At 70.8% G+C, this 57,671-nt stretch carries 45 protein-coding genes and 2 pseudogenes (2 of these 47 running past the window's edge); 23 read left to right on the plus strand and 24 right to left on the minus strand.

Features of this window, described 5'->3' with window-relative positions; all coding sequences use genetic code 11:
• Positions 1 to 397, minus strand: the 5' end (the start) of a protein-coding gene (locus CW359_RS21420) for a hypothetical protein (RefSeq protein ID WP_105971683.1). It extends 890 nt beyond the left edge of the window; 397 of the gene's 1,287 nt are visible here — the first part of the coding sequence; the start codon lies at positions 395 to 397; the stop codon falls past the left edge of the window.
• Positions 397 to 1,782 carry a hypothetical protein gene (locus CW359_RS21425; protein ID WP_105971684.1) on the minus strand — a complete coding sequence of 462 codons (1,386 nt, stop codon included), beginning with the start codon at positions 1,780 to 1,782 and terminating at the stop codon, positions 397 to 399. The genes CW359_RS21420 and CW359_RS21425 overlap by 1 nt, the downstream gene beginning before the upstream one ends.
• A 139-nt stretch (positions 1,783 to 1,921) precedes the next feature.
• Between CW359_RS21425 and CW359_RS21430 the strand changes: the two genes are divergently transcribed.
• From CW359_RS21430 to CW359_RS21440, 3 genes are read left to right on the plus strand one after another with little or no spacing between them, the layout of a single operon-like run.
• Positions 1,922 to 2,359: a hypothetical protein gene (locus CW359_RS21430; protein WP_105971685.1), complete on the plus strand. Its 438-nt coding sequence runs from the start codon at positions 1,922 to 1,924 to the stop codon at positions 2,357 to 2,359.
• 1 nt (position 2,360) lies between these two features.
• Positions 2,361 to 2,834: a hypothetical protein gene (locus tag CW359_RS21435; protein WP_105971686.1), complete on the plus strand. Its 474-nt coding sequence runs from the start codon at positions 2,361 to 2,363 to the stop codon at positions 2,832 to 2,834.
• Entirely contained in the window at positions 2,831 to 3,718 is an 888-nt protein-coding gene (locus CW359_RS21440; RefSeq protein WP_232838506.1) for a DUF3592 domain-containing protein, read from the plus strand. The genes CW359_RS21435 and CW359_RS21440 overlap by 4 nt, the downstream gene beginning before the upstream one ends.
• Positions 3,719 to 3,756: 38 nt before the next feature.
• Here CW359_RS21440 and CW359_RS21445 read toward each other — a convergent pair whose 3' ends face one another.
• The 4 genes from CW359_RS21445 to CW359_RS21460 all read right to left on the minus strand — a co-directional run bounded on the left by CW359_RS21445 (position 3,757) and on the right by CW359_RS21460 (position 9,672).
• Positions 3,757 to 7,104, minus strand: a complete 3,348-nt coding sequence (locus tag CW359_RS21445; protein ID WP_105971687.1) for a S8 family peptidase — start codon at positions 7,102 to 7,104, stop codon at positions 3,757 to 3,759.
• 99 nt (positions 7,105 to 7,203) lie between these two features.
• Complete coding sequence (locus tag CW359_RS21450) at positions 7,204 to 8,241, minus strand: ABC transporter permease subunit (RefSeq protein ID WP_105971688.1); 1,038 nt, start codon at positions 8,239 to 8,241, stop codon at positions 7,204 to 7,206.
• A complete protein-coding gene (locus CW359_RS21455; protein ID WP_105971689.1) occupies positions 8,238 to 9,176 on the minus strand; it encodes an ABC transporter ATP-binding protein in 939 nt (312 codons plus the stop codon). The genes CW359_RS21450 and CW359_RS21455 overlap by 4 nt, the downstream gene beginning before the upstream one ends.
• A 4-nt stretch (positions 9,177 to 9,180) precedes the next feature.
• A complete protein-coding gene (locus tag CW359_RS21460) occupies positions 9,181 to 9,672 on the minus strand; it encodes a GntR family transcriptional regulator (RefSeq protein ID WP_105971690.1) in 492 nt (163 codons plus the stop codon).
• 208 nt (positions 9,673 to 9,880) lie between these two features.
• Here CW359_RS21460 and CW359_RS21465 point away from each other — a divergent pair, with 208 nt between their 5' ends.
• Entirely contained in the window at positions 9,881 to 10,576 is a 696-nt protein-coding gene (locus tag CW359_RS21465; protein WP_198655322.1) for a response regulator transcription factor, read from the plus strand.
• Between the two features lie 104 nt (positions 10,577 to 10,680).
• Here the strand turns inward: CW359_RS21465 and CW359_RS21470 are convergent, their stop codons facing one another.
• Together CW359_RS21470 and CW359_RS21475 are read right to left on the minus strand one after the other, a co-directional pair.
• Complete coding sequence (locus tag CW359_RS21470; protein ID WP_105971691.1) at positions 10,681 to 11,055, minus strand: hypothetical protein; 375 nt, start codon at positions 11,053 to 11,055, stop codon at positions 10,681 to 10,683.
• Positions 11,056 to 11,117: 62 nt separating this feature from the next.
• Positions 11,118 to 11,759, minus strand: coding sequence for a hypothetical protein (locus tag CW359_RS21475; RefSeq protein ID WP_105971692.1), 642 nt, complete (start codon positions 11,757 to 11,759; stop codon positions 11,118 to 11,120).
• Positions 11,760 to 12,244: 485 nt separating this feature from the next.
• Between CW359_RS21475 and CW359_RS21480 the strand changes: the two genes are divergently transcribed.
• The 11 genes from CW359_RS21480 (at position 12,245) to CW359_RS21540 (ending at position 33,283) form a co-directional block, all read left to right on the plus strand.
• Entirely contained in the window at positions 12,245 to 12,970 is a 726-nt protein-coding gene (locus tag CW359_RS21480; RefSeq protein WP_105971693.1) for a Crp/Fnr family transcriptional regulator, read from the plus strand.
• 185 nt (positions 12,971 to 13,155) lie between these two features.
• Positions 13,156 to 13,935 carry a hypothetical protein gene (locus tag CW359_RS21485; RefSeq protein WP_232838507.1) on the plus strand — a complete coding sequence of 260 codons (780 nt, stop codon included), beginning with the start codon at positions 13,156 to 13,158 and terminating at the stop codon, positions 13,933 to 13,935.
• On the plus strand, positions 13,932 to 16,865 hold the full coding sequence (locus CW359_RS46600) for a hypothetical protein (protein ID WP_232838508.1): 2,934 nt from the start codon (positions 13,932 to 13,934) through the stop codon (positions 16,863 to 16,865). The genes CW359_RS21485 and CW359_RS46600 overlap by 4 nt, the downstream gene beginning before the upstream one ends.
• Positions 16,858 to 17,943 (plus strand): hypothetical protein, encoded by a 1,086-nt coding sequence (locus CW359_RS46605; RefSeq protein ID WP_105971694.1) that lies wholly within the window; start codon positions 16,858 to 16,860, stop codon positions 17,941 to 17,943. Before CW359_RS46600 ends, CW359_RS46605 begins: the two co-directional genes overlap by 8 nt.
• A 401-nt stretch (positions 17,944 to 18,344) precedes the next feature.
• Complete coding sequence (locus CW359_RS46610) at positions 18,345 to 18,821, plus strand: Pycsar system effector family protein (RefSeq protein WP_105971695.1); 477 nt, start codon at positions 18,345 to 18,347, stop codon at positions 18,819 to 18,821.
• A gap of 127 nt (positions 18,822 to 18,948) precedes the next feature.
• Positions 18,949 to 21,276, plus strand: coding sequence for a VWA domain-containing protein (locus CW359_RS21515; RefSeq protein WP_107503115.1), 2,328 nt, complete (start codon positions 18,949 to 18,951; stop codon positions 21,274 to 21,276).
• A 106-nt stretch (positions 21,277 to 21,382) separates the two neighbouring features.
• Positions 21,383 to 25,030 (plus strand): tubulin-like doman-containing protein, encoded by a 3,648-nt coding sequence (locus CW359_RS21520; protein WP_105971696.1) that lies wholly within the window; start codon positions 21,383 to 21,385, stop codon positions 25,028 to 25,030.
• The gene (locus CW359_RS21525; protein ID WP_198655323.1) at positions 25,027 to 27,705 is read left to right on the plus strand and encodes a hypothetical protein; all 2,679 of its coding nucleotides are present in this window, start codon (positions 25,027 to 25,029) and stop codon (positions 27,703 to 27,705) included. Before CW359_RS21520 ends, CW359_RS21525 begins: the two co-directional genes overlap by 4 nt.
• Positions 27,702 to 29,999, plus strand: coding sequence for a serine/threonine-protein kinase (locus CW359_RS21530; RefSeq protein WP_232838509.1), 2,298 nt, complete (start codon positions 27,702 to 27,704; stop codon positions 29,997 to 29,999). The genes CW359_RS21525 and CW359_RS21530 overlap by 4 nt, the downstream gene beginning before the upstream one ends.
• Complete coding sequence (locus tag CW359_RS21535; RefSeq protein WP_105971697.1) at positions 29,996 to 31,729, plus strand: hypothetical protein; 1,734 nt, start codon at positions 29,996 to 29,998, stop codon at positions 31,727 to 31,729. Before CW359_RS21530 ends, CW359_RS21535 begins: the two co-directional genes overlap by 4 nt.
• Before the next feature lie 210 nt (positions 31,730 to 31,939).
• Entirely contained in the window at positions 31,940 to 33,283 is a 1,344-nt protein-coding gene (locus CW359_RS21540) for a lipase family protein (RefSeq protein ID WP_105971698.1), read from the plus strand.
• A 43-nt stretch (positions 33,284 to 33,326) separates the two neighbouring features.
• On the opposite strand, the gene CW359_RS21545 is transcribed toward CW359_RS21540, so the two are convergent.
• The 6 genes and pseudogenes from CW359_RS21545 to CW359_RS46615 form a co-directional block, all read right to left on the minus strand.
• Positions 33,327 to 38,108, minus strand: coding sequence for a caspase, EACC1-associated type (locus CW359_RS21545; protein WP_105971699.1), 4,782 nt, complete (start codon positions 38,106 to 38,108; stop codon positions 33,327 to 33,329).
• Between the two features lie 3 nt (positions 38,109 to 38,111).
• On the minus strand, positions 38,112 to 38,483 hold the full coding sequence (locus CW359_RS21550) for an effector-associated constant component EACC1 (RefSeq protein ID WP_105971700.1): 372 nt from the start codon (positions 38,481 to 38,483) through the stop codon (positions 38,112 to 38,114).
• 189 nt (positions 38,484 to 38,672) lie between these two features.
• Positions 38,673 to 39,806 (minus strand): ATP-grasp peptide maturase system methyltransferase, encoded by a 1,134-nt coding sequence (tgmC, locus tag CW359_RS21555; protein ID WP_105971701.1) that lies wholly within the window; start codon positions 39,804 to 39,806, stop codon positions 38,673 to 38,675.
• Entirely contained in the window at positions 39,799 to 40,743 is a 945-nt protein-coding gene (tgmB, locus tag CW359_RS21560) for an ATP-grasp ribosomal peptide maturase (RefSeq protein WP_232838510.1), read from the minus strand. The genes tgmC and tgmB overlap by 8 nt, the downstream gene beginning before the upstream one ends.
• Before the next feature lie 40 nt (positions 40,744 to 40,783).
• A complete protein-coding gene (gene tgmA, locus CW359_RS21565) occupies positions 40,784 to 41,050 on the minus strand; it encodes a putative ATP-grasp-modified RiPP (protein ID WP_232838511.1) in 267 nt (88 codons plus the stop codon).
• Positions 41,051 to 41,135: 85 nt separating this feature from the next.
• Positions 41,136 to 41,378: pseudogene (locus tag CW359_RS46615) on the minus strand (DUF7848 domain-containing protein); the annotation flags it as partial.
• A gap of 321 nt (positions 41,379 to 41,699) precedes the next feature.
• Here CW359_RS46615 and CW359_RS21575 point away from each other — a divergent pair.
• Positions 41,700 to 42,449, plus strand: coding sequence for a helix-turn-helix domain-containing protein (locus CW359_RS21575; RefSeq protein ID WP_105971704.1), 750 nt, complete (start codon positions 41,700 to 41,702; stop codon positions 42,447 to 42,449).
• Between the two features lie 2 nt (positions 42,450 to 42,451).
• Positions 42,452 to 42,922, plus strand: coding sequence for an NUDIX hydrolase (locus CW359_RS21580; RefSeq protein ID WP_105971705.1), 471 nt, complete (start codon positions 42,452 to 42,454; stop codon positions 42,920 to 42,922).
• Between the two features lie 76 nt (positions 42,923 to 42,998).
• Here CW359_RS21580 and CW359_RS21585 read toward each other — a convergent pair whose 3' ends face one another.
• Together CW359_RS21585 and CW359_RS21590 are read right to left on the minus strand one after the other, a co-directional pair.
• Complete coding sequence (locus CW359_RS21585; RefSeq protein WP_105971706.1) at positions 42,999 to 43,625, minus strand: DUF6000 family protein; 627 nt, start codon at positions 43,623 to 43,625, stop codon at positions 42,999 to 43,001.
• Positions 43,626 to 43,715: 90 nt separating this feature from the next.
• A pseudogene (locus CW359_RS21590) lies at positions 43,716 to 43,961 on the minus strand (UTRA domain-containing protein); the annotation flags it as partial.
• Positions 43,962 to 44,038: 77 nt separating this feature from the next.
• Here CW359_RS21590 and CW359_RS21595 point away from each other — a divergent pair.
• Entirely contained in the window at positions 44,039 to 44,461 is a 423-nt protein-coding gene (locus CW359_RS21595) for a DUF6578 domain-containing protein (RefSeq protein ID WP_105971707.1), read from the plus strand.
• A 157-nt stretch (positions 44,462 to 44,618) separates the two neighbouring features.
• The gene (locus CW359_RS45915) at positions 44,619 to 44,978 is read left to right on the plus strand and encodes a hypothetical protein (protein WP_198655324.1); all 360 of its coding nucleotides are present in this window, start codon (positions 44,619 to 44,621) and stop codon (positions 44,976 to 44,978) included.
• Between the two features lie 233 nt (positions 44,979 to 45,211).
• On the opposite strand, the gene CW359_RS21605 is transcribed toward CW359_RS45915, so the two are convergent.
• On the minus strand, positions 45,212 to 45,451 hold the full coding sequence (locus tag CW359_RS21605; RefSeq protein WP_105971708.1) for a hypothetical protein: 240 nt from the start codon (positions 45,449 to 45,451) through the stop codon (positions 45,212 to 45,214).
• A gap of 207 nt (positions 45,452 to 45,658) precedes the next feature.
• Positions 45,659 to 46,306 (minus strand): hypothetical protein, encoded by a 648-nt coding sequence (locus tag CW359_RS21610; RefSeq protein WP_157968608.1) that lies wholly within the window; start codon positions 46,304 to 46,306, stop codon positions 45,659 to 45,661.
• A 248-nt stretch (positions 46,307 to 46,554) separates the two neighbouring features.
• On the opposite strand from CW359_RS21610, the gene CW359_RS21615 reads away from it, so the two are divergent.
• Positions 46,555 to 46,761 (plus strand): dehydrogenase, encoded by a 207-nt coding sequence (locus CW359_RS21615; protein WP_105971710.1) that lies wholly within the window; start codon positions 46,555 to 46,557, stop codon positions 46,759 to 46,761.
• Positions 46,762 to 46,933: 172 nt separating this feature from the next.
• Here the strand turns inward: CW359_RS21615 and CW359_RS21620 are convergent, their stop codons facing one another.
• A complete protein-coding gene (locus CW359_RS21620; protein WP_105971711.1) occupies positions 46,934 to 48,370 on the minus strand; it encodes a TerD family protein in 1,437 nt (478 codons plus the stop codon).
• Positions 48,371 to 48,556: 186 nt separating this feature from the next.
• On the opposite strand from CW359_RS21620, the gene CW359_RS21625 reads away from it, so the two are divergent.
• A complete protein-coding gene (locus tag CW359_RS21625; RefSeq protein ID WP_105971712.1) occupies positions 48,557 to 48,922 on the plus strand; it encodes a hypothetical protein in 366 nt (121 codons plus the stop codon).
• A 138-nt stretch (positions 48,923 to 49,060) separates the two neighbouring features.
• Entirely contained in the window at positions 49,061 to 49,504 is a 444-nt protein-coding gene (locus CW359_RS21630; protein ID WP_105971713.1) for a hypothetical protein, read from the plus strand.
• 65 nt (positions 49,505 to 49,569) lie between these two features.
• Here the strand turns inward: CW359_RS21630 and CW359_RS21635 are convergent, their stop codons facing one another.
• On the minus strand, positions 49,570 to 50,988 hold the full coding sequence (locus CW359_RS21635; protein ID WP_105971714.1) for an ATP-binding protein: 1,419 nt from the start codon (positions 50,986 to 50,988) through the stop codon (positions 49,570 to 49,572).
• A gap of 184 nt (positions 50,989 to 51,172) precedes the next feature.
• Positions 51,173 to 52,741 (minus strand): carbohydrate-binding protein, encoded by a 1,569-nt coding sequence (locus CW359_RS21640; protein ID WP_105971715.1) that lies wholly within the window; start codon positions 52,739 to 52,741, stop codon positions 51,173 to 51,175.
• Between the two features lie 256 nt (positions 52,742 to 52,997).
• Here CW359_RS21640 and CW359_RS21645 point away from each other — a divergent pair, with 256 nt between their 5' ends.
• Positions 52,998 to 53,885, plus strand: coding sequence for a calcium-binding protein (locus CW359_RS21645; protein WP_105971716.1), 888 nt, complete (start codon positions 52,998 to 53,000; stop codon positions 53,883 to 53,885).
• Between the two features lie 96 nt (positions 53,886 to 53,981).
• Here CW359_RS21645 and CW359_RS21650 read toward each other — a convergent pair whose 3' ends face one another.
• The 3 genes from CW359_RS21650 to CW359_RS21660 form a co-directional block, all read right to left on the minus strand.
• The gene (locus tag CW359_RS21650; RefSeq protein WP_105971717.1) at positions 53,982 to 54,188 is read right to left on the minus strand and encodes a hypothetical protein; all 207 of its coding nucleotides are present in this window, start codon (positions 54,186 to 54,188) and stop codon (positions 53,982 to 53,984) included.
• A gap of 158 nt (positions 54,189 to 54,346) precedes the next feature.
• Positions 54,347 to 56,068: a lysyl oxidase family protein gene (locus tag CW359_RS21655; RefSeq protein WP_105971718.1), complete on the minus strand. Its 1,722-nt coding sequence runs from the start codon at positions 56,066 to 56,068 to the stop codon at positions 54,347 to 54,349.
• 195 nt (positions 56,069 to 56,263) lie between these two features.
• Positions 56,264 to 57,671, minus strand: partial view of a sigma-70 family RNA polymerase sigma factor gene (locus CW359_RS21660; protein WP_105971719.1) — the 3' portion only. 194 nt of this gene lie beyond the right edge of the window; the window shows 1,408 of its 1,602 coding nt (coding positions 195-1,602); the start codon falls outside the window, past its right edge; the stop codon is at positions 56,264 to 56,266.

The raw sequence follows: 57,671 nt of genomic DNA on the forward strand, positions 1-57,671 counted from the left end.
GGGTCGGTATCCCGTCCGGGTACGAGGCCGGCCACCAGCGGGCCGCCCAGTGGCCGAGGGCGAGGCGGGCCGAGCCGCCGGTGAGGGCGGTCGGGTGCGCTGTCACCCGTACGCCGGTCGGACCCGTATCCGTGTCCGCGCAGTCGTGGACGGCCGCGGCGACGCCCTCCCCGTACACCACCCACAGCCACTGCTGGGCCCGCCCCGGATCGTCGATCTCCGCCGAGGGCAGGCCGACGGAGTCATCCGGAACCGGCCAGGTCAGTACCGCACCCGCCACCTCAAGGACCGCCCGAGTGAAGTCCCGTTCCACCGGGGCCGGTTCACCGACCGGCACGACCCGGACCGTACCGTCCCCGCCCCGCGCGACCCGCACTTCCACGCCCGCCCCCGCCATCACGCGCTCCTCGTCCCGGCCGCCCCGACCGCAGGCGCGGTGCCCGTCGACAGGGTGCGCAGGGCCGAGCGGACCCGGGCGCGGTGGTCCATCATCACCGAGCGGGCGACCCCGTCGAGCACCGTCCAGGCCGACGCGAGGTCGGGCAGGGGTGCGTCGCGGACGTCGCGGCCGTGCAGGCGTACCCACAGGCGCCGCATGTAGGCGGCCCACGGCGTACGGAGGTCCTGGGCGAGGGCGTCCAGGACGCCGCCGCCGTCCGGATCCGGGTGCGGGGAGACCGTCATCCGGCGGGCGCGCAGCACCGAAGCCTCGCGCTGCCAGCGGCTGTTGACGACGCGATGGGCTGCCGTGCGGCCCGTCGTACCCCCGGTGCCCAGCGGGTCGAGGCCCGCCGCGAGCCGGCCGCCGAGGACGACGGCGACGCGCAGGCTCTCGTCGTACAGGCCGAGCGGGGCGCAGCTGCGGCCGGTCTCGCGGGCGACGAGTTCCGGCACCGTCGGGAGTTCGTCCCGGTGGGCCGAGGACTGGAGGACGACGAAGAGCCGCTCGAAGAGGGTGCGGTCGAGCGGCGCGGGCAGGGTGGCCGTCGATGCGCCCCGGCCGACCTCCGGACGCGGCGGTGTCCGCCGGCCGGTCAGGCCCAGGTGGGTCGGCAGGTCGTCGCGGCCCCAGACGCCGGGCGTGTCCGCCCACAGGGCCCGGCCGAACAGGGCGCCGTGGCCCGCCTCGACCATGGCGGTGTACGAGGGTGCGCCGTCGGCCGGGCCCGGTGCGCCGCAGGCGTCCAGGGCCTCGGCGGCGTGTGCGGCGAGCGTCGCCGTCGAGGCCGCGTCGGAGGTCGCCGGGGGGCGGTGCGCCCAGCCGGTGGCCAGGTCCCCGTCGAGCCGGAGGCGTCGCGCGGCGTCGGCCAGGTGGTTCTTGAGGGCGTCCACCGTGCGTCCGCCGGGGGTGTCCGCCACCTCCTCGACCACGTCCCTGGCCGTCACGTCGGCGTCGGCCGCGGGCGCCCCGTGTTCGGTGGCCAGCTCGAAGCAGCGCTGGAAGTACAGGTCCTGGGGGTTGCCCGCGACGATGCCCAGCGCCCGGCGGGCCTTCTTGAGCAACGTGAACCACTGTGCCGTCGCCGTGAGACGCGCGCCCGAGTCCCGGACCAGCCCGTCGAGACGCGCGGCCTGCGCCGGTTCGAGGAAGTCCGCCGCGAGTTCGGGACGCAGCGCCGGGCGGACGATCAGCGGCAGCACGATCAGCTTGACCGTCCGGGTCAGCGGCGCCCCGCCGGGACCGCTGAGCGGCTCAAGGCCGGGTCCGAGGCCGCGCCAGGCACGGTCGATGACCAGGGCGCGCGGTCGGCGCTCACCGGTCGGCTGGCTGATGGACGGCATGCCAGGAGCGTACGCCGCGCGTATTTCGGACCGGACCGGCGGCCGGACCTGCGGCCGAACCTGGGATCGGTAGGCGTCACCGGCCACCTACCGTCCAGATCGTCATCGTCGGATGAGGGAATCGAAAGGGGAACCAGTCATGGGACTCTTCGGGCGGCGCAAGAGCCGTGAGGAGAAGGCGGCCGAGATCGCGGGCAAGGTGGCGAGCGGCAAGGGCTTCTACGGCCGGACCACGCGCGCGTTCCTCGGCCAGGAGGACTTCGCCAAGGTGCAGCAGTCGATCGGCGCCTACAACTCCGGCCTGGATGTTCAGCAGTTGCTGGCCGCCGGGGTGCCGACCGTACCGGCCGTCGTCGTGTCGATCGGCGACACCGGCAAGCTGATCAACTACGACCCGGTGGTCGACCTGGACCTCCAGCTCACCGGCACCGCCGAGCGGATCGCGCTCCAGACCATCGTCTCGAAGCTTCGGATTCCGCGTACGGGCGACCAGGTGCTGCTGATCGCCGACCCCGCCCGCCCCGGTGCCTACCTCTACGCCGGTGACGGTGTGGCGACGGACCGGCCGGACGCCTGAGATGACGGACGGGCCGGGCAGCTCGGAGGGCGCGGAGCCGACTCGGGTGGACCGGGTCGGTGCGGCGGGCGCCGTGCTCCTCTACACCAGCGCCGCGGGGATGTGCGTATGGGGACCGGTGTTGCTGGGGTTCACCGTCTTCACCGACGCCTCGATGCTGGTCCCAGGCATCCTGGTCACCGTGCTCTGCCTGCCCCTCGGCATCGCCCTCTGGTGCTTCGCCAGTGTGGAGCGGGAGCACAACCGGCTGCTGGACACGGTCGGGGTGCCGGCTGCGGGCGAGATCACCGACCTGAGCACCTGGTCGGACGGGGATGACTCCGGGATCGCGGTCGCCCTGCGGATCAGCGGACCGGGATTCACCGCGTTCGACGCGACCTGGAAGCGCTCGCCGGACGCCGGCCTGCGGGTGGGCCTGCGCATCGCGGTCGTCGTCGACCCGACCCGGCGCCTGTACCGCATCGAGACCCGGTGAACACACACCACATGTACGACGCGCACGACCTGCTGCAGCTGTGGTGGACGGTCCCCGCAGGACTGGCGCTTCTCGGCTACGCCCTCTCCCTCGCCGGACTGACCCCGGCCCGGCGGGCCGTCTGGACCACGGCCCGGATCGTCTCGGTGGAGCAGCCCGCGCACGGCGCCTCCAAGTACCCCGGCATACCGGTCACGGTCGCCTTCCCGCACCCGGCCGGCGGGCCGGACGTCGTCCTCCCGAACACCGGCAAGCACGGTCATACGTTCACGGAGGCGTGGGTGGGCCGCGAGGTGGCGGTACGTCATCCGCGCGGGCGCCCCGACCGGTTCCGTGTCGTGCTCGACACCGTCCCCGACCGGAGCGGCCGGGGTACTCCCAACTGCGCGGTCGCCCTGCTCCTCGTCGGGCTGGTCGTCCACGCGACCGTCCTGTGGGGATACCCGTGGGCGCTGCTCGGGTTCGGGGCGCTGCTCACCGTGTTCACCGCGACGGGCGCCGACCTGCGCAACGTACGTCTCCGTGCCGCCCTGCTGGCCGACGGCGTCGCCGTGGCCGTACCGGCGCGGGTCGTGGCCGTCACCAGGGACGTCCACACCGACGGCGAGGGCGAGGAGATCGTCAACCACGCCCCCGTCATCGTCTTCACCACCGCCGAGGGCATCCGGATGACCGTGCTGTGCCGCGAGGGCGTCCCCAAGCCCCGCAGCTCACTGGGCCGCGACCTGACCATCCACTACGCGCCCGCCGCCCCAAGGGTCTACACCCCGGACCTGGCGGCCGAGCACCGCGACAACGAGGGGACACTCGGCGTCGTCGTCCTCGTGCTGATCGCCGGGGTGGCGGCGACGGTCACCGGCGCGACCCTGCTCTGGCGGCAGTGACCAGTGACCGTCGACGGAGGCTTTCCGCTCCCGAGCCCCTACTTGACGATCCGATAGGCCCGCTGGATCGTCTGCTTCAGCGTGTTCCCGTCCTTGTCCGTGAGCGTCACCCGCAGCGACACCGTGCCCGCCTTCGCCGGGTGGCGCAGGTCGAGGTGCTTGCCTGCGACCGCCTTCGCCGGCTGCCAGGTGCGGCCGTCGTCGTAGGAGACGGAGAAGGCCAGCTTGCGGGCGGTGCTCGCGGTGGCCGCGCCCTCGACCGTGAAGGGCACCGAGAACCTCGTACCCGCCTTGGCCGTGCTCGCCGCGCTCAGCTTGGGCGAGAAGCGGACCACCGACAGCGGCAGCCGCTGCCCGACCCCCGTGACGTGCGCGGAGGTGAAGGTCCACTCGGCGGCGACCCGGGTGGAGACCGACGAGAGGGAGGTGGGGCGGGAGACGTCCGTGGTCAGGCGGTAGGCGCGCTTGGCGGCGGGGAGGTCGTACGAGACGCCGGACAGGTCCGTGTCCGTGGCGAAGATCTTCGTGCCGCCCGCGTACAGGGTGCTCCTGGCCCTGCTGTGGCTGGAGTCGCCGACATGCCCGGCGCCGTCCGAGAAGAGCGGAAGGTACGCCATGAAGGTGTCACCGACCCGGACCGCACCCGGCCGGTCCTCGTTGCCGGTCAGCGGGCCCGTGAGGTGCGGGCCGAAGACGCCGGTGTTGAAGCGCTCGGTGTACTGCCTGCCCGCGCTGTACGTACGGGGGTTCGCGGTCCACTGACCGGCGTCGTACACGGTCTCGCCGTCCGCGTCCGTGCCGCTCGTCTGCCAGAGGGAGTACCGCCACTGCACGCCCGGCAGGACGTACTCGGTGAGGTTGGCGGGCAGGGCGAACTCGGTCGGGTGGAAGTCGAGCCAGAAGCCGCCCCCGGGTACGAGGGGCGCGGCGACGAGCGACCCCTTCTTGCCCTTGACGGACGCACCGGCGGGGATGCCGATCTTGGCGAACTGCGAGCGCTTCAGGTTCATGGTGAAGCCGGACAGGTCGCCGGTACGGTTCATCGCCGGCCGGTAGTTCGTACTGCCGTGCGTCCAGGTGCCGTTGTACTGCGCGAACGCCTCGTTCCCGGGCAGCCGGGCGCCGAACTGCCCGACCCGCAGCTTGGCGAAGCTGCCCAGGTCGTACGTGCTGACGCTCCGCTGCCGGTCGATGGCGAAGCCGTAGTTGAGGGTGGCGTCGGTCTGCCTGGCCTTGGCGTCCGGCACGGTGATCCGGACCGGCTTGGCCTTGCGGGCGTCCATGACGAGGGTGGTGTCACGGGTGAGCGAGAACTTCGGGTTGAGGAGGAGGGCCAGCTCACCGGCGTCGGGGTTCGCGCCCGTGTCGATCCGGCCTTCGAGGCTGTACCGGCCCCTGGGCAGCCGCACGGTGAACTCGCCGTCCGTGTCGTCCGCGTAGTCGTTCCAGATCTCGTTGTCGAGCCCCTGCACCCCGGTCTCCGACCGCCCGGTGGGCTTCCCGTCGAGGCCGAGGTGCTTGACCGTCAGGTCGTACGACTCGACCTCGCGCTGCAGGCCCACACCGGTCCGTACGGTCGTGCCGGCGCCGTCCGTCGCGACGACCGAGCCGCCGAAGCCGCCGTCGGCCGTGCCCGCGCTGCTGTCGGCGGTGACCTGCGCGGTCGCCGTACCGCCCGCCGGGACGGTGAGCCGCTTCGGCGAGACCTCGAACATGCCCTCGGCGGCGGGCTTCCCGTCCTCGCCGTACGCCTCGGTGGTGAGGTCGAGGGTGAGGGGGCTGTCTCCGTCGTTGCGGTAGGTGACGTCCTTGGTGACGGGCTTGTCGTCGGTGTGCGGCCACTGCTGGGCCGGGAAGCCGACGGTCGCGGGCGTCGTGCTGAGCCGCTGGTCGAGCGCGCGGACGATGTCCGTACGTCCCGTGCCCTGCGCGAACGCCGAGACGCCGACCGTCGGCTTGGCGGACCCGGTGAGGGCGGCCTTGAGGCGCTCGCCGGTCCAGTCGGGGTGGCGCTGGGCGAGGATCGCGGCGGCGCCCGCGACATGCGGGGTCGCCATCGACGTACCGCTCATCGAGACGTAGCCGTCGGCGGCCGGGTCGCCCTCGGTGCCCTCGGCTGCCTTCGCGGCGACGATGTCGACGCCGGGGGCGGTGATGTCCGGCTTCAGCGAACCGTCCGCCGTCGGGCCCCGGCTGGAGAAGTCGGCCATCGTGTCGTCGCGGTCCACCGCGCCCACGGTGAGCGCGGCGGCGGCGCTGCCCGGCGAACCGACGGTGCCGGCGGCCGGGCCGTCGTTCCCGGCGGCGATCACGAAGAGGGCGCCGGAGGAGGCGGACAGCTCGTTCACCGCCTGTTCGAGGGGGTCGTCACCGGGGCCGTCGGGGCCGCCGAGGCTGAGGTTGATCACCTTGGCGCCCTGGGCGACGGCCCACTGGGCACCGGCGATGATCCCGGACTCCTCGCCGTAGCCGCTGTCGTCGAGCACCTTGCCGCTGATCAGCCGGGCGCCCGGGGCGACCCCCTTGTACTTGCCCCCGGACTTCGCACCGGACCCGGCGACGGTGGAGGCGACATGCGTGCCGTGCCCGACGCGGTCGACGGTGTCGGCCGACTCGGAGAAGTTCCTGGCCGCGTCGATCCGGCCCCGCAGATCCGGGTGCGTGCCGTCGACCCCGGTGTCCAGGACGGCGACCTTGACGCCCTTGCCGTCGTACCCGGCGGCCCAGGCCTCGGGTGCGCCGATCTGGGCGGTGCTCCTGTCGAGGGCGGCCTCCACCTTCCCGTCGAGCCAGATCTTCTCGACCCGGGCCGCCGAACGCGCGGTGCCGTTGCCCCCGCTGCCGCCGGTGAGCGTCTCCCACAGCTCGGCGCCGTCGGCCTTACGGGCCTTCACCGCGTCCCCGTTGACACTGGGCAGATCCCGGCTGACCCGGGCGCCGGCGGCGGAGAACGCGCTCGGCGCGAGGGCCTGGCCCTTGGCGTACGTCACGATGAGGGGGAGGTCGGGGCGGGTGGCATCGTCGTAGCCCCACTTCACCAGCTGCGTGACCTCGAACAGCCGCCGGTCGGCGGTCCCGTTCGCGAGCAGCCGCTCGGCGTCGCGCGGGACGACGTAGGTCCGCTCCCCGTCCTGGGATATCCGGAAGGTGGTCCCTTCCCGCCCTTTGGCGGCCCGTACGCCGGTGACCTGCCCGTCGGCGTCGAGGGTGACCCGGTCCCCGGTGACGAGGGTGACCGTCCTAGCCTTCCCGAGGGCCCCGAAGGTGCCGCTTCCGGTCGGTGCGGCCTGGGATCCCGGCGCACCGAGCAGGGCTGCGGTGAGAGCGGCGGCGGTGAGCAGGGCGAGAGCGGAAGCCTCGCGTGCTCGTCTGTTGCGGTGGTTCAACGGAAACCTTTCTCTCCGGCCTTTCGGGCATGGCAAAGCGGCCCGGCCGGCGGAAAAAAGAAACAAAGGGTGGGGAGAACGCCCTGCTTTCAGGGGTGCTCAGACGAGCCGCTTACGCCCCCAGAAGAAAAGGAACACCACGATCCCGGCGGTCAGCGCGAACAAAATCGACGCCCCGAACCACTGCATGCCGTTCATCTGCGACATCGGCAGATAATCCACCGACCACCCGACGACCCCCTCTTTCTTCAGGCACAACTCCCGCGCCTGATCACTCGCCGAGCCCGAACACGTACTCCACCCGAGAAGATCTCCGCTCGCCGTCAGATACGAATCGTCGAGCTGATAGGCATTTCCGGGCAGCGACGGGAACGAGTTCTCCGCCATGACCCCCTTGTTCGTCGTGACGGTGATGATGTTGCCGAGCGACAGGACGCAGGACGACCAGACGATCTCGACGACGACGAGGAACCCGAAGGTCACCACCATCGCCATCAGCGTCCGCCGCAGCACCACACCGATCGCCACACCGGCGACCACGGAGAACAGGGTGAGCGCGACCGGCACCGGCCCGGTCGTGTCGAAGGCGGAGCTGGACGTCCAGTCCATGACCGTGATCTCGGACTTGACCGGGCTCCACCACCAGTCGAACACCGCCGACAGCGTGACCGTGACGACCACGATCACCAGCGCGGTGAGCCCCAGCTTGGTGGCCAGCCAGCGGGTCCGGCTCATGGACTGGGCGGCGACGAGCTTGGCGGTGCCGTTCTCCAGGTCGCCCGCGAGGAGCGGGGCGCCGAGGAAGACACCGAGCAGGATGGGTATCGCCTGGAGACCGGTGGAGGCGGCCATCATGGCGTTCTGGTAGTCCGCGAACCCCTCGTTCGTGTTGTCGACGCCGGTGCCGGGATAGCCGATGCCGTCGAGGAAGTCGACCATCTGTCCGCGCTGGTAGACCATCCAGGCCACGGAGAGCACGGCAGCGCCGAGGATCGTCCAGTACGCGGCCCGGTGCTGGCGCCAGACCAGCCAGGTCATCCCGCCGAGGCGGGGCCGGCGGGTGGCCTCCGTGGTGATCGTGTCCATGGTCCCGTTCCTGCTGTCGTTCGTGGTCGGGGTATCGGTGAAGGTGCTCATGCCGCCACCGCCCCGGCGCCGTGCGCCTGACCATGGCCCTGGACCTGGGCGGTCGGGGTGATCAGCGGCGGTGCCTCGGGTGAGCGGAGATAGGCGAGCAACAGTTCCTCCATGTTCGGGGCGTCCGTCTCCCAGGGACCGGTGACCGGGCCCTCGGGGCGGATCAGCGCGGTGAACTGGCGTCCGCTGGTGCGGGCCTCGACGAGGGTGTGGTGACCGAGGGCGGCGGGCATTCCCTCGCCCTCCTTCGCGCCGGTGACCAGGGTGTGCACGGACATCAGCTCGTCCACGTCACCGGCGAGCCGCACCCCGCCGCCGGAGACGACGACCAGGTAGTCGCACACGTTCTCCAGCTCGGCGAGGACGTGCGTCGACATCAGTACGGTGGTGCCGCGCTCGGCGGCCTCAGCGAGGAGGGTGCCCATCAGCTCGTGGCGCACGACCGGGTCGAGGTCCGACATCGGCTCGTCGAGGAGCAGCAGCTCGGGGCGCTTGCCGAAGGCGAGGGCGATGGCGACGCGGGTGCGCTGGCCGCCGGACAGGGTGTTGATCTTCGCCTCGAAGGGGACGTTGCCCGCGCGGACGATCTCCTCGGCGGCGCGCTGGTCCCAGCCGGGGTTCAGCTCGCGCCCCAGCCGCAGGGTCTCCGCCACGGTGAAGCGCTTGAACAGCGGCTTCTCCTGGGCGAGGAACGCCGTACGCCTGCCGGACTCCACCGAGCCCGGCGCCTCGCCGAACAGGCTGATCGAACCGTGCGTCGGCTCCAGGACGTGCGCCGCGATGCTCAGCAGCGTGGTCTTGCCCGCCCCGTTGGGTCCGACCAGCCCGCAGATCCGGCCGGCCGGCAGCCGGAAGGAGCAGTCCCGCAGCGCCCAGCCCCGCCGGTAACGCATCCCCAGGCCGTACGCCTCCAGCGCCGGCTCCCCCGTGTACATACCGTCACTCACTTGCACTCCTAGTTGTCGTGGCCCCCGTGGCCCCCGTGGCCGTCGTGGACTCCAAGGCCCCCGTGGACCCCGCGGACTCCGTGACCCCCGTCACCGGCGCGCTCCCGGCGCCGAACTGCTTCTCCATCGCCGCCGCGACCAGCGCGGCCACGTGCTCCTGCCCCAGACCGGCCCCGGCCGCCTTCGACATCCACGCCGCCAGCTCCCCGTACAGCGGGGAATCGGTGCCCGCCGAGGGGCGGGCCAGCGTGCGGCGTACGAAGGTGCCCTGGCCCGGTCGCGGTTCGACCAGGCCCTCACGCTCCAGCTCGCGGTACGCCTTGAGGGTGGTGTTGGGGTTGACCGCGCTGACCTCGGCGACCTCCTTGGCGGTCGGCAGCCGGTCTCCCGGCACCAGGACGCCCAGCCGCATGGCCTGCTTGGTCTGCTGCACGATCTGCTGGAAGGCGGGGACCCCGCTCCGCCTGTCGATACGGAACTCCATCGATCACCACCACCCCTCCATCATCATTCCACTACTTGATTAGTGGAATGATGATGGAGGGGTCCGAGGGCGGTTGTCAACGTCGACAGAGTTGTTCGGAGTGACCGGAGGGGCTTCTTGGACAACGATCCGGTGGTCAGCCTGGGTCCAGAGCTGGAAAACCCCCCACCGTCCGACGGCGATCCGCCCCACCGAAAGAGCCTCCGGAGTGAACCAAGATCTCTCTGTACCCGAGCACCCCTCCGTACTCGTGATCGACGACGAGTCCGGCACTTCCGACATGCTGGTCATGGCCCTGCGATTCCTCGGCTTCGACGCCCACCTCGTGGCGACGGGTGCCGGGACGGTCGCCGAGATCCAGCGGCTGAGCCCCGACGCCGTACTGCTGGACGGCACCGAGATCTGCGGACGGCTCCGCGCCGCCGGCCTCGACACGCCGGTGATCTTCCTCAGCGCCCGTACGACCGTCGAGGACAAGTGCCACGCCCTGGCGGCGGGCGGCGACGACTACGTCACCAAGCCCTTCGACCTCACCGAGGTCAGCGCCCGCATCCGGGCCCTGATCCGGCGGGCCCGGGGCGCCGTCCGCCCCGCACCCCTGTCCTCGCGCCGGCTGTGCGCGGCGGGGGTCGAGCTGGACGCGGGCACCCGGGAGGTGTGGTGCCACGGCACGGCCGTACCCCTGTCGGCGACCGAGTTCGCGCTGCTCAAGGTGTTGCTGGAGAACGCCGGCCAGGTGATCTCGAAGGCGCACATCCTGGACACGGTGTGGAACTACGGCTTCCAGGGCGAGTCGGGGGTCGTCGAGACATACGTCTACTACCTGCGACGCAAGCTGGGCGACTCGGGCCAGTCGCTGATCCGCACGGTGCGCGGCGCGGGCTACATCGTGCACGCGGACTGAACGGAAGCAGTAAGGAAAAGGGGGTTCGCCGGTCGCTGTGTGCGACCGGCGGAACCCCTTTTCCTGTCTCCCCGCTCGGGCTCGTAGCTCGGGCTCGTACGGGTCTAGCCGATGTTGAGCGTGTAGGTGCCCCAGTTCTTCTGCCCGTTCGCCGGGACCACGCGCGGCTCCCAGCGCCAGCCCGTGCTGGGCTTCTGGTGGTGGAACTCGACCGAGCGGCCGGCCGTCCACCAGTAGTCCGCGGCCGTGGTGCAGCCCTTCGGCGGGATCTCCCAGAACCGGGAGCCGCCCCAGTCGCCGTGCTGGTTCTCGCCGACGAAGTAGAACTTGACCGTCTCGGTCGACCCGCTGCAGACCCGCAGCTGAAGGTACTTGCCGCCGTCGGCGGAGGCCGTCGCGGGCATCGCCACGGCACCGACGAGCGCGGCACCGGCGAGAACGCCCAAGGTGACTTTCCGCTTGATCCTGATGCGCTTCATGGAGCAACCGCCGTTTCTTTCATTTCTTTTTCTGGGGGGGGTGGGGGTGGAGGACGCGGAATTCAGCTGCGGCAGTGGGCGCCTATTTCCGCCTGGGTCATCGGAGCGTCGTTGGGAACGCTGAATCCGGCCTTCTGGTTGTCCCAGCCCGACTCGGTGTAGTTGTAGACGTACCAGTCGAAGTGACCCCAGTGCCGGTTCTTGAACTGGATCTCGTACCAGCCGGTGGCCTTCTGCTTCGGGCTGCCCCGGTCGATCCACGCCTTGTGGTGGGACTGGACGTTCACCTTGGACTCGACCGTGTCGGTGTGGCTGCGCTCCCAGGTGTGGTTGTAGCTGGTCTCGACGGCGACCTCGAACACCTTCGCGAAGCCGGCGGTGGCGGTGATGGCGACACCGACGGAGTCGGAGGAACCGACCGTCTCGGACGAGCCCACCGTCAGCTCGTTCGTCTGCGAGCCGCAGTTGTACACGGTGCCGACCCGGTGGGTCGGGCCGGTGTACTCCTCGAAGCTCTGCGGGTGGAACTTGCAGAAGCTGGTGGTGACGCCACAGGCTTCCAGCAGTTCACGGGTGGTCGGCTGGTCGGCGGCACTGGCCGCCGGCGCCGCGAGCAGAGTGGTGCCGACCGCGAGAGCGGCGAGCACCCCGGCGGTACGGGGCAGACCCTTCTTGGACACGAGCCTGCGAGCTGCGAATGCCATTGCTCATTTCCTTCCGGAGAGCGGATTCCGGTGGAAGCCCCACCGGCTGCGCCCATTCCACAGGCGCGGCCGGTCCGGTTGATCAATGCGCGATCAGAGAGCGCCCCAGAGTTTCCTGGGGGGTTCATCAGAGCCGGATCAGAGCGCACCGGCCCTTCCGCCCCGGAAACCTGATTTCCGGCCAAGTACGCCGCATCCGACCGGTCCCCCGCGTTGTTGCGGACGGTCGTTCGAGTGGCGGGGCTGACCTGAGGGTCCGGTGGGGAAGGCCGGGTCCGTGGGGGTGGTCGGGAAGGGTGCCGGCGGGGGTGGTGCGGGCCGGAATTCCGGGCCGAGGGGCGGGTTACGTGCCTATACACGAATTACCGGGCGGTACAACCGATATGGCGTAATCCACTCAGGCCAGAACCTCGCTCTGTCACCATCAACGCCACCGTAGAACCAACCGTAGAACCAGGGGTCCGGAACGCGGCGGGGGGCGTGCCATGGGACTGCTAGGCAATGAGCTGGCGTTCGCGCAGTCGCTGACCGCCCAGGAGCGCGAGGGCGTGCTGGCCCTCGGCAACCCGAAGCACTTCGGGGCGGGCACCCACCTCCTCACCGAGGGGGACCGTTCCAGCCACGTACTGATCCTCCTCAAGGGATGGGTGACCGTCTCCGTCGCGACGGACCGGGGGGCCACCCGGCTCATACTCGGGCTGCGCGGACCCGGTGAACTCCTCGGCGAGATGGCCGCGTTGGACCCGCATCCGCGCAGCGCCACCGTCCGCGCGCTCGGGCCGACGGACGCCCAGGTCATACCGGGCGACGCCTTCCGCCGGTTCCTCGCCGAGCACCCCCGGGTCAGCGGGCTGGTGATCCGCCAGCTCACCTTCCGGCTCCGCAGCGCCGACCAGGAGCGGTCCGCGCTCGCCTCCCTCACCGTCCTGCAGCGGCTGGCCGGCCGGCTCGCCGAACTCTCCGGGTCCGGCGGCGCACCGCCCCGCAGCCCGTACGCCCCCTCCGGTTCCTCCGTGGTCCAGCTCGCCCAGGACGAGCTGGCCGCCAGCATCGGCGCCACCCGGGAAGCCGTCGCGAAGAGCCTGCGGCTGCTGCGCACCCAGCACATCGTGCGGACCGGCAACCGGGTCGTGGAGATCCTCGACCCCGAACTCCTCGCCCTCCTCGCCGACGGACACGCGGACGGCCACGGGGACGGTCGGCACCCGTAAATCCCCGGCCCGCCGTGTGTAAACGGCTACAGACGGCCTCCGTCCCTGGCCCGACCCTGAAGGGGCGACCCGCAAGAACCGAACGACAACCGAACAGCCGCAACCGGACAGCGACGACTGAGCAGCACGGCACACAGCACCAGGTACCAGGTACCAAGCACAGCACCAAAAAAAGGGGGCACGGGGTGGACGACCGCGACGTCATGGATCTCGCCGATCTCGCCGAAGCGCGCTACGAGTCGGTGATCAGTGTCGACGCCCGGCGGTCCGGGGAGTACGACGACATCGACAAGCCGCGGATGCGCGAGCGGATCTACCGGATCGTCGAGACCGCCTTCGCGCACGCCAAGGTGGCCCGGGACGCCGTGCACATGGAGGACCGCGGCGACGGCGTACTGCTGTCGGTGGCCGCGCGGATCCCGGCGTCCCGGCTGCTCGGGCTGTGGACGGTCGAGCTGCACGAGAACCTGCGCTACGAGAACCGCGCCCTGCGGGTGCCGCTGGGGCTGCGGATCGGTGTGCACGTCGGTCCGGTACGGCACGACGCGCGCGGCATCAGCGGACGCGCCGTCGACCTGGCCTGCCGTCTCGCCGACTCCGCCACCGCCCGTGAACTCCTCGACGCCGAGGGCGCCGACCTCGTCCTGGTGGCCTCCGACTCGCTGTACGAGGACGTGGTGCGCGGCGGCGGCAAGTTCATCGAGCCGGAGCGGTACACCTCGGCCCGCCTCACCCTCAAGGAGGGTGAGACGACGGCCTGGTTCCACCTGCCGGGCCGAGCCGCCACGACCCCGGCCGCCGGTCCCACGGCCACCCCTCCCCGTACGCCCGCCCCGGCCCCCGCCCCCGCGCCCGCGCCCGCCCCGGCCGAGGGCTCCGGCAGGACCTACTCCGCCGGGCGCGACATCTCCGTGATCGAGGGCGGCACCTTCCGGGACCTACGCATCGGCGGTGGCGAGAAGTGAGCGACGACGACCAGCAGCCGGACGACGCCCCCGAAACCCCCGGCCACGACCAGCCCGAGAACAAGGAGGGGGAGGGGGACAGGGAGAAGGCGCGGGAGAAGGACGGCGGTTCGCGGGACGACAAGGAGGCCGAGAAGGAGAAGGAGAAGGAACGCGAACTCGCCGCCTCGCGGTTCAAGGAGTACACCCGCGCCCCCTTCGCCGAGGAGGAGGGCGAGAACGCCCCCACCGACCTCGCCGCCGCCTCCCGTACCCGCCGCGCCACCCGGACCGTGTTCGAGGCCGGCCGGGACCTGACCAGCGTCGACCGTTCCTTCATCAGCAGCGCCCACTTCGGCGACATCTTCCTCGGCACGGACACCCGGCTGCGCGGCCCCGCCCTGCGCAGCGGCCCCGTACCCGAGGAGGAGCTGCGCAGGCTCCGCCGGGCGCACGTCGCCCCCGACGGCTACGTCCGCCTGCGCAAGGCCCTGCGCGCCCGCGGCCTGCTGGTGCTCGGCGCCGCCCCCGGCACCGGCCGTACGAGCACGGCGATCTCCCTGCTCGCGGAGGTCGCCGCCGGTTCGGGGGTACGCCGGGTCGACCCGGACGGCGGGATACGGCAACTGGCGGCCCAGCTGGGCGACGGCGAGGAGTTCCCGGGCGGCACCGGCTATCTGCTGGAGCTGTCGCTCACCCGTCCCGGCGTACTGCCCCCGGACGAGCTGGACCTCGACGAACTGGCCACCGCCCTGACCCGCTGCGAGGCCTACGCGGTCCTCGTCGTGACCGTCGGCTCGGCGGCGGGCCCGCTCCTCGCCGGCCGCTACGGCATGCTCTGCCCGCCCGCGCCCACCCAGCAACTGCTCACCACCCGGCTCCGCGAACGCCTGGAGGAACGGCTGGCGGAGGACCGCCCCCGGGGGGAGCACCAGGAACCCGGGGAGTCCGAGGAGTCCGGCGAGGCCGAGGAGTCCGGCGAGGCCGAGGAGTCCGGGGAACCCGGGGAGCCCGGGGAGTCCGAGGGGCCCGGGGAGTCCGAGGGGCCCGGGGAGTCCGAGGGGCCCGGGGAGTCCGAGGGGCCCGGGGAGTCCGAGGGGCCCGGGGAGTCCGGGGAGTCCGGGGAGTCCGGGGGGCCAGAAGAGCCCGCAGAGTCTGCCGCTGCCGCCCCCGAAGACGCCCCGGGCCTCGCCGACACCTCCGACACCCTCGATATCCCCGCCGCCCCCAACACCTCCGCCGCCTCCAACACCTCCGCTGCCTCCGCCGCCTCCAACACCTCCGCTGCCTCCGCCACCTCCGCCACCTCCGCCGCCTCCGCCGCCTCCAACACCTCCGCTGCCTCCGCCACCTCCGCCACCTCCGCCGCCTCCGCCGCCTCCGATATCTCCGCCGCCCCCGACATCGATCAACTCCTCTCCCGCGCCCAGGAGTTGGCCAAGCAGGCCGAGGTCATGGACGCCGTCGGGCTGGACGACCTGCGGCCCGCCGAGGCCGAACTGCTCGCCTCCCTGCTGGCCGACCGGCTGCTCGGCGAGCTGTCGTACGAGCAGTTGCTGGCCGGCTGTCGCAGTCTCGCCGCCGAGCAGGCGCAGGAGTGGTTCGCCGGGGTGGACCGGGCGCTCACCGCGCCGGCGGGCGGCACCGGCGGCGGGCGTGAGGACGAGGGGGACAACCGGCGGACGGGTACCGCCGCGCTGTTCCATCCCGTGGCCTTCCGGATCGCGCTCGCCGTGCTCGGCGGGGCCTCGCACAGTGCGGTGGCCTCCGCCGCCCATCTGCTGACCTGGGAACTGTCCGTCCAGTGCGACCCCGACCACACCCCCGCCCGGCCCCTGTTCTGCGACGACCCGGAGGCCGACCAGGCGCTCTCGCGTGCCGAACTCGTCGACGGCGAGGTCGAGGTGGCCGGGGCGGAGGTCGCGGCCCGGCTGATCAGGTACCGGGGCGGCGCCCTGCCCTCGGCGGTGCTGGCCGAGCTGTGGGACCGACATTTCCCCGTGCGGGCGCCCGTCGTGCGCTGGCTGCGGCTGCTGGCCGACGACCAGCGGCCCCAGGTGTGGGTGCGGGCGGCGGTCGCGGCCGGGGAACTGTGCGTGCGGGACTTCGACCACGGGTTCGCCGAGCTGATCCGGCCGCTCGCCGAGGGCACCGCCCACCGCAGGCTGTTCGCGGCCACCATGCTCGACCAGGCCGCCGGTCACGCCTCGCACCGCAGGGCCGTACGGAAACTGGTCGAGGACTGGAGCCGGTCCGCGGTCTGGACGCACCGCTCGACAGCGGCGGCGGCGCTGGGTTTCGGGACCTGCGCGGACAGCACCGACGACGCCCTGGACGCGCTGGCCCGGATCGGCGTCCGCGAGGACTCGGCGCAGTCGCTGCGGGCCGCCGCCGCGTTCAACGCCGTACGGCTGCTGGCGCTGCCGGACAGCGGGCGGGCCGTGCGGGTGCTGCGGCGGACGGCGGACTGGACCCGGCACAAGGGCGAGGCCTACCAGACCCTCGGGCTCGCGGTGGCGGTCTGGCTCGCCGAGAGCCGGGTGGACAAGCTGCTGATCGACGAGGCGGGGCCCGGGCTCGTCGAGCGCGGCGACTGGCCGCTGGCGCTCGCGCTGGCCGCGACCCGGCCCGAACTGGCCGCGCCCATCGCGGACTTGCTGTGGACGGCGCTGAACACGGCCCGTTCGAGGGAGGTCGCGACGGACGCGCTGGAGCGCATGCTGCGCACCGCCGTGCGCAAGAACGGCGACGAATGGACCCGGCCGGGGCTGGCGGAGCTGCTGCCCGCGCTGGCCGCCGAGGAGACCGACCGGCGGCGGCTGGACTGGCTGCTGCGCCGAATGATGAACGACCAGGACGACCCGCTCCCCGATGCCCGCGCGCGCTCCCTGTGGTGGCTCGCCGTGGGCCGACGGACCCGGAGCGGCCAGGAGGAGAGAAGCCATGGCTGACAACGACGAGGCGTGGGGGGCGGGGCAGCGGCCGGGGGCGCGTGAACCCGCCGGGGGACCGGCGGGCCCGTTCCTGCGGGAGTATCCGCCGAACGCCGTCCAGCCGCAGGTCAGCGCGCAGACGGCGCTGGTGCGGTTCTACCGGAACGGCGGCCACAGCGTGCTCACCGTGACCGGTGCCCGGCATGTGGACAAGCCGGTGCTGGCCCGGCCGCACGTGGTCTGCGAGATCGCGCTCGGCACCTTCGAGACGACGCTGGAGATGGAGCTGCCCGCCGCGGGCGGCACCAGCTTCTTCAAGGCGCAGGTGGACATCCACTGGACGGTGGACGATCCGCACCTGGCCGCCGTGGAGATCGTGACCGACGTCGCCAAACGGCTCACCGCGCCGGTCCTGGAGCGGCTGCACGAGGTCACCTCGACCTTCCAGGTGCACGAGGCCGAGCAGGCGAACCGGGCGATCACCCGGGAGTGCGCGGGCGGACGCTGGAGCGACCTGGGCACCGAACTCGGCCTGAAGGTAAGGCTGTACGTCCGGCTGCGCGTCGACGACCGGTCGATCGAGTACATGAACGGCATCCGGGACGCGCAGGCCTCGGCGGAGCTGACCCGGGTGCACCAGGACCGGTTCCGGGCCATGCTGCAGGGCGGCGAGCTGGAGCAGCTGACGTACATGCTGGCGGCGGAACCGACGGCGGCGAAGGACTTCCTGGAGAAGATCCGCCAGGAGGGCCGGCAGGACGAACGGGAGCGCGTGGACCGCCTGTTCGACATGGTCGAGAGCGGCCAGATCCAGTCGAACGACGTGGAGGCCCAGGCCCTCGCCCTGCTGAACCGAGGCCGACTGGGCGGCGTCCAGGGCCCGATCGGCGCACTCCCGGCCCGCAGGAACGGCCACACCCCGCAACTGCCCCCCTCAGACGCCGAGCCCTTCACCCCGGACTGGCTCACGCAAGACACCCCACCAACCCGCAGACGCCCACAGAGCGACGGCTGGGACTGGGCAGACGGAAACGACGACGGAGCAGACGACCGAGGCAGGGGCACCGACGGGGGAAGGGACCGGGACCGGCGATGAGCGGGGGCGGGGGGAACGGGGGCGAGGGGAACGGGGGGTTCGGGGAGCCCTGGAGGATCGGGGAACCCGGGGAGCCCCGCACGACCGGGGGCTCCGGGGAACCCGGCACTACCGGGGACTCCCGCAGGGCCGTGACGACCCGGAGGGCCGGAGGGTCCGGCGAGCCCCAGAGGGCCGGGGAGTACCGGAGGACCGGGGACTCCGGGGAACCCGGCACGGCCGGGAACTCCCGGAGGACCGTGACCACCCGGAGGGCCGGAGGGTCCGGCGAGCCCCGCAGGACCGAGGGGCCCGGGGAACCCCGGAGGACCGGCGGGCCCGGGGCAACCCGGACCGCTCCGCGACAGGTCGGGCCCGGGTCGGACGGGGGTCGGTGCGGGCTCGGCCGTTTTGGGGAGGGGGTGGGGGAGCGCGTTGTCGAGCGGCTGCTCGGGACCGTCCGGGAGGATCTCGGGCGGGCCGACTCGAAGGCGGCTGTGCTGCTGTCGGGGACGCTCGCGCTGCCCGCCTTCCTCATCGGCTGGCAGGGCGCCCCGGGCTGGCGCGGGCCCGCCGACGTGACGCTCGTGCTGGCCGGGGTGCTCTGGGGGATCTCGGTGACCGCGCTGGTCGCGGCGCTGATGCCGCGTACCGGCACGGTCCGGGACGGGTCCGACGAGGTCACGTACTTCGGGGATCTGGTGGGCGCCCGCCGCGATCTCGCGGGGCTCGCCGACCGGGTCGCGGAGGCGGGGCGGGACCCGGCGGGCTGGCTGCTCGTCCAGGCCGTCGACGTCAGCGCGATCCTCTCCGCCAAGTACCGGGCGATCCGCTGGGGCGTGGGCTCGCTCGCCCCCTCGGCCGCGCTCGCGCTGGCCTGGAGCATGACGGCCCGCTGAGTGCGCGAAAAGGCCCGAAGTGGCCGCGAAATTCACCCATTAAGGCGTATCGGCGCGCGGGCCGCAACCGGTGCGCGCCCGGTGGCGACGATCCAGGAATACCGAGGAACGGAAACAGGGGACGGCCGTGGGACGAGTCAACGGAGTACGTGAGACAAGAGGGGGCGGGGCGCGCAGGGTCGCCCTCGCCGTGCTGGGCGCCACCGCGGTGTTCCTGTCCCAGTCGGCGCCCGCCGCGCCGCACCCCGGCGCGGACGCCGTGCCGGCGGCGGAGTCCGAACCCGCCTTCCCGGCCGTCAACTACGCGGTCGCGGTGGACGAGTCGGCGAGCCTCGCGGACGCGGACATGGCCGCCGAGAAGGCCGCCGCCGCGCGTATCGCGCTGGGTGACGTGTCCTCGTCGTCCCAGGTGACGGTCTTCGGGTTCGCCGCCGCCGAGGCCGCCGGGCAGAACGCCGTGGACCCGGTGTGCCCGCGCACCACGCTGGACGCGGCGGGCCGCGAGACGGTCGGCGCCTGCGTCGGCAAGCTGCGCAAGCGTAAGGACGGCGAGGGCACCGGCACCGACTTCCCGAGCGCGATCCGCCAGGGCGTGCACGAACTCACCCGCCAGACCGACCCGTCGGCACCCAGGGTGCTGTTCCTGCTCACCGACGGAAAGCTGGAGGTCGAGGACAGCCCCAAGTACGGCGATCCCGCACACCGGAAGGCCGAGGGCGAACGGCAGTTGACGCTCGCGCTCGCGGACGCCGCCGAACAGGGCGTGCAGATCTGGCCGTTGGGCTTCGGCGCGCAGCCGGACAAGGCGCAGCTCGACCGGATCGCCGCCGGCGGCTACCAGAAGGGCTGCGTCGCACTGCCCTCCGCGAAGCCGAAGGCGGAACTCGTCGGCGGCGCCGAGAAGGTCGGCACCACCCTGGAGCGGATCTTCGCCGCCGCCCACTGCATGCGCCACGAGAAGGGCCCCACCCCCCAACCCCCGCCCGCCACAATGAAGATCGGCATCTCCCCGCTGGCCACCGTCGGCAGCATCGTCGTCGACAAGGGCGACCCGAAGGTCCGGATCACCTACACCGACCCGGCCGGTCACGAGGTCCCCACCGACGGGACCCGCAACGGCTCCCGCTTCGAACTCGCGGGCGGCACCGGCACGGTGGAGGCGCTGAAGGTCACCGACCCGCTGCCCGGCGTGTGGACGGTGCACGCCGAGGCCCCGGAGGGACACCGCTCACTGCCCGTCGCGGTCAGCGTGCTGTGGCAGGGCGAACTCGGCGGCGCCATCAGCATGGACCCGCCCTCCCCGCGCGCCGGGGACGAGGTCACGGTGACCATGCGGGTGCAGACCCGCGAGGGCTACCAGATCAAGGACCCCGACGACTACGCAGGACTCCGCGTCCGCAGCGAACTGACCGGCGACGGTTTCGACGCCCGCGCCCTCGACCTCACCGACGACGGCAGGGGCAAGGACGCCAAGGCGAGCGACGGCTCGTTCACCGGCACCGTCACCGTCCCGGCGGACGCGGCGGGTGCGCTGAAGGTGAGCGCCACGCTGACCGCGACCGGCCTGAGCGCCGACACCCGCAGCGAGAGCGGCACGGTCGCCCCCGGCGAACTGCCCGTCACCACCGCCCTCGACCTGCCCGCCGCCGGCACCCACCCCGGCGGCAAGGTCACCGGCACGCTGTCCGTGCACAACACGAGCGACACCCCGCACACCCTCAAACTGTCCGTCACCGACCTCAAGCCGGGCCTGGTCACCGTCACCCCGTCCGAACTCACCCTGGATCCCGACGAGTCGGGCACCCACAAGGTGACCGTCGAGGTCGCGCCCGCCGCCGTCTTCGGCGACCGCCTCACCGACGACGGCCTGTCGCTCGCGGGCGACATCACCGTCGTCGACACCACCGACGGTGACCTCACCCTCGTACAGTCCGCGCTGTCGGTGAAGGTGACGCCGGAGCCGGGCATCTGGGACCGCTACTGGTGGGCCTTCCTGGCCGCCGCCGTCGTACTCGCACTGGCCGTCGCGGCCGTCCTCGCCTGGCTGCGCCAGCGCCGCGCCCGCCGGGACCCGCACGGCCTGGTCCTGCTGCTCCTCGACGATCAGGGCCAGCAGCTGCCCGGCGAGCACAAGGCCGGTCACGGACACAAGCAGTGGTACGAGTTCGGCGTCGCGGAGGCCCACCTGAGCCCCCGTATCGAGCGCCGCGCGCACGGCCCGTACGCGGTCCGGCGCAACCCCAACGGCGGTGCGGTGCTGCGCCGCAGGGACGGCGGCCGGACCCCGCTGTCGGCGGCGATCCCGGTCCAGCTGACCGAGGGACTGAGCCTGGCCCTCGGCGAGGAGGACATCAAAAGCCGTAAGCGGAAGCCGAGTTCACCCACCGACACCGGTCCCGCAGCCGAGAGCGACCTCGGCGGGCAGAGCGGCGCGAGCGCCTACGACTACCTGTGACACCGCTGCCTGTGACACCGCGAACCACACGCACATGCACACCCACACCCACGGGCGTACCGAGCACGAACGAACGGCCCAGCGGCCGTGAGCGGGGAGGAAACCCATGAAGATCTTCCAGCCGATGCTCTTCGTCGGCCTGGGCGGCACCGGCGGTCTGGTCGGCGCCGAGCTGGAGCGCAGACTGCGCGCCGAGCTGTGCGGCCCGGACGGCTCGGCCCTGAGCCGGCAGAACGGCACCACCGCCCCCTACCAGCTGCCCGACAGCCTGCAGTTCGTGTACGCGGACTACAGCGAGTCGGACCTGATGCGGCTGCCGCAGTTCAACGTCGACCCGTCGCTGCGGGCCGCCTACTCCCGTACCTCACGGGCCACCCACGACCTGCTGCCGGACTTCGACAGTTCGCCGGAGATCACCAAGATGCTCCGGGCGAGTCTGCGCGGCGAGGTCGCCGACTGGCTGCCGCCGCGCACCGACGAACCGCGCGTCACCCCGCTCCACAACGGCGCCGGACAGCTCCCCACCATCGGCCGCGCCGCCCTCTTCGCCACCCTCAGGCACGGCCTCGCGCCCGTCCTCACCCCGCTGCTCCAGGCGATCGACGCGATGGCGCGGGCCGGCGGCGAACGCGAGCCGGGCGGCGGAAACGTCACCGGCTGCGATGTGTTCGTCGCTTTTTCCGTCGCGGGCGGAACAGGGGCGGGAATCTTCCTCGACTACCTGCACCTCATCAACCACGCCTTCCAGCTGCGCCGGTTCAACGGCGTGAAGATCTACCCGCTCGTCGTCATGCCGTCCTCGTTCACCTCGGCGACCGGTGGCGGGCGCGAGGCCGAACTCAACGCCGCCCGCGCCCTGGTGGACCTCTTCCGGCTGGTCGACGGGCAGAACGCGCCGACCGAGGGCGCCGAGATCGGCGACCTCGACCAGCCCGCCGGGCTCGCCGTCCGCTACCCCGACAACCAGCCGATCCGGCTGCGCACCGGCATCCTGCCCACCGCGTTCCTGTTCAGTCCGACCGCCGGTATCCGCTCCGACGACCTGCGCCGCTCCATCGTGTCCCTGGTGATGTCGCTGATCGGCACCGAGCTGGGCGACACCCGCACCCGGGGCCGGACCACGGTCGGCGACGACGACTTCCAGACCTTCGCCGCCAGCTTCATCAACCGGGGTGTGCACCGAAGTGCACTCTCCCCGACCGGAATCGGCCGCCAGGGCGTCTCCACCAGCCTCGTCGCGTCGATGACCGTGCCCATGGACCAGCTCGCCGATCTGGTGGCCGGGCGGATGCTGCGGGAGGCGGTCACCGACCTCGTGGAACGGCCCCGGGCCGCGCTGCGCGAGCCGACCGTGCCGATGATCCGGCAGCTGTTCGCCGACTCCCACCTCGAAGACCTGTGGGAACGCAAGCAGTTGCCCGTCCCGGAACCCGATCCGCTGCCGCGCGGCGGCAAGGCCATAGAACAGGCACTGGGCGAACGCGTCTCCGACATGCAGCGGCTGCTGTCCGACCTGCGGTCCGTCGCCGAACGCTCCGTCGCCACCATGGCCGACCGGTTCTCGCCGCGCCCCGCCATCGACAAGCTCCTCCAGACCGTCGACCCCTTCCACGCCGACCGGGTCGTCCGGGGCATCGGCGACAGCGACGACAAGATCGTCAGGCTCGGCTTCCTCGGCATGCTCGACAGCCGCTCCCGCGCCCCGCAGAAGCCCCCGGGCACGACCGAGCAGCCGCCCAAGATCCCCCGGATCAAAGGCAGGTTGGCCGGTATGTCACCGGCCCGCTGGGGCGACGACGACGTCCAGGCGGCGCTCCAGCAGCAGGACACCTGGTACCAGTGGCGCTGCCGGACCATCTGGCACGAGGCCTGGCGCGAACAGCAGCAGCACTGGCGGGCCCAGGCCGACACGGCGGGCGCCGACATCGCCCGGCTCGTGGGCGCCTTCCGCTCGCACAGCGACCAGGAGCGCAAGGTGTCCGCGCAGAAGGGCCTGGAACTCTACGAGGACCGCACCGGCATCTCGTACCTGCTGCCGCCGCAGCGCACCCTCAACCACTTCTACGAGGACGTGGTGGCGCGGCTGATCCGCCGCGAGGGACTGCGCGAGACGGACGACGCGGCCTCGCTGCTCCTCAAGCTGGTCGACGGCGACACCTGGCGGGACGTCCACGCCCGCAGCCGGCGCAGCCCCGACGGCGCGGTGTCGGTCGTGAAGTCCCAACTGGAGGGCAGGATCACCCGGTTGTTCGCGGAGGGCGGCGAACGCCTCGAAGAACGGCCCCTGTTGCCGTCCATGAGCACCCTGCTGGCCGCCGCGGCCGGTGACTCGGACGCCACCGATCAGGTCAGCAAGGAGGCCCTCGACCTGTTCGGCCGCAAGCTCGTCGGACTGCTCCCGGTCGGCTTCACCCCCGAGGGCACAGGACCACTGCGGGTACTGGTCACCTACCCGCGCGTGGAGGCGGTCGACGAGGTCGAGCAGTACCTGGGCAAGGCGCTGCGCCTCCCCTCCGACGCCCGGAACTCCGTCGAGTACAGGGGAGTCGAGAGCGACTCGGTCACGGTCGTCCTGTTCCGCAGCGAGATGAGCCTCACCCAGGTCCCCGAGGCCCGCAAGGTGCTGCGCCAGTGGGCCAGGGCCAAGGACAGCGAACAGGCCCAGGACGTGCTGCGCTGGCGCCAGCGCCTCGGCTACCGGGACAGCTGGATGGTCAGCGGCGAGGAGGACCGCCGCGTCATCCTGCACCGCCTGCTGTGCTGCATGTGGAACGGCCAGGTCGACGTCGTCGACGGCGGAACGTCGTCCCCCGAACGCGTCCGGCTGCGCCTGCACGCCGAGAAGGGCCCCCAAGTACCCGGCGTACGACTGCGGTTGGGCGACTACCCCGGCGGCGTCTCCAGCTGGGCGGAACTGCTCCGCTCGTACGAACGCTGGACGGTCCTGGACGACGAGCGCACGGTCGAGGACTACTGCCGCGAACTCATGGGCGCCCAGCCCCTCGGCCTGACCAGGAGCGGCACCGACCCGCACCCCCTGTTCGTCGAACTGGTCGAGAAGATCGCCCCGCGCCAGCTGGACCTCCTCCGGGAGCGCCGCGACCGCGACGGCGAACGTGCCGAGGGCTGGGTCCGCCCCCTCTGGGAGTTCTGGGCGGAGACCCTCCCGGCCGCCCTGGACACCGAGTTCGGCGACCAGCGCGCGGTCCAGCCGACCCTGCGCACCCTCCTCGAACACGTCCGAGGCGGCATCCCGGCCCCCCGCCGCCGCCCGGAGGCGGAATCCGCCCGCCGCCGCACCGGCGCCGAGGACGAGGACGACTGGGGTACGACGGCCAGGTCCCCGGAGCCCGAAGAGCCCGGCGCCCGCCGGGACTTGGGGAGTGACCGGGACGGGCGGGACGGGCGGGACAGGCAGGAGGGGCGCCACAGCCGCCGCGACGACGAATACTCGGCGGACGGCGACTTCTCGGTGGACGACTACACCAAACCGACCACCGACAGCCGCGACGACGAATACGGAACCGGCAGGCACAGCGGGAACGGCAACGAGGGGGTCTACGGCGGCAGTTCGCGGCTCTCCAGCCGGGACGGCGACACCGGCAGCCGGGGCCGCACCGACGGCCGGGTCAACGGCTCCCCGCGCGGCACCGAGCGGCTCTCCGCCCCCTGGGACCAGTCCGACGACACCGCCGACGACCGCCGGTACGAGCGGGACGGCGACAGCTCGCCCTGGGACGGAGACGCCCAGTGAGCCTGCCCGCCCCGGGCTCCGGCCCCGTCGTCATCCACCTCGACCTGCGCTCCGGGGCGGCGGAACTCGACTCCGCCCAGGCGCTGCGGTCCCGGGTCGCCCGGCTGCTCGCCCGGGCGGGCCAACCCGAGCCCGATCCCCCGCTGTTCCTGGTCACCGACACCCCGGCCGGCCTCACCGAACACCAGCGCCAGTACGAACTCGTCTCCGGCTACTGGACCGCGGGCAAGGGCCAGGTCAAGATCCTGGTGCTGCTGGTGGGCAGCGCACCCGGTTCGTACGCCCACGAGCACGAGGAGTTCCGCCCGGACCGCAGGCTGCTGCGCCCGTCGGTCCTGCGCGCCCCCGGTACGGCCCTGCTGTGGGCCGGTGACCTGCGCTCCGCGCGCACGGCGCTCGAACAGCCGACGCCGGACGACCCGGAGGCGCTGGCCGTCCTGGTGGACGTGCTGTCGGTGCCGCACGTGTACCTGCGCGTCCTGGCCGACCTGGAGGCACTGCCCGAGGCGGTCGCCGCACCCGGCGTACGCCTCCTGGAACAGGATCTGCCGCCCGAGGTCCGCGACCGGGCCTGGCGCGACGCGCTGACCCGTTTCGCGGGCCAGGACACCGAGAGCGCGCCACCGGCATCCGCCGCGTCCGGCGCCGAACTCCCCGAGCCACTGCGGTCGTTGGTGACGGGCCGGGGCGGCAGGGGCGGCCGGGACCAGCAGCACCGGGTGCCGGGCGGTCGGGCGGACAGCGCGTACCGCGCCTGCGCGGACGTCCTCGACGACGCCGACGAGGCCCTGACCGGCCTGGGCACCCTCCCCGGCCTCCTCCGCCCCACCCGCAGGACGGCCTTCGAGTCGGCCCTGGACCGGGCCCACGACTCCCTGACCGCCTACCGCTCCCTGGTGGGCAGGACCCTGACCGCCGACACGTCGTCCCCCGCCGAGGCGGAGGCCCACCTGACGGCCCTGGGCCTACGGGTCCCCCCGGCGGACGGCCTGCGCGAACGCGTACCCGAGGGCCTGCGCGAATACGCGGAGAAACTCCTGAGCCAGGGCCTCACCCTGCGCTCGGTGGCCCAGAGGTTCACAACGCTGGCAGGCAAAGTGGAACCGGTCCCGAGCACAACCTTGGCCCGCAATCTGACCAAGGTCAGCACAAGCGCCCCGTCAGGGGCGCGGGGAACGGCGCGACCAGCCACAACGAGCCCGCACCCACCCCACAACCTGCTCCGGGGGGCAGCGGCAGCCAGCGCCGCCGCGCTAGGCGCCCTGTGGCAAACCCCCCAACTCCCCCTGGCCCTACTCATCCCCCTCCTCTTCCTCACCACAGCCCTCCTGACCAAGTCCCGCCTACGAACCACAGACCACCCCACCACCAAAATCCTCACCGCCCCCCAACTGACCGCCTGCGCAGGCGCCCTGGCCGGCGCGGCCATCGCCCACGCGACCAACCCCCCACCCTCACTGTCCACTTCCGCCCTCCTCCTGGGCCTGTGCGTGGCAGCGGACACGATCCGCCGCCTCTGGCGAACGGCGGCCGAAGCCTGGCCCCCGGCCACGGCCACCACCGAACTCCGCCGCACCCTGGACGACTTGGACACCCTGCTGGCCAGGGGCGTCCGCGAGCACTGGGCGGTGGAGGAGCGTCTCAACTGCGCGGACGCGGCCAGCAAGGTCGCCGGCGTGCTGCGCGCGACGGCAGCGGCGGCGGAGGACGAGGCGGCACCCGAGCCCGAGCGGACGACGCCCCGCACCGAGGAGTTCGACTCGGACGACTGGCTGGCGAGCACGCCGGACGCGTTCTCCGGGGCGGCCGACGACCCCGGGGAGAACACGAAGGACACCAACGACGACTGGATGAACACGTACGCCTGGCCGGACTCCCCGACCTGGGACGACACGGACAGGGACACCCTCACCGAGGACCAGCCCTCCTCCCCCTCCTCCCCTTCCACCCACCCGGACCGCACCGCAGGTGCCCCCCGTTGGCTGGACCGGGAGGCGGGCGAGGGCGGCCCGGACCTGGTGGCCACCCTCGCGGGCGACCTCGCCGACGCCGCCCTGGAGCTGATGGACGCCTACTTCGGTTCCGTCGACCGGGGTCAGGCGGGCGCGCAGGCCGCGACCCGGATCGAGGGACAGGTCGCCGCACTCCTCGCCAAGGCCCGAAGGCACCTGCGGCAGAACGGAGTCCTGGCCCCACCCCCCTTCGCCGCACCCCACCGCACCCGCGCCACCTCGGCAGGACTGCTGGGCACCGACCCGGCCGGACTGGCCGCGCTGGTCGGCGCGGAGACCGACCTCCAGTCCGTGGTCCCGCTGTACTCGCCCGAGCAGGAGGCACTGCTGAGCCGCGATCCGGCGGCGGCGGTGTGGATCAGGTTCGCGCCTGCGGCCGTACGCGAGGAGGTCGAGAAGACCTGGCGTACGAACGGTTCGGGCCTGCCGGAGAAGGTCGAGTGGACGACGTCGGGCCGGTACGCGGGCCTGCTCCGCCTCACCCCGCTGCGCCCCGGAGTCGTGGACACCTTCCGCCCCCGCGACGACGGATCCGACGACGCGGGCGCCGACAGCAACGGCAACGGCAACGGGGGTGGCAGCAACGGGAGTTACGAGTTCCGGAACGGCCATGGCTACGAGTACGAGATCCCGTACGACCGAGGGGACGGCGACCGCTGGTGACCCGCACCACGCATCCAGGCCCGGGGGGACCGGTACCAGGGCCGGGACCGGGAGCAGGGCCGGGGTCGGGGCTCCCGGGCACCGGCCCCGCCGGGCCCGCCGCCGACGCCAAGCTCGGCTTCACCAACCCCTCCGGGCGGCGCCGCGCCGCCCGCGCCCGCTTCGGTCCCGAGTCCCGCCGCGACCCCCAACTCCCCCCGCTCATCCGTAATGTCCTGCTCGACGACCGGGGGCAGAGCCGGCGCTGCGTACAGGTGCGGCTCTCCGCCGCCGACGCGGCCGAACCGGTCGCCCGCGCCCTGCTCGACATCGAGGCGGGCACCGCGCTGCGGCTGCACCGGCTGGTCGAAGGCACCGAGTTCGCCCCGCTCTTCCCCCGCCTCATCGGCTACGAACCGGACACCGACGAGCCGTTCCTCCTCTACGATCCCCCGCGCGGCACGACCGCGGGCAAGACGCACGTCATGTCGTCGACCGACCAGCGCGTCCTCACCCGCGACCTGATGCTCGCCCTGTGCCTGCTGGACGGCCAGGGCCTGGTCCCGCGCGGCATCTCCCCGACCACCGTCCTCTGGGACGGAACCTCCTTGCAGCTGTGGGGACTTGAGGGGGTCACCGGGGTCGGCCGCCCGCGTACGGCCTGGGGGCTGGCCCCCTACTCCTCGCCCGAACAGCGGCGGGGCGAGGGCCTGGTGGACTCCCGGGACGCGGTGTGGAGCGCGGCCCAGGTGCTCTACCGGCTGGTCACCGGCCGCCCCGGCCACGCCGACCGGGCCCCCGCCGATCTGGGCGAACACCGGGTGCTGGCCGAGACGTTGAGGGACGCCTTCGACCCCCGGGCGACCGGCCGCCCGACCCCCGCCCAGCTCCTCGACCTGCTGTCCCCGGGCACCGCCCGCCGCACCGCCCTCCTCGCCTCCCCCGACGACACCCACCAGGACGACCGGGACCACCGCGAGGACCACCAGGCCTTCGAACAGGCGCTACGGGCCAAACGCCGGGCACCGATGGCCCCTTCGACGCCCGGCGCGGGAACGGGGACGGGGACGGCGTCGCCGGCCGAGAGCGAGGTGCTCTGCCCGTACTGCCTGGAGACCATCCAACTCGACCTCGGCGCGCTGTATGTGACGGACAGTCGGATGCAGTACCAGCCCCTGGACCTGGCGGGCGTCGGCAAGGTGCGCCGCCAGGACGTCCTGCGGGGCGCGGTCCAGAAGTGCGCGGCGGACCCGGACTTCCCCGACCACTTCATCCCGGTGCCGTATCTGACGTACGGCCGCCCGCTGACGGTGGCGATGGTCGGCCAGTCCTCCACCGGCAAGAGTCATCTGCTGACCCAGATGATCGCCGAGATCACCGACGGCGGCCTGGAACCCTTCGGCCTCGGCTGGCAGTCCGTCAATCCCGAGCAGCACGCCAGGTTCGTACGGGAAAGGGTGCAGCCCCTGCGCAACGGCCGCGTCCTGGACCACACCGGCGGCCTGGGGCTGGACGGCTTCGCCCGGTTCGTCGAGTCGCTGCTCATCACCGACGCCCACGGGCAGGTGCGTCCTGTCGCCTTCTTCGACCTGGGCGGCGAGGACCTCGTACGGACGGACTCGGCCCTGCGGTTCCTGCTCGGGGTGGACGCGCTGGTCTTCGTCGTCGACCCCGTACTGGCGTTGCCGCTACCGCAGTTGGACCACGCGAGGGAGCGCGGGGGCGTCGAGGTGAACCGGGACGGCGACCTCGCCTTCGCGACGGTGCTCGACCGGCTGCCGAAGACGGGCCAGTACCTGGAGGTGGCGGCCACGATGGTGCTGGGCAAGGCGGACCTGCTGCGCTTCCGCTCGCCGGTCGACCGCTGGCTGGGCCGCCCGGCGGCCACCTCGCTGGACGCCGCGCAGATCCGCGAGGAGAGCCAGGACGTGCACGCGTTCCTGCGCCGGCACGCGGGACAGGCCTGGCTGCGCCCCTTCGACGCGATCCGCCGGTGCACGCTGCACATCGCGTCGGCCACCGGCGGCCAGGAGGACCAGGGCCGCTATCCGGCGGGCGCGGCACCCAGGCGCGTACTCGAACCGCTGCTCTCCCTGTTCGCGATGCACGGCCTGATCGACGTCCCCGGCGGCCCCGAGGCGTTCGCGCGGGGCGAGGCGGCGGCGATGGAGGCGGTGCCGGCGGAGGGGCCCGGGGCGGGCGGGACCGGCGGGGTCGGTGGGGTCGGTGGGATGCCGTCCGGTGTGCCGGGGGCGCGTGGGGCCGGGGGTCCCGGACGCAAGCGGAAGAAGGAACGGGGAGGGGAAGCGCGGTGAACGAGTTCCAGGAGATGCCCTCGGCGGCTTCGGCAGCTTCGGCACAGGCCGCGGACCCGTCGGTGCACCAGTTGCTCTTCCGGTGGGAGGGCAACCAGGGCAGGCAGAGCACCGGCATGACCGCGGTCGCCCACTCCTGTTCGGCGGAGCGGGCCGATCAACTGGCCCGGGAACTCGGCCCGTTGCTCTGGGTCTCCGGATCGGGCGCGGCCCGCCCCAGCATCGTACGCACCCTGTCCCGCTCCGGGGGCGAGGTGCTGCTGGCCCGGCGCTGGCCTGCCAAGGACCCGGGCGGCCGTCCGAGCACGGTCACGCATGTCCTGATGGGGGCGCCGGGCACCCTGAAGACCCGTCAGTGCCTGGGGCTGACGTACGGCGGCTGGCAACCGCCGGAGTCGGCGGAACAGGTGTCCGAACCGTTGTCCGCCGTCGAGTACGCGAGGCTCAAAGAGCTGGCGAGGCAACGGCTGCCCCAGATGCGGGACCGGTTGAAGAGCGTGCGGCACGCGCTGATCCTGACGGCGGCGGAGTGGCTGCGCGACCCCTCCCAGCGGGTGTCGCTGCTCGTGGAGGAGACGAACCCGCCCGGCTGGCCGGACCGGAACGGCGTCCCGCTGGTCTACCTCGGCCTGTTCCTCCTGTTCGGCTCCTGGCCGGGCCACGACTGGACGTTCGCGACGTACGACACGGTCGACACGCACCCGCTGAACCTCACCTCCGTCCCCCGCTGGGAGGAGGACACGGGCGGCGCCGGCCCGCTGGCCCGGGTGCCGGCCCACACCCCCACGGACCCCCGCTTCGAACACCACGCGGCGGTCCGCCTGGTCGACCACCTCCTGACCAACCTGGACAGGCCCCCCGGCGTACCCCAGCTGACCGAGTCGCTCAAGGGCGGCGCGGCCCTGGACCGGGCCGAGCGGGAGGAGCGGCTGCGGAGGATCCTGGGCATCGAGCACCGGGAGACACGACGGGTGCCGCGTCCGGAGCCCGCTCCGGCTCCGGCTCCGGCTCCGGCGGAGATTCCTTACGTAGAGCCGTACTTGGAGCCGCGCCACGACGAACTGCACGACGAACTGTGCGCTTACGAGCCAGGGCAACACATGTACCTGGATGCGCTGTTGCGGTCGGTGCCGGACGAGGTACTCATGCACGAGCTGCATTGGGGCGAACTACCCGCCAAGGCAGAGGAGTTGGTACTGACCGAACTGGGCAGGGAGGAGCGCCGCCAGAACCGCCCCCTGGAGACGCGACACGCGCTGTGCGCCCAGGTACTCGCCAAGGGCCTGCACCTGCCTCCCCACGGACAGGCCGACGAACACGCGTCGAGAGCGGCTCTGATGCAGCGGGCGGCCGACCTCTTCACCTGGGCCGTGGCACCCCTGGTCCGGGACGAGCGCCATCACCCCGACCTCCGCTCGCTCCTGAACAGAATGTGCCGCGACCCCCACCCCACCGCGGGCAACTGGCTCCAGCGGGCGATCATCTCCCCGCCGATCGGCGGCGACCCCGACCTCCCGCCGGCGGTGTGGCAGCCGGTCCTCGGCACCCTGCTGACCCTCGCGAAGGGACAGCAGCCGACCACGTCCGAGCCGACGCCGACGCCACCGCCGACCGCCGCGCAGACCGTCATGGCACGCATCAAGAACCCCACGAACAACCCGGGTTGGACGGTCGGAGCGATCATCGCGCTGATGGTCGTACTCATCACGACCGCGGTGATCCTGGCGTGACGCAGCGAACGATCAATTAGACAGCGCGTCAAGTTACTCAACCGTAATCTTCCGAGAGCTACCCGAAGTAACCGACCAGTAGGTACGGTCCAGGCGAACCGCCGAGCAACAGGTAACGAGAGGCGGCGCGAGGACGCCCGTGGACGCGGGCGCCAACGCACCGCTCCCCCCAATCCCCGCTCCTGACAGCCGCTCCACAGGAGGTTCGCCATGCCCGTACGCAGCCGACTCCTGGCCGCAGCCATCACCGCTGCGACCTGCCTGGGCGCCCAGGCACTCCCGTACACGACCACGACAGCCAAGGCAGCCACGACAGCCACGGCGGAGACCGCCTCCTCCACGGAGCCGGTCGTGTCCCGGGGCGTGGAGATCCCGGCGTTCTACACGCCGCCGGCCACGCTCCCCGCCGGCGACGGCACCCTGATCCGCACCGAGCCCCTCCCCCTGGCCCTCACCCTGCCCACCCTCGAAGGCCCGCTGCCCGGCCGGGCGACCCGCCTGATGTACAAGTCGACGGACTCCAACGGCGCCCCGATGGCCGTCACCGGCGCCTACATCGAACCGACGGCGGCCTGGAAGGGCGGCGGCTCCCGCCCGCTGGTCGCGGTGGCCCCCGGCACGATGGGCCAGGGCGACCAGTGCGCCGCCTCCCTCGGCCTGGAACACCCGCTGCTCCTCAACGGCCGTACGGTGTCGGTCGGTTACGAGGACGTGGCGATCTACCGCCTCCTGGCGACCGGCGCCGCGGTGGTCGTCACCGACTACGCCGGCCTGGGCGCGACGGACCGCCTCCACACGTACGTCAACCGCCTCGACGGCGCCCACGCGGTACTGGACGCGGTACGCGCGGCCCGCGACCTCCCCGGCACCTCGCTCGACTCCGCTTCCAGGGTGGGCCTGTTCGGCTACAGCCAGGGCGGCGGCGCGACGGCGGCAGCGGCGGAACTGCAGCCGTCGTACGCACCCGACATCACCTTGTCCGGCACCTACGCGGGCGCCCCGCCCGCGGACCTGGCGGCGGTCACGAAGGCGATCGACGGCAGCGAACTGACGGGCGCCCTGGGCTGGTCCCTCAACGGCTTCCTGCAGTCGGACCCGAGCCTGCGCCCGATCGCCGAGGCCCACCTGAACGCGGCGGGCAAGGCGGCCCTGACGGACCTGTCGACGATGTGCGTGGGCGACGCACTGCTCGGCTACGCCTACACGAAGAGCACCCGGTGGACGACGGACGGCAGGTCCGTCTCCGACATCATCGCGTCGACCCCGGCCCTCCAGAAGTTCCTGGACAGCCAGCGCATCGGCACCCTGAAACCGACGAGTCCGGTCCGGATCGCGACGGGCGTCAGCGACAACCTGGTCCCGTACGCCCAGGCCCGCCGTCTCGCGGCTGACTGGTGCGCGAAGGGCGCGGACGTCACGTACAAACCGATACTCCTGCCGAACGTGATCAGCCCGCTCCTCAACCACTTCGCCCCGCTCCTGGTGGATCAGGGAAACGCGGTGGACTGGCTCACGAAGCGGCTGTCGGGCAAGGCGGCGACCTCGAACTGCTGAGCGCCGGGGCCAGTTGTTCCCCTACTCCCCATCCGGATTTCCGTTACTCCCCAGCCGGATTTCCGTCGGTTCTTCCGTCCAGGCGGCTTCTCAGGTCTGCCAGCCGTCTGATCCAGACCCAGACCAGTCGATGGAAGCCTCCCGCGCTGCGCTGGCGCGCTCTGTCCAGCAGCGGTTCCGCGAGGTGCAGCCATCCCCCTTGCCTCCCGCTCTCGGCGGCGAAAGGAGAGGCGGAGTCGGTGAGTTCCGCTGCCCACGTAATGGTGTGACCACGCAGGAAGGCGGTGTCGACCCATTCCTTGCTGCCGAAACGGGTCTCCATCACCCTTCGCCCGTCGAAGCAGTTGTAGGCGCGCCACGCGCTGTCGAGCGCGACTTCCGGGTTGCGCTCGCCGTTGATGATCGCGTGCCGCAGGAAGAGGCCTCCCAGGGACCTCAGGACTTCGCCGTCCGTGAAGTACTTCTCCATGACTTTGTCCACGGCGCGCGTGTCGGGAGCATCGGATGCGTCGGGGCTCTCGGACGCGTCGGGATCGTCGGACGCGTCGGGAGTCTCGGCGGACTCGGCGGACTCGGACTCGCTCTGCCGGAGTTCCTCAAGGTAGGGCATGGAGTTGCCGACGTAGTCGTTGCCCAGGTACTTGGCGAACGTGCTGTAGGCCAGGTCCAGGTCCATCCGCTGGTGCAGTTCGAGGTCGATGCGTGCGGACAGCACCGTCACGAGGTGGGTCTGCGAGTGGAGCGGGGCCACCTCCTGGAGCAGGTCCGAGGCCTTGCGCAGCACCCCCTCCCGTTCCTCGTCGGTCAGCCCCTCCTCGTAGAGCGCCTGGCTGAGCAGGCACTCGGCGGCTTCCACGAGGGCACGGCGGAGCCGGTCGCCGTGCGTCTCCTCGCGGGCCGCCTCGACGTACAGCCGAGCCGCTTCGCCGTACTCCCAGATGTAGCGGTGGTAGGACGCACGGATTCGCTTGGCCCTCGTCCGGTCGCGCGGGAAGCGCTCCTCGGCCTCGGCCAGGAGGTCCCAGATGGGGGTGTGGTCGACTTCGAGGGGATGCCTGCTGTGGATCGCGGTGAAGCGCTGGTACTCACGGATGAGCGCGAAGCGGGTGTCGAACAGGGCCCAGGTCGCGCCGTATTCGCTCTCGTGCGACTGCAGCGCGCTCGTGCGGTTCCGGTAGACCTTGTCCATCCGGGTCTGCTCGGGAGTACGGCCGGTCTTCCAGGGCGTCTGGGGTCCCGGGCTCCCCTGCGGGGCGGACAGACCGCCCTCCCGGCGCCAGTCGGCCTCCAGGCACCACAGGTGCAGCTGGGCCATCGACTGGTTTCCCTTCCGCACCTCCTGGCCGCCGGCGAGCCAGTCGCGGACCTCCTCCACCGCTCGGGCGTGGTCGGGCAGCAGCTTCCGACCGCCGCCGTCGCCGAACCAGTCCTCCGTGACGCGCAGCAGTCGTAGCCAGGTCCGGTGGGTGTGCGAGGAGGGGAAGTCCTTAGCGGCCTGGCGGGCGATCCCGACGGCCTTGCGGAGGTTCCGCCGGGCCTCGACCGGCTTGTTGCGCTCCAGCAGTACGTGGGCCAGGAAGGCGTGCGCCTCGGCGAGTTCGACCCGGTGCGCCGCGTCCATGGGTTCGGCCGGGCCCGCCCCCGGGCCCTGGTTCCGGGGCTGGAGCAGGGCGAGGACCTTCAGTGCGCCCTCGTACTGCAGACCGGAGTCGGCGTGACGTTCGTGCACCCGGCGCAGAAAGCGGGACACCTCGGTGAGCAGGGGCGTCACCCACTCGTCGCTGGGTCCCCAGACCTCCTCCAGCGTGGCCATGGTCGTCTCGGCCAGGGCCACCCGCTCCGGGTCGTCCCGGATCTCCTGCGCGTAAGTCAGCCCGCTCGCAAGGAGGTTGCGCGTCCACCGGTGCAGCCGCTCAGGCAGGGAGACGGACAGGAGGGTGTTCCTGCGGGCGAGATTGTAGGCCGCGAGCGCGGCAGCGAGCCGGTCCTCCGGTGTCACCGCCGTCGTGAAGCGCAGTCGTGCCATCCGGTAGTGGAGCCAGTTCTGGTTCTGCTGGGCCCGCGCGTCGGAGGGCGGCGGCAGCATCGCGATGAGCCGGTCCGCGAGTTGGAGCGTGTCGCCGACGGAGTCGATGTCATTGGCCGCGACCTGTGCGCCGGCCGTGTTCAGTGCCCAGGACACGGACCACAGCAGGTCGTTGAGCCCGACGTCGGTCCGGTCCGCCGTCCGGACCGCCAACTGCCGGGCCAGCCGCACCCGGGCCGGGAACGTCTCGGCGAGCACACGATGCCCTCGTGCCCCGTGCAGACCCGACTGGTCGACCGAGCGCAGCAGTTGCCAGGGCATGACCTCACGGCGGTCCGCCAGCAGGGACACCGCGTGGTCGAACAGGTTGAGGAAGGTCCGGCCCGCGTTCGCCTCCTTCGCGGGTACCCGGGAGGCGAGCGCGAGGCGCCCGGCCGCGGCGTACAACTCCTCGGCCCGCTCCCACGGTTGTACGGCGCCTGCGGCCGGACCGGCGGGCACCGTAGCCGTAACCCCGCGATCCCCTCCATCTCCTCTATCTCCGCTATCCACAACATCCCCGATATCCGCAGGAATCGATGCCGGTTCGGCAGTCGGGGGCTCGATCGGTTGTGCGACGGCGGTCCATGGCGCGTCCGTGGTCAGGCCGTCGACATGGAGGCCGAGCCGGTGGCTCAGCCCCGCCAGCGCGTCGGGGACATGGCGGTCGAGCCATCCCGTCGCCCGGTCCAGCGCCTCGACGACCCGGGATATCTCGTCCGAGGACGAGTCCGGCCGCCCGTCGGGGCTCCCACTCGGCAGTACGGCAGCCACCAGCCGCCGGGCAGCTGTGGTGAGCCGCCGGTCGAGGTCGGCGAGGGACTGCCCGGCGCCGGGTTCGGTGGCGGCGGACACCTTGTCCAGCAGGTCCTTCCTGAGCGCCTCCCGGCCGACGAGACCGATCTCCACGAAGTGCCGGTACTCGTCCGCGGTCCCGGGGACGGCCTCCGACCGCCCGACGACGAGGACTCCTTCGCGGTAGAGCACCGACAGCGCGCTCTTCGGCAGCCCGAGGGCCAGCAGGATGTCGGGGGGCAGGGACAGTTCCTCGATCACGCCCCACACGGTGAGCAGGGCCTGGGCCTCGGCGGCGTCCGCGCTCCCCGTCTCGGACCAGGCCCGCTCCCAGGCGCCGTCGATGGCCGAAAGCGCGACGTTCATCAGAGCCTCGTCCACATCCCCGGGTACGACTTCCCGCACCGCACCGCCGCCGATGGGACGACCGGCGAGCAGACTGTCGAAGTCGTCCTGGCCTTGCTGACTGGCCACCAGCCGGACGGCCGGCCTGATGACCCCAGGCCGGCGGACGAGTTCGTCACTGACGTAGTCCAGCGCGGTGACGTCCGTGGCCAGCTTCTCGCGGGTCAGCAGGTCACCGATGAGCGACAGGGCGTCGCGCGTGCTCAGTTCGGGCACGGCGAACGGCTGCGGTCGCCAGCGCCCCTCGTCGAGCACGAAGGGGTCGGTGGTCTCCACGATGACGGTGGCCTGTTTGACGACGTCCTGCTGGAGCAACTCGTCCAGTTCGCGGGCGAGTTCCGGACGCGCGAGATCGAATCTCTGCGTCTTGACGACCAGGATCAGACTTCTGCCCTTGACCTGCCGGGGCAGGATGAGGCCGAGCAGACTGTCCGCCCTGGTGTCGGCGACCGCCGGCAGATCGCTGTCGTCCAGGGTCAGCCGCAGCGCCTGGGCGATGGCGTTCAACAGCGGCTTCTCCGCCTTGGAGTTGGGCGCGATCTCCAGCACGACGGGCGGTTTGGGCAGCCGGGTCAGCGTGTCGGCCTGGGCCATGAGCGCGGTGAGCAGCGCGGACTTGCCCACCAGTCTCCGCCCGGTCACCGGCAGTACGTCACCTGCCTGCACCCGCCTACCGGCCTCACGAAGCAGGTCGTCACGACCGAGGAACGGCGTCGGCAGCAGCGACGGATCGGGCCCCAGATACCGGACCCGCTCGACGGCTTCCGACGCGCGGCGCGAACCGTCACCCGCCGAAGGCCCGGAGAGATCGGCCGGCACATAGAACCTGTCGTACCCACGATTCTTCACCCAGGGCAGCTGACCCACGGGCGCCCCATTGGTGACCGGCTGGGGATACTCCCCGCCGGTGAGCAACTCACTGACTCGCGCGAAGAGTTGGGCCGGAGTCCAGAACTCCTGATCGGGCGGACCGTCGTTCGCGAGCACACGTATGAGGGCCCGCCCGAAGGCGGTGAACTGGTGGTCCTGCGGCGACTTGGCGGTCCGGTTGGCCTCGCAGGCGGCGATGACGTAGCAGCCCTCGGGCACTTCGCCGTGCACGTGCTGCTCGAAGGGCAGGGCGTCCATGGCGAGTCCGGCATGGCAGCAGTCGATCAGCGCGAGCTTGGTCCGCGCGCCACCCGCGTCGGCCGCCTTCATCAGATCGGCGAAGTCGAGCATGGTGCCGGACTCACCGGCTCCGGAGTACGGAAGCGGCAGCAGCAGCCGCCCCTTCACGTTCACGCCGTGCCCCGCGAAGTAGAGAACGAAGGAGTCCTCGGCGGCCTGGGAAGCCTCCCGCACGATTTCGAGGAGTTCCTCACGGGTGCACTCGTCGGCCTCGACCACCTGGCAGTGGCCGTAGCTGAGCCCCCAGACCTTGTGATCGCCCAGCTGGCTCTTGAGCGCCTTGACCGTGCGCTCCACCGCGTCGAGTTCGGTGAACGTGGCGTCGGTGAACTTGCCCGACGCGATGAGAACGGCCCGTGACTTCTTCGCACTCGGCGGCTTGAGGTCCATGAACTACTCGAGGGAGCCGCGCAGTTCGCGAAGCGCGGCCTCCACGCTCTCGGGATCACGCACCTCGACGGTGAGCGTCTTGGTCCCGTCGGGAGCGTCGACCCGCTCGATCCGGAGCGCGGGCCGCTCCTCCGCCGGACCGGAGTCGCCCCTGGACCGCCAGTAGTCGATGAGCGACTGGGCCAGCACCCCGAAGAGTCCGGCATCGACGCTGAACTGCAGACAGTCCGTCAACAGCCCCATGTCGCCGGGCTTGGTGGGCGCGTGCTCCCGCTCGATCACCACCCGCCGCAGCCCACGCTCGGCCTTGAGCCAGTCCTCAAGCGCCTCCAACTCACCGGCACCGGCGTCCACCAGACGAAGCGCGATCTTCACTTGCCCCCCAGAGCCGACGACTCGTCAAGTGATGCACGTTACCAGGGACATCACGCGAGGTGGCCTGCTTCAAGGGGCCGCTCTGGGCAGCGAAAGAGCGGGACGAGGTGCGCCTGCCGCCGGAGCCCGTGGAGCCTGCCGGTAGATTTCGGGACGGTTGCCGACGGCGAGGACCCGGATGTGCGAACTTCAGTCCCAGGAGAGGGCCTGACCTTCGGGACCCACGTGCAGCCGGAGCCGTCCGGCAGCCGGTTCGCCCGCCGCGCGCCACGCCTTGAGCCGCTCGGTGATGTCGTCCCAGAGCCGTTCCCGCCCTCCCTGCCGAACCGTCCACTGTCCGTCCGCGTCCTGGGTGAGGCAGGCCCATGTCCGGGCCTCCACGTCGATCACGACGTGATCGACCTGATCGATGCCATCGCCCCGGGACAGAGTCAGGTGTTGGGCCCCGGGGGCGGCGAACTGCGCGACGAACCGAGGTGCCCAATCGTCCAGTACGTCGGCGCCCAGGACGGCGGGCTCCACCTCCGCCTCACCGAAGTCGGGCAGGAGGCCGAACGGGGGCGGGATATGAGGGCGGGCGAGCATGAAGGAGACGTGCCCGTCGAGGACGGGACCACTGGCCGTGCCATCGCCATGGACGGTGAGACTGACGAGCTCGGACGCGTGCATCCACCCGCCGACAGTGACCAGGACCCGTCCGCCGGGACGGGTCTGCTCGATCCACGCCGCCGGAACGGTACGGACTCCGCAGGTGGCGATCACCCGGTCGTACGGAGCCCCACCGGGATGCCCGGCCAGACCGTCCCCGACCACACGCGAGGGATGGCAGCCCACGCCCGCGAGCGCGATGCCGGCGCGGGCGGAGACCTCGGGGTCCACTTCCATCGTGGTCACGTTGTCCGCGCCGACGGCATGGGCGAGGAGAGCCGTCGAGTAGCCGGTACCCGTACCGATTTCCAGGACGCGCGTGCCGTGCGTGACGTCCAGTTCCTCCAGCATGCGTACGACGAGACTCGGCATCGTCGAGGAGGAGGACGGCGCCGCGGAGATACGTCCCTCCACCTGGTCCGGGAAAACGGCTCCGCCGACCTGGGTCACGAGACTGTCGTCCTCGTAGACACGCGCCAGGCTGCCGACGGAGTCGGCGGGGAACGCGGGCCGGTACCAGCGGTCGTCATGCTCGAACCAGCCACGCGCCAGAAACGCCTCTCGAGGCACGGCGACCACGGCCTCCTCCCAGCCGGGTGTACGCAGGACACCGGCCTTGACGAGGGCCCGGGCAAGGTCGGCACGCAGTCGCTCGGCGGATGCGGGGTCAGTCACGTGCGAGTTCTCCGTTCTGCAGGAGGTCGGCGACAGCCTTCGTAACGGGCAGGCCTACCGCCGCTTCCAGCCAGGCCCATTGGCCGTTGGGATTGCACTCCAGGAACCACCAGGTTCCGTCGGCGGTGACGGCGAAGTCGAACGCCCCGAAACCGAGCCCGAAGCTCGCGAGGAACGCAAGAAGACCGTCACGGACCTCGTCCGGACACTCAACCGCCTCGTAGCGAAGCTTCCGGTACTCCGCGCGCCAGTCCACCACACCGGGCGGCGCCGAAATGCGGGCGCAGAACACCCGGCCGCCGACGACCACCGCGCGCACGTCACACGTCTTGGGTACGAGCGCCTGGAAGAGGTGGGCACAGCGGTTCACGGTTTCGTCGAGTTCACCCGGCCCCACCGAGGAGGCCCAGATTCCGGCGGGTTCACCGTCGACGTCGTACGCGGCGGCGTGCAACGGCTTGTAGAGCGTGGGTTGTTGCGCCGCGAATACCTTCGCCTCGTACGGGTCGTTGGTAATGAGGGTCGCCGGTACCACGAAGCCGACGCGGTGGGCGGCGGCCAGTTGGGCGGGCTTGTATTCGGCGCGCGCGATGGCCTGCGGGTGACTCAGGTACAGACAGCCAGAAAGAGCGCCGAGGACACCGCCCAGGCCACGCCGATTCTCCTGCGCGGCGTAACCCGCCGCCTGGCTGCCGTCGTACGGGCTGTAGGCATTGGGTCGCCGATGGTAGAGAGCACGTACGGAATCGAGGGGAACGGAGCGTTCCCCGACCGCGAGTGTGCCGCTCCACCCGCCCGGACCGACGCGGGCCGCCAGGACCGCCGGCCCGGGGAAGTCCCGCCCGGGGTCGAAGCGCAGGACGGGAACCCGCCGCCGGTTCAGTTCCGCGATGACCAGATCGGCGGTCGCGTCTTCGTACTGGGTCGAGACCAGCACCGGACGTCCATCCACGGGCACACCTCCTCTCCAGTCCTCCCTAGTCCTGAGTCGCGTCGTGGCCGGAGTCGCCGTCCACCTTTCCGTCCTTGCCGACCTGGGTGGGCGGATAGGTGTTGACGGACGTACCGTGCTTGCCGAGTTCGACGGGGCTCATGCGACCGTCGCCACCGACCCAGCGACCGGTCTGGGTGTGCGGGTCAAGTCCCGCGTACCGCCAGGGAGATAGCTCACCGTTGCGGAGGGGTGCCATGCGGCGCATGCCCCAAGGGGGCGAGGTCGGCGGAGTGGTCGTGGCTTGCAACAAGGTGCCTCCTTGTTAGAGGGCGGACACTGACGTTGTTGATTCGAGCGCTTTGGAGAGCTTGCTGATGGGCTCCCCACGCGGCGGCTCAGGTCCGCCGCCAGGAACGCCACGGTCGGGTGATGATCTCCCGGTAGGTGTGATGCGACGGATGCTGACCGCAGTGCCGCAACACCCAGTCCTGCGATGCGACCAAGTCCTCACCGGGAGGTGACGCCTCGCCGTCCACGGCGCACTGCATGGCGTACGTCGTCGGCTCGGCGTCGGGTTCACGGTCGGGTTCGAGCGTCCACGTCTCGTACCGAAGAACAGCACGCGGGCCAACAGTCCCCCAACGCCCGTTGGCCGCAGCGACCTTGGCTGGTCCACCATCAGGTTCTGTACCGGCGGCTCAGTCTGGTACCGATCCGCATCGGAACCGTGGGACGTCATCGAAGCCGCGGCGGCGGTGCGGCAGGACAGTCGCTCTTCTTCGGCACGTTGGCGCTCCTCAGCGGAGTGGACCGTACCCCCGGCGTTCAGGTGCCGCAGGGTCATCTGTGATCCTCACACCGATCAGCAGGACGAAGGAACCTCCCACAAAGCCCACTTGGGGACGTCCCGCATCGGGTAGAACGTCCCTGGTGCCGTCCCGAGGAACAGGGGGAGACTCGTGCCGAACGAGAGACTTCGTGCCGCCATGGCGGCCGGAGGCTGGACGCATGCCGCTCTTGCGAAGGCCGTCGAGGTCGACCCCAAGTCAGTCGAGCGCTGGGTGAATCTCGGGCGTACACCGCGTCGTGCCACGGCTGCCCGGGCAGCAGACGCCCTGGGAGAAGACGTGCACGCACTGTGGCCGGCACTTCGGCAGGCTCGTTCCGCCCGCGCGATAAGCCCGGAACTGGTCGCGCTCTACGAGCAGCGGGCGGACATCCCCGTCTCTACGTTCGTGGACATACTGACCCAAGCCCGCGAGCACATCGACGTGCTCGTGTACGCGGCCGTCTTCCTGCACGAGGCGTACCCGCGACTGAACGACCTACTGCGGGAACGAGCGGCTGACGGCTGCGCAGTCCGCATCGCAATCGGTGACGCGGGGAGCGAAAACGTCCACGCACGTGGTCAGGAAGAGAAGTTCGGTCACGGGATCGAGTCGCGCTGCAGACTGGCCCTGATGCACTACCGCCCTCTGATCGGGACACCGAACATCGAGATCCGGACACATGGGACCACCCTCTACAACTCCCTCTACCGGGCGGACGACCAGCAGTTGGTGAACGCCCACGTCTGGGGGACGAACGCGTACGGCGCACCTGTGTGGCATCTTCGCCGCAGCGGGGAGGGCGGCATGTTCGACACCTACGTCGACAGCTTCAACGCGGTGTGGGCGACAGCCGCACGAGTAGAGCAGCGGGAAGGCTGACCATGGCACGAACCGAGTACTACGACGATCCGAAGGCACCCAAGCCGAACAGCATGGTCGTCGCGGCCTCGGCCGTCGTCACCGACGAACAGGGACGCATCCTGCTCCAGCGCCGACGGGACAACAGCCTGTGGGCACTCCCCGGTGGCGGCATGGACCTCACCGACTCACTACCCGGAACGGCAGTCCGCGAAGTCAGGGAAGAAACCGGCCTGGACGTCGAGATCACAGGCATTGTCGGCACTTACACCGACCCGAAGCATGTCATCGCCTACACCGACGGTGAGATCCGCCGGCAGTTCAACGTCTGCTTCACCGCCCGCATCATCGGCGGCACACTCACCATCTCCGACGAGTCCACAGAACTCCGGTTCGTTCCGCAGGAAGAGCTGGACACACTGCCCATGCACCACACCCAACGGCTGCGCATCCAGCACTTCCTGGACCATCGCGACCAGCCCTATCTCGGCTGACCGAGAGCCTCGCGGCCATGCCTCTCCAACATGCTCGCCGCACACGGGCCAACGCTCGGAACAGAGGTCGGCGGTCTCACCGTGTCCGGCAGTTCTGGGCACTCTCATCAACGAAAGCGCAGAGCATCCCGATGAACTCCCGGTAGTCGTCGGGGTCTTCGGGGTCTCCCCGTTCCTTGCTGGACGGCCCATCGATCCACTGCTGCCAGAGTCCGCCCGGGACGAGGAACCGGGCAGCATGGTCGGTACGGAGCCTGGCGTCGAGCAACAGGAGCGCGCCGAGGGCGGCCGTCTGGTCGTAGTAGAGGTCAAGGCGAGGCAGGTAGCGGTCAAGGTAAGCAACCAGGAGGTCAGCGTCGGCGGAGGTGCCGAAGGAAGCCAAGGCAACGCAGTAATCCTGCCCCGCGAAGGGCCCCGCGCTGGCGAGCAGGAGTTCACCGAGACGTTCCCGGAACTCGGTCCGGCCGGCAACGGCGATGAGCCAGGCGGCCGTTCCCCTCTCACGCCATCCCCGGTCAAGCAACATGCCCAGCTCACGAGGACTGATCTCACCCGCAGCCTTGCCCAACTTCCGCAGGAACTTGGCCCGGTCGCGTCCACTCATACCGAGAAGTGCGCCGCCGAGCTTGAAATACCGAAGGTCGCGCGCGACATAGCGGCGGGTCAACTTGAGCAGTTCGAACTCTTCACCGGTGAGGCGCATAGGCAGCATCCTGGTACGGAGAAAGCCCGCAGACCAGCAGCGGACGCTCCGCCCAGGGCACAGCGATCCGTACTTCGCCACGGCCACACATCACGTTGCGGGCAGTTGGTACGCGAGTACGTACGCGTCGGCCGCCATCAGGGTGTCGCAGACTTCGACGGCCCGCCCCTCGGTGTCGTACGCGGTGCGGATGAGGTGGATCACGGGCACTCCGGAGGCCAGCCGCAGCGTCTTGACCTCGGCGGGCGCGGGCATCCGGGCGCGGATCTCCTCCTCGAAGTGATCGAGCCGGTGGCCGAGTTCCTCAAGCCGGGCGTAGATGCCGCCGGGCCCGTAGTGGTGGGTTGAGGTCTGTGCGGAGGATGCGAGCAAAACCCCTGGTGAGCGCGGGACACTCTGCGGACAATGACGACATGACGTTGACGATTTGGGTCGATGACTGGCAGATCCAGTGCTGCGGGGAGAACTTCACGCCGGGGGATGTCGTCTCGTGGCACCTGCTGGAGGTCGATCCCGAGGATTACGCCGACCTCGTTGGAAGCGAACGTGCTGCGGAGATCGACTTTTGCGAGGAGCATCACGGCGGGGAAGGCGAGCACGCGCCAACCCGGTTGCAGGTGCTGACCATCACAGAAGTGCACTGCCGGTACGAAGTGCCCTCAGACAGCACGTCGAACGTGCGACATCCGGTACCAGGCACAACCGAATTGGTACCGGTCCGACAAGCGGACGGACGGGCAGCGACTCGCCCACACGTCGACTTCACCGGCTACCTTGTGACAGCCGAGCGGACCGAACTGTCAAGTGCGCTTAGGTCGTCTGACACCAGCAGTTGACACCAACACGGGCGTACGTTGCCGATCAGCGCCGAACCTCAGCGGCAGGTAGGACCAGGGTCCAGTGGACGCTCATCGTGGTCGAGAGGGTGCCTCGATCGACCTGATAAGGATGGGGTCAGAGGTTCAAGTACACGGTCACCGGGGGATGCGGCGCATGACGGAGTACACGTGGCCGAACGGTGCGGGGGATCCGACGCCCGAGGACATACGACGGGCCTGGCCGGCAACCGTGACCGCGCTGCCAGTGGGTGCCGCCGTGACCGGCAAGGTCATCGGCCGACAGCGATTCGGCGTGTTCGTAGAGATCGACGGGGTGCCAGACGCGGTCGGTCTGGCGGAGATCTTCGGTTCACCGCCCGGAACCGTCCCTCCCCCACTGGGGTTCGCTATCAGTGGGAGCGTGGTCGATCACGCGGAGCGCAACTTCCAAGTCAGGCTCAGACTCGATGACTGGGGAGACGAACGCGAGCCCCTCCCACTGGAGCCCAACGAGCGCCCAGGAGCTCCCGCCTGAGGGCGACTGGGCGTTCATGGCACGGGCCCTCAGCGCAGCACGGTTCTACGAGTGACGCCGTGCCCCTTGCGTGCCCGATCACCCGGGAACTGACGGGGAACCACGGTGGTTGAAGGACAGCGGACATGAGAACGGCCCCTGACCGATTCACCTGGTCAGGGGCCGTTCGCCTGCGGAAGCGGTGAGATTCGAACTCACGGTGACATCGCTGCCACGACGGTTTTCAAGACCGATCAGGGCGTTTGCTCATCCTTTGCCACGTCGTGGAGGTCTTCGGTACTAAGGGGCTCGGCGTAATCGAGCATGTACTCAAGAAGTCCCCTGCGAGGTGAGCCACTTTCGAGTTCTTCAACCTCGACGTAGGTGACATCGTCTCTGGTGAACACTCCCGTTACCCGGAAGTCGAAGTCGTGCTGTGGGTAGCCGGGGTAGCGCCGAGCCCAGACAGAGCCGATCCGTGGCCGTGTGGTCATACCGCTCAGTCTGTCATCAGCCTCCTGCCGTACAGCAGCGAAGTACAGCAACCATCGGACCAGCCCTGACCACACCACCGGCCCTGAGCAACCACCTGACGTGCCTGGCGGACCTCAGTGACCACCGTGCCCGTAGTTCGCATGGAGGGTGAGGGGCCTCCGGAGCCGTGTGCGAGACGCTGGACGTTCCGCGGGCAAGCGGTGCGCTTACTCGAAGGGTGGAGCAACTGCCACCAGCATGCCGCTGATTGAGCCCGTATCGGCGGCGGCTTTCGTGGGGTCGACACTGTTTTCCTCTGCGACCGTCGTCGCCCAGCAATCCCCCCACGTCGCCGCCCAGTCGCCGGCCAGGTCGCTGTCAGGGGCGAGATCTTCGGGCTTCCCCGTGATGCCATAGGCGTCAAGGAGCCGTCGCTCGACTCCGAACGGCTCGCCCAGGGCGAGCTCCGGGTTCTCACTGATCCAACGTCTGAGGATCCGTCCGCGTTCGGCGATCAGCCACGCCTCCCCGTCGTTCTGCTCGCTGTGGAAGAAGAGTTGGGCTTTGCCGAAGTGCGCGCTCAACTTTCGGCACAGGTCAGTGACGTGCACTGTCTGCTGCGGATAGGACAGGCCGAAGTACGGTCCGACGACCAGGGTCCACCCCTGCATGGTCGGGGTAACGACGACTGTGGAGAACGGCTCCTCCTCGTCATGCGCCACCTCGTCGATGAGTTCCACGCCATCGGCCCAGGTGGTCTCCCGTGCATCCATCAAGCCAAGGGCCTTCACCAACTCCGCTTGATCGACGGTCTCGACCGCGAGCCATGAGAGCCAGCAAGCGCGTATGAGTGGTGTGGAATCAGACGTCCCCATGACCCGCATCGTAAGGGCGTACGAGTGAGAATCGTGCAGTAGGCCAGATGTTGGCGAGGCACCGGCCTGACGTGTCAGATGCGTGCCAGGTCTCGCGGAGAACCACGGGGAACAGCGGGGAACAAGTCTGCATCCGCTCGGACTCGGTTCAAGTTCCGTCGCAGGTCAGGGCAGTCACGGCTTGCAGAACACCTGAGCTTCCCAAGCTGAGAGCTCTGACCGCCGGAGCCAAGGGGTACGTTGCAGGGATGCCGACCGAGTCCGTACCGACCTGCCCTCAGTGCGGTGGCCCGCTGAAGGCTGGCGCGATGGCGCTGTGCCATCGCGAGGAGGACGACCGCCGCACCTGCCGTATGGTCTGGGGATGCTCCAACCAACACGTCTGGTGGAAGTGGGCCGACCGTCCGACCGCCGAGTTGGAAGTCTGCCCCTACCCGGACCTGATGGACGGCTGACATCAACGACGCCGGACAGGGCCGCAGACCAGCAACCCTGTCCGGCCGTCCCATCAGTCGCCGACAGCGTTCAAAGCGGGCGTGGATCGAACTCCTAAAGCGGTGGCAGGTGATGACCAACATCGGCACCGGAATCGTCCGCCCGTCACCCGGACGGGAGTTGTCCCGTCCGTCAGCGTCTCTTGAACTCGACCGGCCCCGCGTTCATCTCAATGGTCCCGTCCGGATGGAGGACCGGCCGGCGTTCGGTCATGCGGGCGCTGTATGCCTCGATGTGGTGGATCGCCGCACCGTCGGGTGAGGTGAAGTCGACCAGGGCGATGGCCACCCAGTAGCGGGTTCTCGTGTTCTCGAAGAGCGGGACGGTGACCGTGGAGCCGAGGCCGTCCGTGATGACGATCTTCGCGCCGAAGCTGCGGAAGGAACCGACGCCGTTGCTGACCGCGGAATAGGCGCAGAGGAGTACGTAGCCCTGCTCGGCGGGGCGGACGATGCGAAGTGACTCACGGCCGGGTACGCGTGAATCGCCGTCGAGGCGGATGTAGGGCCGGCCCTTCACCGAGCCCAGGCGCTTGTAGTAGACGACGTCCGCGCCCTTGCCCTTCTTCGCCGTCTCTGTGCCTGTTCCTGTTCCTGTAGCTGCGCTTTTCCCCGTTGCCGGTGTCGGCGTGCCTGGGCGCAGGGGTACTCCCTGTGGCTTGTGGCGTGATTTGACCAACGTGCCCGGTGTCTTGCCTCCCTGGAGGGCCTTCGTGGCGGGGACGAACAAGGCGTACAGGTCGAGGTCCGCGCCCTGTCTGCGGCGCTGTTCGCTGCCGCCGTCCCACTCCAGTGAGGCGGTGACCACCAGCTCGCGGTCGTTCTTGTCCAGGCTCATCGCGACCTGACCGCCCTTGTCGAGGCTGATCGCGCCGAGCGGGGGCTTGCGCAGGTTCGTCGGGACGGCGGGTGCGGTGACGGGCTCGGGAGGGGCCGGCGGCGTGGAGTTGCCTCCTCCCGCGTCGGTCCGCTCCCCCACGGACGGCTCTCCCACGGACTGCTCCCGCGACTCCGGCAGTTCCTGTTGTTCCTGCGCCGCCTGCTCCTCCCGCTCCTCCTCCACCTCGATCCCGAAGTCCGTCGCGAGGCCCGCCAGGCCGTTGGCGTAACCCTGGCCGATCGCGCGGAGCTTCCACGTCTCGCCCCGGCGGTAGAGCTCCATCAGGAGTACGGCGCGTTCCCCGTCGACCAGCGCTGGCGGGCAGAAGCGAACCGGATCCGCGTCCTGCTGAACCGCGCGGATCAGCACCTCCTTCACGTCACGGAAGGTGCGCGTCGCGTCGTCGGGGTCGCAGCTGGCGACCAGGACGACTCGGTCCACGTCCGCGGGGAGGGCGGCCGGGTCCATCTCGACGCGCTCGGGGCCGTCGGTGTCCGCGGCGAGGTGGCGGACCGAACCGGACTCCGCGGACGGCTGGTTGTAGAAGACGAGGTCGTCGTCGGACCTGACCCTGCCGTCCGCCGCGACCAGGAGGGCGCTGAGGTCGATCGGATCGCCCACCGTGTGCAGCTCGGCGGTGACACGCCCCGAACCGACCGCCGTGTTCTCGCCCTTGCGGAGTTCCGGCATCCCGCCCACCCCCACCGAATCCGTACGTCACCTTCGTGTCACCTTGTCACACGAGATCCCGTACGGAAGGCCTTTCCCACAAGCGTCCTGGCGCTGGCGGCGGTTGACCGTGCGGCGTGGCCCCGGGCCGCACCAGGCCGCCGGTTCGGACCACCAATGCCCCCGCCGGGCCGTATGGTTTCCGCCATGTTCGAGACGATCCAATGGCGGTGTCACGTACACGCGAACGATCGCCGTGCCGCCGAGCGGGTGGTCGGACGGATGGCGGACCGGCTGGATCGGCCTGTCGAGATCGAGAACTACGAGCGGTACTGCAGGTTTCCCGAACTGGCCGTGCTGCGGCTGGTCTCCCCGCTCCGGTGCGCCGCCCCCGAGCACGCCCTCATGACCGTCCTCGACTGTGCCTGGAAGATCGCGACGCCCTGGAGCCTCGGCAGTCAAGGGGCTGGCGGGCAGCGGGAGTTCGAGGGCGTCGCCGCCGCCAACGTCGGCGCGCACTTCAGCATTCCGGGCATCGAATGGATGGAGTTCCGCGTCAGCGATCGGCCGTGACAGTGGGTGGAGCGTGGCGAGAACAACCGGCCTGCGACAGAAGCGGTTTCCCCCAGCCGCGAGCCCGGATTGTCAGAGCCTGCTGCTAACTTCCGCCGTCGTAGGCAGACATGGATGGCTGGGAGGGGATGAAAGCCGGTGGGAGCTTCCGGGTGGGACTACTGCGTGCCGTACCAGGAGGATCTGAACTCCGCGCTGCAGCAGCTGCGGCGAGCGGTGTTCGAGGCTGGGGACTACTACTGGGTCAACGGTGACGACTGGCGGCCGGAGGCGGAGCGGGAGCCCCGGCCGCGGACTCTGGAGGAGCTGTGGGAGGTCGAGTTGGTCCATGAAGCCGGTACCCACTCGATCCTCGACGTCTTCGTCGTGCTGGGACCGGACGACACCCCCGACTACAACACCGTGGAGCCCGTGACGGCCGAGGAGGCACGCGAGTTGCTCGGCACGGAGAAGCTGACCCGAGCGCACATACCGGAGTTCGACGTCTTCCCTCGGTCCCGCTGGGTCGGACGGTGCGCCGTACTGCACGACGACGAGGGCAAGCCGCAGGAGATCCGCTTCTGGGGACACTCCGGCGACTGACGGCGGCCGGGCCGGATGCCGGGCCGGATGCCGGTGCCGAATCGCCCGCTCGGGGCGGAAGTGCGTCAGGCGGACCATGCCTCCAGCAGTTCCGCCGGGCCGTACTCGGCGTCGAGTCCCGTGCAGTCGGTTCCGCTGCGCGAGACCGCGACCAGGGGGATCGGGTCGGGTGTGAGCAGTGCGCGATGGCGCAGGAGCGCCGCCAGGTCGTGGCGGTCGAAAGGCGCGTTCTCCAGCCACTTCACCGAACCGACGAACAGCAACTCCTTGGCGATGGGCGCCCGGTCGGCTCCTACGATGTCGATCTCCACGTCGTTGGTACGTGTCCAGTAGGCGCCGATCGCGGAGGCGGCGGGCAGGTGTGCGTCCGGCAGCAGGCGGGCCAGTGCCTCGCGTACGAGGGGCTCCACCGCGCGGCCCCGCCAGCTGGTCCAGTTCTCGCGGACGCGGCCCAGCGTCAGATCGCCCCGGCCCCGCTCGATCTCCTCCATCGCCGGTCCGAGGAAGCGCAGCCAGAAGCGGAGATACGGGTCTGCCACCCGGTAGCGCCGGTCCTTCGAAGGACTCGTGGACACGGGGAGTTCGGCCGCGATCGCTCTCTTGTCCGCGAGGATCGCCAGCGAGCGCTGGAGCGGCGTCGACCCGATGCCGCCGGCGGCGCGGGCGATGTTGCTGAAGGTCCGTTCGCCGCTTCCGATCGCCGCCAGCACCGTACGGGCCTGTGCCTGCTGCGGGAACTCGGCGGCGAGCGACCTCTCCGCCGAGACCAGCAGAGCCGACACCGGATCGGCCAGGGCCGACGACAGGAAGTCCCAGACCCCCGCGCCGTGCGGCCACTCCGCGCAGATCAGCGGCAGTCCACCGGTGATCAGCGCCGCGTCGAACGCCTCGGCCGGGGCCAGGCCCAGCATCCCGCCCACCTCGGCCGGGTCGAGGGGACCGAGGACCATCTCGCGTCCGCGCTGGTGGAAGGGGCGGCCGTAGCTGTTCAGTGCCTCCATCATGGAGAGGTCGGAGCCGATCAGGACGAGCAGCACCGGCCTGGCCTCCAGCACCCTGTCCCACGCCCGCTGCAACGTGCCCTCGAACGCCCCCTCCGCGTCCATCAGATACGGCACCTCGTCCATGACCAGCACGCTCGCCCGGTCCGTGGGCAGGGCCGCCGCGAGTACGTCGAAGGCGTCGTCCCAGCTCTCCGGGCGGGCCGCGGCCAGCAGACCGGCCAGCGGGAGGTTCGACGCCTGGGCATCCCGGCCGAGCCGCTGGAGATCGATCCGTGGCGACGCTCCCGTGGCCGCGTAGAAGAGAAAGGGGGCGCCGGACCGCTCCGCGAAGCGCTCGACCAGCCGCGACTTCCCCACTCGCCGGCGCCCCCGCAGCATCAGGCACCGCCCGGGCCGCTCCCCGCCGACCCCGGCGGACACCTTGGCGAACTCCCGGTTCAGCGTCTCCAGCTCGCGCGTCCTGCCGACGAAACCGCCCATGTCATCGCCCTCCGTACGTCTGCCACCACCCTGGACAGACTTACTAACATCAATGTTACAAACATCGATGTTAGTAACATCGGCGTTCACTCGAAAGAGGAGCCCGGCGCCGCGACCGCCGGACGCCCCCGGATCACCGACCCGAAGGCGCCCGGCACCGCCGGGACCCACGTGCGCGTCCCGGCTACCCCCCGAACGTCACCACCAGCCGCCCGTCAGAGGCGAACGACCAGTTCAGCCCGCCCCCGTACGACGCGCACCGCGCCCCGTTGCTCCCCGACCAGAACTGGTTCGTCGTGTCCGAGTTGCCGATGATCCGGTCGTTCGTGCCGCTGCCGCTGCGGCACGACGTGTTCGTGCGGAAGACCGATGTGCCGCCGTCGAAGTTGAAGTTGCGTTCCGTGTTGTCGATGCTCACGTTGTCCGACACCGTCATCGTGCCGGGGTTGCTGTTCCACGTGAAACCGTGCTTGCCGTTGTTGTACGCGATGCTCCGCCGGACCACGTGGTTCACCGCTATGTCGTCGCCGCCGAGCTTGTAGCCGTTGCGGTCGCCGTTGCCCGCCTGGGAGCCGTCGGTGAGGGTGCCGTTCTCGTAGGCGAGGGAGTCCTCGATGGTCACCGGGCCGATGGGGCCCGTGTCCGTCTTGGTGTAGAGGTCCCAGCCGTCGTCGATGTTGTTGTGGGAGACCGCGTAGCGGAAGACGTTGCCCGCGCCCGTCGTCAGCTTCGCCGCGAAACCGTCCGCGTCCTCGCCGTCCGAGTCGGCGTTGTCGTGCGACTCGGCGCTGACGATCAGGTTGTTGGCCGGCCAGTCGGCGGCCGGGGTGCTGGAGGCGATCCGGCCGAGCTGGAGGCCCGTGTCGCGGTTGAAGCGGGTCACCGTGCGTTCGACGACGTTGTTGCTGCCGCCGACGTAAATGCCGTTGTCACCCGCCCGTTCGACCACCAGGCCCTTGATGTGCCAGTAGTTGGCGTTGAGTTGCAGGCCCCGGTTCGACGAACTCTCCGTCTGCGCCGAGAAGTTGAGGACCGGGGTCTCTCCCGGGTACGCGGAGAGCGTCGTGCGGGTCGCCGACGTTCCGTTGTTGCCCACCGGGATCGTGATCGTCGCGGCGTAGTTGTACGTGCCTCCCCGTACGTAGATCGTGCCGCCCGGCGTGATGCGGCCGATCGCCGACGTGAGCGTCGTCGGAGCCGTCGAGGTGCCCGCCGCGCCGTCCGTGCCCGTCGGGGAGACGTAGAGGGCTGACGCCGACGGTGGTGTCGTACCGCCGTCGGGGACGTTCGCGTCGACGTAGTCGATGTTCGGGAGGCCCGCCGCGGCCGTCGGGTTCAGGCGGATCGTGTTGCTGCCCGCCACCACCGGCACCGTCAGGGTCTTCGTCGTCCAGCCGGTCCAGGTACCGGTGCTCTCGAAGGTCGCCGTCGTGGTCGTCGTGCCGTTCACGATGACGCTCACCGCGCGGGCGGTCGTGGTGCCGTTGGCGAAGCGGACGCTCAGTGTCGCCGTGCCCGATGCGGGTGCGGACACGGTGAACTGGGCATACGCGCCTGCCGCGTTGGTGCCGTTGCAGAATCCGCTGCCGGAGTAGCCGGTCCAGTCGGAGTCGATGGTGCCGGTGCAGACCGCCGGGGCGGTCTCGGCCTCGTACCGCGTGGTCGCGGCCTGTGCGGTGGTGACGGTGCCGGAGAGTGCGACGACGGTGCCTGCCAGCAGGCCGAAGCACGCCATGACGGGTCTCAGTTGCATCGTGGTTCTCCATCTCCAGGACGGGTGGACCGAATGGATCAGCTTCCGGACCGGGACTGGAAAGCGCTTTCTCCCGGAAGCTAGAGGGATAGTCCTGGACACGTCAATAGTCACGTACTTGATCGTTGTTCATATGAGTGGACAGTGGCGGGCTGTCGCTGCCCGAACGCTTGGCCGTCCGCTTGGGCGTCCCGCCACAACCCGGGGGCCGGTCCGGCCGTCTGACATGGCGTCACCGAACCTGGAGGTTCCGCGCATGTCCTCATCCCCCACCGGCCGTCGGACGACCGCGATCACGACCACGACTAGGACCACGACCCGGGTCGCGATGGCCCTGGCCCTCGGCGCCGGGCTGGCCGCCGTCCCGCTCGCGCTCGCCGGTACGGCCGGTGCCGCGACGCCGACCGCCAAGGCCGAAGTCAGCTTCAACGACCGCGAGTTGAGCTACACGGCCGCCGCAGGCCAGACCAACAGACTGACCGTCGTCGAGGCCTACCCCGACGCCACGGACCACACGGACGTCACCTTCGCGATCGACGACGTCGTCCCGATCAGCGTCGGGCGCGGATGCGCCTACCCCGACTCCGCCGACCGTACGAAGGTCCTGTGCACGGTCGTCACCGTGGACAGCCAGAGCCCGTACAACATCCTCACGATGGACCTCGGCAACGGCGACGACGTGCTCGACTTCACCAACAGCACCGGCGAGGCCTACTACGGCAACGCGATCGACCTGGGCGCCGGCAAGGACAGGCTGACCGACCGGGGCAGCGTCGACGCCAACGGCGTCGACGGCGGGGCGGGCGACGACACCATCACCGCGGGCCCGGCGTCGTTCGTGCGCGGTGGTGCCGGCAACGACACCATCAACACCACCGGCGACATCGCGGAGGGCGGCACGGGCAACGACGTGATCCGGGGCGGCGCCGGGGACCAGCTCCTGTACGGCAACAACGGCAACGACACGATCTACGGCGGGACCGGCGGCGACAACCTGTACGGCGGCGCGGGCCACGACGTGCTGTGGGGCAACAGCGGGGTCGACTACATGTACGGCAACAACGGCAACGACAAGCTGTACGGCGGCCCCGGCAAGGACGTCCTCTCGGGCGGCACCGGCACGAACGTCGTACGCCAGGACTGACGGTCGACGGTAGTCGTCGGCAATCGCCGGAGGCCCCGGAGTTCCGACTCCGGGGCCTCTCTGGTGTTCACCGCAGCACTGCGGAACTGTGCGGGATCAAGCCGCTGCCGCCAGGCGGTGGAAGGCCTGGGTGGTGTCCGGGTGGGCCATCTCGTCGAGGAGGTGTCGCCAGTCCGCGTCCATGCTCACGCTCATGTCCACGTTCACGTTCACGTTCATGTCCACGACGGTGACGGCGGTCGGGGCCGGGTGTGCCTGGTCCCAGGCCGTGAGCAGCGGGGTGAGGTCGGTCTCGGTAGGCATCCCTGGTTCCTTTCGCGGGGCTTCGGTTCGTTGAGGTCAACAATGCCGTTGCCCGAGCGACCGAACCATGGAGCGACCCACCCGATCGGGGGTGTAGCTGGCTGCACCCCCGAGGGCCTGTTCTCCCCCTCGGAGGTGCAACACACGCCAAGGACGGGTTACTTGACGTCGATCAGGTCGTGCGGCGGCACCGTCACCGTCCGCGCGCCCTCCGTGCCGCCGAGGATCACCTTGCGCAGGGCGACGTTGTTGTTCAGATCGGTCTCCTGGAGGCGCTTCTCCGGGTTGGCGATGACCTGGATGTAGTACGTGCCGTTCGGCAGACCCGTGATGTCGAAGGACTGGCCCGGACGGTACTGCGTGTACGTGTCGCCGGAGCCGACGTCCAGCACCTCACGTACCGAGAGGGAGTTCTTCTCGCCGCACGCCGTCGACAGATCGGTGTTGTACGGGTGCCAGTTGGCGTTCTTCACCGTGTAGTCGATCGCGTCGGTGTTGGCCAGGCAGAACGCCTCCTTGCCGCTGCGCACCTCCTTCGTCTGGTCGGCGCTCAGCAGGCGGTAGCTCGCGAAGTCCGTGAAGTGCCAGTGCTCGTGGCCGATCCGCGGGTCCCACTCCATGGTGCCGGTCGGGGTGTAGCCGACCTGCTTGCCGTTCGCGTCGTAGAAGTACTGGTAGGCGTCCATCAGGCCCTTGCCCTGCTGGCGGAAGCCGTCGACCACCAGGGGCGCGGGCCCCGCGTTCCACACGTTCGCGCTGAACGCCAGGTAGTCCTTCCCGGCTACGTCCCCGTCCTCGCCGTCCGTGATCGCGATGTCCCACGCGGGCAGTGAACGCAGGTCCGGCTTCGGCACGTTGGCCGGTACGCCCGCCCTGCCCGTGGGCCGCTTGGCGGCGGCCTTCAGCGCGGGCGCGACGCGCGAACCGTCGGTGTGGCCCGGACCGTCGCCGAGGTGGTGCGCCGTACCCCGGTGGACCAGGGCGTTGGGGAAGGCCGGGACCGTGGGCGCGTCCGCGCCGCGCGGGCCGTAGTGGTGGCCGCCATGGCCTCCCCCGTGGCCTCCCCCGTGATGAGCGGAGGAGTGCGCGGACCGGCCCACGCCACCTCCGCCGCCACCGCCCTCACCCCCGCCCTCGCTCTGCTGCACGACCGTCACCTTGATGCTCGGCCGGTCGTCAGGGATGCCGAACAGATCGCGGTACGCCTTCCCGACCGACACCTTCGCCGTGTACTCGCCCGCCGGGAGATCCACCGGATTGCGGTAGTCGACCGAACCGGCATTGGCCGCCCAGCCCTTCTCGACACCCCACACCGAGCCCAGCGTGAACGGGTTGCTTGAGCAGCTCTCCGGGAAGTGCGAGGTCGCCGGGGCGTCCGGGCGGAGGCGGCCGGAGGCGTTGTTCGGGCAGAACGTGCCCTTGCTCTTGGCGACCTCCTCCCCCGCCGCGTTCGTGAACGACACCTCAAGGAAGCCCGGCAGGCCCTCGAAGTCCTTCACCATGCCCGGGGGCAGCCGCTTCGCCTGCACCTTGCCGCCCTTGCGGACGATCTGCTCGGCGACCACCGGGTCCTTGTACGACTTCCGGGTCACCTTGAACTCCAGCGGTACGTCGTCCACCGTGACGTACGTGCCGAGGTCGAGGTAGACGCCCTCCTCCCCCTCCCAGCGCTCGGCCGTCACGGAGTCCGTCGCGGCGACGAGTCTGAGCTTCGGCTTGGTGGGTGCGGCGCTCGCCGCCGCGCCGGCCCCGGGTGCGGCACCGGCCACCGACACGACGACGGCCAGCGCGGCCCCCGCCGCGAGCGCCGAGTGCTTCAGCCGCTTACTTGTACTTGTACTGGTACTGGTACTCGTACTGCTGTCCTGCTGAGTGGTCATCGGTTCCTCGTCTGTCTGGCCAGTGCCATGGTCAAGTGGCATCGGACTGGACACAGCCCACGACCGGCCGACGAACATACGGACGCACCCCACGCGCCCAAGCCGTGTCTGTGAGCAACCTGTGAGACAGAGGAAGCGCAGTCCAGGTTGCTCGACGAGGAAAAGTTCAGCCGAAAGCGGCGCCCCACCACTCCGTCAGCAGGGTCCGGGCCCGGGGTCGGGAACAGGATCGGGAACTGGCTCGGGGTCAGGAACGGGCTCGGGATCCACGGGAGTCGGAGTCACGGGAGTCTCGACCACCGGCGGCTCGGGCGTCGCGATCACCGGGGGCTCCTCCACCGGCGGCTCCACCACCGGAGGCTCGACAACCGGCGTCTCCTCCACCGGGGGTTCCTCCACCGGCGGCACATACGCCGGATCGTCCGGAGTGGTCGGCTCCACCGGAGGTTCGACAACCGGAGGTTCGACAACCGGGGGATCGACAACCGGAGGTTCCTCGACCGGCGGATCCGGCACCGGCTCGACCGGCGCACTGGGCTCGGTCGGCGCGGTGGGCTCAGTCGGCGTGGTGGGCTCGGTCGGACTGGTGGTACCGCTCCCGCGGCTCACCGCGACCACCGACCCCTCACCCCCATCCCCGCCCCCGCCCACAGAAACCCGCACCCCCTCCGGCACAGCCACCGAAGCGGTCACCGGAACGCGCACCGGGCCCGCCGCCGGAGTCGCCCTCAACGGCACGGGCACCGTCCCCGGCAGCTCCGCCACCGGTGTCGGTGTCAGCGGCTTGTCCGCCAGCGGGATCCGGGACGGTTCCTCGAACCGGACCTGGGGCGAGGTCAGCGCGAGGGTGACGACGACGGCCGCCGCAGCCGCCCCCGCGCTCACCGCGAGCGCCTTCGGCATCTTCGCCCCGCCGGTCACGACATGACGTACCGCGTGCAGCACCCCACCGCCATGACCGGCCACGGTGGCGACGGCGGTCGACGCGCCCGCGCTGCCCGCCGCGAACGCCAGGAGCGCCTTGCCCGTACCGCCAACGACCAGCACCAGCAGGGCCGGACCGACGAGCGCGGGCAGCCGGTCGTTCGTACGCATCAGCAAAGCGAGCCGGTGGCGGCAGTCGTCGCAGGTGTCCGCGTGGGCGAGGAGCTGGTCGGACTGGCGGCGGGTCGCGGTGCCGCGGACGTACGCGGGCATGCGGACCCAGTACGGCTCGCAGGCCGTGCTGTTGGGGACGCCGGGCTGCTCGCGCAGGAACGCCTGGCGCATGCCCTCGCGGGCGCGGTGCAGCAGGACTGCGGTGGCGCCCTCCTTGGTGCCGGTGCCGATCTGCGGACCGATCGCGGCCAGCGGCTGGCCCTCCGCCTCCGCGAGCCACAGCGCCTTGACCCAGCGGTCGGGGAGTTGGCTCAGCACCCGTACCAACAGGTCTACGGAGGAGACCTGTTCGGCGGGGTCGTCCACGTGCCGGCCCTGCGAGACGACCCGTTCGGACCGTTCGAGGCGCTCCGGACCGTCCTGCGGGTCCTGCGGGGTCTCGCGCGCGGAGTTGCTGCCCGCGGTGGCCGCCAGGTGCCGGACCGTCGTCATCAGGTACGCGGGC

Source organism: Streptomyces geranii (genome assembly GCF_002954775.1).
In the GTDB taxonomy this organism is placed as follows: domain Bacteria; phylum Actinomycetota; class Actinomycetes; order Streptomycetales; family Streptomycetaceae; genus Streptomyces; species Streptomyces geranii.

Bases quoted from the DNA above. Each gene is read 5' to 3' on its own strand.
- CW359_RS21585 (WP_105971706.1), bottom strand. From the start codon at position 43,625: ATGCGCCTCACCGGTGAAGAGTTCGAACTGCTCAAGTTGACCCGCCGC.
- CW359_RS46605 (WP_105971694.1), top strand. From the start codon at position 16,858: ATGGCTGACAACGACGAGGCGTGGGGGGCGGGGCAGCGGCCGGGGGCG.
- CW359_RS21475 (WP_105971692.1), bottom strand. From the start codon at position 11,759: ATGGCATTCGCAGCTCGCAGGCTCGTGTCCAAGAAGGGTCTGCCCCGT.
- CW359_RS21605 (WP_105971708.1), bottom strand. From the start codon at position 45,451: ATGACCACACGGCCACGGATCGGCTCTGTCTGGGCTCGGCGCTACCCC.
- CW359_RS21655 (WP_105971718.1), bottom strand. From the start codon at position 56,068: ATGACCACTCAGCAGGACAGCAGTACGAGTACCAGTACCAGTACAAGT.
- CW359_RS21595 (WP_105971707.1), top strand. From the start codon at position 44,039: ATGACGTTGACGATTTGGGTCGATGACTGGCAGATCCAGTGCTGCGGG.
- CW359_RS21430 (WP_105971685.1), top strand. From the start codon at position 1,922: ATGGGACTCTTCGGGCGGCGCAAGAGCCGTGAGGAGAAGGCGGCCGAG.
- CW359_RS21640 (WP_105971715.1), bottom strand. From the start codon at position 52,741: ATGCAACTGAGACCCGTCATGGCGTGCTTCGGCCTGCTGGCAGGCACC.
- CW359_RS21425 (WP_105971684.1), bottom strand. From the start codon at position 1,782: ATGCCGTCCATCAGCCAGCCGACCGGTGAGCGCCGACCGCGCGCCCTG.
- CW359_RS21650 (WP_105971717.1), bottom strand. From the start codon at position 54,188: ATGCCTACCGAGACCGACCTCACCCCGCTGCTCACGGCCTGGGACCAG.
- CW359_RS21580 (WP_105971705.1), top strand. From the start codon at position 42,452: ATGGCACGAACCGAGTACTACGACGATCCGAAGGCACCCAAGCCGAAC.
- CW359_RS21435 (WP_105971686.1), top strand. From the start codon at position 2,361: ATGACGGACGGGCCGGGCAGCTCGGAGGGCGCGGAGCCGACTCGGGTG.
- CW359_RS21470 (WP_105971691.1), bottom strand. From the start codon at position 11,055: ATGAAGCGCATCAGGATCAAGCGGAAAGTCACCTTGGGCGTTCTCGCC.
- CW359_RS21480 (WP_105971693.1), top strand. From the start codon at position 12,245: ATGGGACTGCTAGGCAATGAGCTGGCGTTCGCGCAGTCGCTGACCGCC.
- CW359_RS21520 (WP_105971696.1), top strand. From the start codon at position 21,383: ATGAAGATCTTCCAGCCGATGCTCTTCGTCGGCCTGGGCGGCACCGGC.
- CW359_RS21645 (WP_105971716.1), top strand. From the start codon at position 52,998: ATGTCCTCATCCCCCACCGGCCGTCGGACGACCGCGATCACGACCACG.
- CW359_RS21540 (WP_105971698.1), top strand. From the start codon at position 31,940: ATGCCCGTACGCAGCCGACTCCTGGCCGCAGCCATCACCGCTGCGACC.
- CW359_RS45915 (WP_198655324.1), top strand. From the start codon at position 44,619: ATGACGGAGTACACGTGGCCGAACGGTGCGGGGGATCCGACGCCCGAG.
- CW359_RS21450 (WP_105971688.1), bottom strand. From the start codon at position 8,241: ATGAGCACCTTCACCGATACCCCGACCACGAACGACAGCAGGAACGGG.
- CW359_RS21620 (WP_105971711.1), bottom strand. From the start codon at position 48,370: ATGCCGGAACTCCGCAAGGGCGAGAACACGGCGGTCGGTTCGGGGCGT.
- CW359_RS21610 (WP_157968608.1), bottom strand. From the start codon at position 46,306: ATGGGGACGTCTGATTCCACACCACTCATACGCGCTTGCTGGCTCTCA.
- CW359_RS21545 (WP_105971699.1), bottom strand. From the start codon at position 38,108: ATGGACCTCAAGCCGCCGAGTGCGAAGAAGTCACGGGCCGTTCTCATC.
- CW359_RS21455 (WP_105971689.1), bottom strand. From the start codon at position 9,176: ATGTACACGGGGGAGCCGGCGCTGGAGGCGTACGGCCTGGGGATGCGT.
- CW359_RS21460 (WP_105971690.1), bottom strand. From the start codon at position 9,672: ATGGAGTTCCGTATCGACAGGCGGAGCGGGGTCCCCGCCTTCCAGCAG.
- CW359_RS21635 (WP_105971714.1), bottom strand. From the start codon at position 50,988: ATGGGCGGTTTCGTCGGCAGGACGCGCGAGCTGGAGACGCTGAACCGG.
- CW359_RS21625 (WP_105971712.1), top strand. From the start codon at position 48,557: ATGTTCGAGACGATCCAATGGCGGTGTCACGTACACGCGAACGATCGC.
- CW359_RS21615 (WP_105971710.1), top strand. From the start codon at position 46,555: ATGCCGACCGAGTCCGTACCGACCTGCCCTCAGTGCGGTGGCCCGCTG.